The 57470-nt window shown below is 70.3% G+C and carries 44 protein-coding genes and 3 pseudogenes (2 of these 47 cut by a window edge); 10 read left to right on the plus strand and 37 right to left on the minus strand.

Annotated features, from left to right (window positions below; all coding sequences use genetic code 11):
- Window positions 1–461 carry the 3' portion of a CNP1-like family protein gene (locus ACK4TH_RS04175; RefSeq protein ID WP_409623126.1) on the plus strand. Its footprint begins 193 nt before the window's first position, so the window shows 461 of its 654 coding nt (coding positions 194–654); the start codon falls outside the window, past its left edge; it ends in the stop codon at window positions 459–461.
- Window positions 462–494: 33 nt separating this feature from the next.
- Here ACK4TH_RS04175 and proB read toward each other — a convergent pair whose 3' ends face one another.
- The 4 genes from proB to rplU all read right to left on the minus strand — a co-directional run bounded on the left by proB (window position 495) and on the right by rplU (window position 3536).
- Entirely contained in the window at window positions 495–1607 is a 1113-nt protein-coding gene (gene proB, locus ACK4TH_RS04180; RefSeq protein ID WP_409623272.1) for a glutamate 5-kinase, read from the minus strand.
- A gap of 124 nt (window positions 1608–1731) precedes the next feature.
- The gene (gene cgtA / locus ACK4TH_RS04185; protein WP_409623129.1) at window positions 1732–2841 is read right to left on the minus strand and encodes an Obg family GTPase CgtA; all 1110 of its coding nucleotides are present in this window, start codon (window positions 2839–2841) and stop codon (window positions 1732–1734) included.
- A gap of 111 nt (window positions 2842–2952) precedes the next feature.
- Window positions 2953–3210 (minus strand): 50S ribosomal protein L27, encoded by a 258-nt coding sequence (gene rpmA, locus ACK4TH_RS04190; protein WP_334154109.1) that lies wholly within the window; start codon window positions 3208–3210, stop codon window positions 2953–2955.
- A 14-nt stretch (window positions 3211–3224) separates the two neighbouring features.
- Window positions 3225–3536, minus strand: a complete 312-nt coding sequence (gene rplU, locus ACK4TH_RS04195) for a 50S ribosomal protein L21 (protein ID WP_068606890.1) — start codon at window positions 3534–3536, stop codon at window positions 3225–3227.
- Between the two features lie 161 nt (window positions 3537–3697).
- On the opposite strand from rplU, the gene ACK4TH_RS04200 reads away from it, so the two are divergent.
- Window positions 3698–4912, plus strand: a complete 1215-nt coding sequence (locus tag ACK4TH_RS04200) for an MFS transporter (protein WP_409623134.1) — start codon at window positions 3698–3700, stop codon at window positions 4910–4912.
- Window positions 4913–4960: 48 nt separating this feature from the next.
- Here the strand turns inward: ACK4TH_RS04200 and ACK4TH_RS04205 are convergent, their stop codons facing one another.
- The 13 genes and pseudogenes from ACK4TH_RS04205 to ACK4TH_RS04265 form a co-directional block, all read right to left on the minus strand.
- Window positions 4961–6067, minus strand: a complete 1107-nt coding sequence (locus ACK4TH_RS04205) for a YeeE/YedE family protein (RefSeq protein WP_409623136.1) — start codon at window positions 6065–6067, stop codon at window positions 4961–4963.
- A gap of 72 nt (window positions 6068–6139) precedes the next feature.
- Window positions 6140–6499, minus strand: coding sequence for a hypothetical protein (locus tag ACK4TH_RS04210; protein ID WP_409623139.1), 360 nt, complete (start codon window positions 6497–6499; stop codon window positions 6140–6142).
- A gap of 14 nt (window positions 6500–6513) precedes the next feature.
- Window positions 6514–12312, minus strand: coding sequence for an excinuclease ABC subunit UvrA (gene uvrA / locus ACK4TH_RS04215; RefSeq protein ID WP_409623141.1), 5799 nt, complete (start codon window positions 12310–12312; stop codon window positions 6514–6516).
- Between the two features lie 89 nt (window positions 12313–12401).
- Entirely contained in the window at window positions 12402–12845 is a 444-nt protein-coding gene (locus ACK4TH_RS04220) for a universal stress protein (protein ID WP_068606899.1), read from the minus strand.
- A gap of 106 nt (window positions 12846–12951) precedes the next feature.
- Window positions 12952–15813 carry a molybdopterin-dependent oxidoreductase gene (locus ACK4TH_RS04225; protein WP_409623144.1) on the minus strand — a complete coding sequence of 954 codons (2862 nt, stop codon included), beginning with the start codon at window positions 15811–15813 and terminating at the stop codon, window positions 12952–12954.
- Window positions 15810–17570, minus strand: coding sequence for an NAD(P)H-dependent oxidoreductase subunit E (locus ACK4TH_RS04230; RefSeq protein WP_409623147.1), 1761 nt, complete (start codon window positions 17568–17570; stop codon window positions 15810–15812). The genes ACK4TH_RS04225 and ACK4TH_RS04230 overlap by 4 nt, the downstream gene beginning before the upstream one ends.
- Window positions 17571–17775: 205 nt before the next feature.
- A complete protein-coding gene (locus tag ACK4TH_RS04235) occupies window positions 17776–18018 on the minus strand; it encodes a DUF1289 domain-containing protein (RefSeq protein WP_409623150.1) in 243 nt (80 codons plus the stop codon).
- 9 nt (window positions 18019–18027) lie between these two features.
- A pseudogene (locus tag ACK4TH_RS04240) lies at window positions 18028–18201 on the minus strand (YbaK/EbsC family protein); the annotation flags it as partial.
- A gap of 33 nt (window positions 18202–18234) precedes the next feature.
- Complete coding sequence (locus ACK4TH_RS04245; RefSeq protein WP_409623153.1) at window positions 18235–19167, minus strand: hydroxymethylglutaryl-CoA lyase; 933 nt, start codon at window positions 19165–19167, stop codon at window positions 18235–18237.
- Between the two features lie 18 nt (window positions 19168–19185).
- Complete coding sequence (locus tag ACK4TH_RS04250; protein ID WP_409623156.1) at window positions 19186–20106, minus strand: 2-hydroxyacid dehydrogenase; 921 nt, start codon at window positions 20104–20106, stop codon at window positions 19186–19188.
- 59 nt (window positions 20107–20165) lie between these two features.
- Window positions 20166–22211, minus strand: a complete 2046-nt coding sequence (locus ACK4TH_RS04255; protein ID WP_409623159.1) for an acetyl/propionyl/methylcrotonyl-CoA carboxylase subunit alpha — start codon at window positions 22209–22211, stop codon at window positions 20166–20168.
- Between the two features lie 12 nt (window positions 22212–22223).
- Complete coding sequence (locus ACK4TH_RS04260; protein WP_409623162.1) at window positions 22224–23003, minus strand: enoyl-CoA hydratase/isomerase family protein; 780 nt, start codon at window positions 23001–23003, stop codon at window positions 22224–22226.
- A gap of 13 nt (window positions 23004–23016) precedes the next feature.
- Window positions 23017–24624, minus strand: a complete 1608-nt coding sequence (locus ACK4TH_RS04265) for a carboxyl transferase domain-containing protein (protein ID WP_409623165.1) — start codon at window positions 24622–24624, stop codon at window positions 23017–23019.
- A gap of 142 nt (window positions 24625–24766) precedes the next feature.
- On the opposite strand from ACK4TH_RS04265, the gene ACK4TH_RS04270 reads away from it, so the two are divergent.
- Window positions 24767–25900, plus strand: a complete 1134-nt coding sequence (locus ACK4TH_RS04270) for an AraC family transcriptional regulator (protein ID WP_409623168.1) — start codon at window positions 24767–24769, stop codon at window positions 25898–25900.
- A gap of 7 nt (window positions 25901–25907) precedes the next feature.
- A pseudogene (locus tag ACK4TH_RS04275) lies at window positions 25908–26868 on the plus strand (chromate transporter).
- Between the two features lie 136 nt (window positions 26869–27004).
- Here the strand turns inward: ACK4TH_RS04275 and ACK4TH_RS04280 are convergent.
- From ACK4TH_RS04280 to ACK4TH_RS04300, 5 genes and pseudogenes are all read right to left on the minus strand, one after another.
- The gene (locus ACK4TH_RS04280; RefSeq protein ID WP_409623275.1) at window positions 27005–29119 is read right to left on the minus strand and encodes a putative bifunctional diguanylate cyclase/phosphodiesterase; all 2115 of its coding nucleotides are present in this window, start codon (window positions 29117–29119) and stop codon (window positions 27005–27007) included.
- A gap of 15 nt (window positions 29120–29134) precedes the next feature.
- A pseudogene (locus ACK4TH_RS04285) lies at window positions 29135–29497 on the minus strand (PAS domain-containing protein); the annotation flags it as partial.
- A gap of 184 nt (window positions 29498–29681) precedes the next feature.
- Complete coding sequence (locus ACK4TH_RS04290; RefSeq protein ID WP_409623171.1) at window positions 29682–31142, minus strand: TrkH family potassium uptake protein; 1461 nt, start codon at window positions 31140–31142, stop codon at window positions 29682–29684.
- A gap of 31 nt (window positions 31143–31173) precedes the next feature.
- Complete coding sequence (trkA, locus tag ACK4TH_RS04295; RefSeq protein ID WP_409623174.1) at window positions 31174–32565, minus strand: Trk system potassium transporter TrkA; 1392 nt, start codon at window positions 32563–32565, stop codon at window positions 31174–31176.
- Window positions 32566–32651: 86 nt separating this feature from the next.
- The gene (locus ACK4TH_RS04300; protein WP_409623177.1) at window positions 32652–33779 is read right to left on the minus strand and encodes an acyl-CoA dehydrogenase family protein; all 1128 of its coding nucleotides are present in this window, start codon (window positions 33777–33779) and stop codon (window positions 32652–32654) included.
- 149 nt (window positions 33780–33928) lie between these two features.
- Between ACK4TH_RS04300 and ACK4TH_RS04305 the strand changes: the two genes are divergently transcribed.
- Window positions 33929–34486, plus strand: coding sequence for a Uma2 family endonuclease (locus ACK4TH_RS04305; RefSeq protein WP_068606955.1), 558 nt, complete (start codon window positions 33929–33931; stop codon window positions 34484–34486).
- A gap of 26 nt (window positions 34487–34512) precedes the next feature.
- Here the strand turns inward: ACK4TH_RS04305 and ACK4TH_RS04310 are convergent, their stop codons facing one another.
- From ACK4TH_RS04310 to ACK4TH_RS04330, 5 genes are all read right to left on the minus strand, one after another.
- Window positions 34513–35700, minus strand: a complete 1188-nt coding sequence (locus ACK4TH_RS04310; RefSeq protein ID WP_409623181.1) for an acetyl-CoA C-acyltransferase — start codon at window positions 35698–35700, stop codon at window positions 34513–34515.
- The gene (gene aceK, locus ACK4TH_RS04315) at window positions 35697–37586 is read right to left on the minus strand and encodes a bifunctional isocitrate dehydrogenase kinase/phosphatase (RefSeq protein ID WP_409623184.1); all 1890 of its coding nucleotides are present in this window, start codon (window positions 37584–37586) and stop codon (window positions 35697–35699) included. The genes ACK4TH_RS04310 and aceK overlap by 4 nt, the downstream gene beginning before the upstream one ends.
- 34 nt (window positions 37587–37620) lie before the next feature.
- Entirely contained in the window at window positions 37621–38283 is a 663-nt protein-coding gene (gene can, locus ACK4TH_RS04320) for a carbonate dehydratase (RefSeq protein ID WP_409623187.1), read from the minus strand.
- A complete protein-coding gene (locus ACK4TH_RS04325; RefSeq protein ID WP_409623190.1) occupies window positions 38283–39464 on the minus strand; it encodes an isovaleryl-CoA dehydrogenase in 1182 nt (393 codons plus the stop codon). The genes can and ACK4TH_RS04325 overlap by 1 nt, the downstream gene beginning before the upstream one ends.
- 169 nt (window positions 39465–39633) lie before the next feature.
- On the minus strand, window positions 39634–40056 hold the full coding sequence (locus tag ACK4TH_RS04330; protein ID WP_409623193.1) for a MerR family transcriptional regulator: 423 nt from the start codon (window positions 40054–40056) through the stop codon (window positions 39634–39636).
- A gap of 185 nt (window positions 40057–40241) precedes the next feature.
- Here ACK4TH_RS04330 and ACK4TH_RS04335 point away from each other — a divergent pair, with 185 nt between their 5' ends.
- On the plus strand, window positions 40242–41186 hold the full coding sequence (locus ACK4TH_RS04335) for a prenyltransferase (protein WP_409623196.1): 945 nt from the start codon (window positions 40242–40244) through the stop codon (window positions 41184–41186).
- A gap of 39 nt (window positions 41187–41225) precedes the next feature.
- On the opposite strand, the gene ACK4TH_RS04340 is transcribed toward ACK4TH_RS04335, so the two are convergent.
- The 8 genes from ACK4TH_RS04340 to ACK4TH_RS04375 form a co-directional block, all read right to left on the minus strand.
- On the minus strand, window positions 41226–41837 hold the full coding sequence (locus tag ACK4TH_RS04340) for a M48 family metallopeptidase (protein WP_409623199.1): 612 nt from the start codon (window positions 41835–41837) through the stop codon (window positions 41226–41228).
- Between the two features lie 10 nt (window positions 41838–41847).
- Window positions 41848–42609 (minus strand): lysophospholipid acyltransferase family protein, encoded by a 762-nt coding sequence (locus ACK4TH_RS04345; RefSeq protein WP_409623202.1) that lies wholly within the window; start codon window positions 42607–42609, stop codon window positions 41848–41850.
- Window positions 42606–43223, minus strand: coding sequence for a D-glycero-beta-D-manno-heptose 1,7-bisphosphate 7-phosphatase (gene gmhB / locus ACK4TH_RS04350; RefSeq protein ID WP_409623205.1), 618 nt, complete (start codon window positions 43221–43223; stop codon window positions 42606–42608). Before gmhB ends, ACK4TH_RS04345 begins: the two co-directional genes overlap by 4 nt.
- Window positions 43224–43235: 12 nt before the next feature.
- Complete coding sequence (glyS, locus tag ACK4TH_RS04355) at window positions 43236–45362, minus strand: glycine--tRNA ligase subunit beta (RefSeq protein WP_409623208.1); 2127 nt, start codon at window positions 45360–45362, stop codon at window positions 43236–43238.
- Complete coding sequence (gene glyQ / locus ACK4TH_RS04360; protein ID WP_409623211.1) at window positions 45359–46279, minus strand: glycine--tRNA ligase subunit alpha; 921 nt, start codon at window positions 46277–46279, stop codon at window positions 45359–45361. The genes glyS and glyQ overlap by 4 nt, the downstream gene beginning before the upstream one ends.
- Window positions 46280–46291: 12 nt before the next feature.
- A complete protein-coding gene (lnt, locus tag ACK4TH_RS04365; RefSeq protein WP_409623214.1) occupies window positions 46292–47896 on the minus strand; it encodes an apolipoprotein N-acyltransferase in 1605 nt (534 codons plus the stop codon).
- Complete coding sequence (locus tag ACK4TH_RS04370; protein ID WP_409623217.1) at window positions 47893–48756, minus strand: HlyC/CorC family transporter; 864 nt, start codon at window positions 48754–48756, stop codon at window positions 47893–47895. Before ACK4TH_RS04370 ends, lnt begins: the two co-directional genes overlap by 4 nt.
- A gap of 87 nt (window positions 48757–48843) precedes the next feature.
- Entirely contained in the window at window positions 48844–49548 is a 705-nt protein-coding gene (locus ACK4TH_RS04375; protein ID WP_409623220.1) for an N-acetyltransferase family protein, read from the minus strand.
- Between the two features lie 195 nt (window positions 49549–49743).
- On the opposite strand from ACK4TH_RS04375, the gene ACK4TH_RS04380 reads away from it, so the two are divergent.
- The 3 genes from ACK4TH_RS04380 (at window position 49744) to ACK4TH_RS04390 (ending at window position 53349) form a co-directional block, all read left to right on the plus strand.
- Entirely contained in the window at window positions 49744–51438 is a 1695-nt protein-coding gene (locus tag ACK4TH_RS04380; protein ID WP_409623222.1) for an AMP-binding protein, read from the plus strand.
- A 248-nt stretch (window positions 51439–51686) separates the two neighbouring features.
- Complete coding sequence (locus tag ACK4TH_RS04385; protein WP_409623225.1) at window positions 51687–52382, plus strand: GGDEF domain-containing protein; 696 nt, start codon at window positions 51687–51689, stop codon at window positions 52380–52382.
- A 1-nt stretch (window position 52383) separates the two neighbouring features.
- The gene (locus ACK4TH_RS04390; protein WP_409623228.1) at window positions 52384–53349 is read left to right on the plus strand and encodes an MBL fold metallo-hydrolase; all 966 of its coding nucleotides are present in this window, start codon (window positions 52384–52386) and stop codon (window positions 53347–53349) included.
- A 13-nt stretch (window positions 53350–53362) separates the two neighbouring features.
- Here ACK4TH_RS04390 and ggt read toward each other — a convergent pair whose 3' ends face one another.
- Both ggt and argC read right to left on the minus strand, forming a co-directional pair.
- Complete coding sequence (ggt, locus tag ACK4TH_RS04395) at window positions 53363–55201, minus strand: gamma-glutamyltransferase (protein ID WP_409623231.1); 1839 nt, start codon at window positions 55199–55201, stop codon at window positions 53363–53365.
- 10 nt (window positions 55202–55211) lie between these two features.
- On the minus strand, window positions 55212–56132 hold the full coding sequence (gene argC, locus ACK4TH_RS04400) for an N-acetyl-gamma-glutamyl-phosphate reductase (RefSeq protein ID WP_409623234.1): 921 nt from the start codon (window positions 56130–56132) through the stop codon (window positions 55212–55214).
- A 259-nt stretch (window positions 56133–56391) separates the two neighbouring features.
- Here argC and sucC point away from each other — a divergent pair, with 259 nt between their 5' ends.
- Window positions 56392–57470 carry the 5' portion of an ADP-forming succinate--CoA ligase subunit beta gene (gene sucC, locus ACK4TH_RS04405; protein WP_409623237.1) on the plus strand. It continues 88 nt past the right edge of the window, so only the first 1079 of its 1167 coding nucleotides appear in the window; it begins with the start codon at window positions 56392–56394; the stop codon falls past the right edge of the window.

Consider the following 57470-nt stretch of genomic DNA (forward strand, 5'->3'; position numbering starts at 1 on the left):
CCGCCGGGGCCCAAGCACAACTGCTGACCGACCCCAACCGCGAGTGGCACGAGGCCGATGCGCCGCCGCCCCCGCCGCTGCGGCAGGACGGCTTGGTGCCGTTCGTGGTGTCGGTCAACAGCCAGTTGCGCTTTGGCGTGGACCCGGCCTCGGTGACGCTGGGCCCGGATGGGGTGATCCGGTATGTGATCGTGGCGCAAAGCGCCAGCGGCGCCCTCAATGCCTGGTACGAGGGGCTGCGCTGCACCACCGCCCAGGTCAAGACCTACGCCCACTGGAACCCCGGCCCGCCCGGGGAATGGCGCCCCAACCCCAGCGCCGAGTGGCGCAATCTGGGCGGGGAGTTCGCCTCCCGTCCAGCCGTGGCGCTGGCGCGCAACGGCTTTTGCGATGGCCCCACCCCCAACGGGCGCCCGGCCGACATGCTGCGCGCCCTGCGCGTCGGCAAGCCCGAGCGCTGACGGCGCGCCCCGGGGGCGCCCGCAGACGCCGGATCAGCGCAGGGTGACGACCAGGTTGTCGCGGTGAATCATCTCGGGCTCGGCCGCATAGCCGAGCAGCTTGTCGAATTCGGCGGAGGAACGGCGGCAGATCAGCCGCGCCTCGGCCGCGGCGTAGTTGGCCAGCCCGCGGGCGATCTCGCGCCCGTCGGGCGCGCGCACCGCAATCACATCGCCGCGGTGAAAGTCGCCTTCCACGGCGGTCATACCGATGGGCAACAGGCTCTTGCCCTCTTTGACCAGCTTGTCCACGGCGCCAGCGTCCACCGTGACCGAGCCGCGCAGTTGCAAATGGCTGGTCATCCAGCGCTTGCGGGCCTGCTGCTTGGGGGCGTCGGCCACCAGACAGGTGCCGATCGGCTCGCCACCGATCAAGCGCAGCAGCACGTCCGGCTCGCGCCCCCACGCAATCACGGTGGACGCGCCGGAGCCGGCCGCGCGCTTGGCCGCCAGGATCTTGGTGATCATGCCACCGGTGCCCACGCGGCTGCCTGCGCCGCCGGCCATGGCTTCGAGCAGCGGATCGCCGGCCCGGGCGACGTGCACGAACGCCGCCCCCGGGTCCTTGCGGGGATCGGCCGTGTAGAGACCGCGCTGGTCGGTCAGGATGACCAGCAGGTCGGCCTCGACCAGATTGGCCACCAGCGCACCGAGGGTGTCGTTGTCGCCGAACTTGATTTCGTCGTTGACGACGGTGTCGTTTTCGTTGATGACGGGCACCACGCCCAACGCCAGCAGCGTCAACAGGGTGGAACGGGCATTCAAGTAGCGCTCGCGGTCGGCCAGGTCGGCGTGGGTGAGCAGCACCTGGGCGCTGCCCACCCCCTGCTCGCGCAGCTTGGTCTCGTACATCTGGGCCAGCCCCATCTGACCGACGGCGGCGGCGGCCTGCAGCTCGTGCACCTCTTTGGGGCGGACGGTCCAGCCCAGACGCTTCATGCCCTCGGCGATGGCGCCGCTGCTGACCATGATGACCTCGCGGCCGTCGCGCACCAGCGCGGCGAGTTGGCGGGCCCACTGGCCGATGGCGGCTTCGTCCAGGCCTCGGCCTTCGTTGGTGACGAGGCTGGAGCCGACCTTGACCACGATGCGCCGCGCGCCGCGCAGCACCTCGGCTGGCGCACGGCTCGGGGTGGCCAGTGCGCTGGCGGGGGCGACCCCGTTCACGGGGGGAGCGTCGGCGCGGGTCAGGTCGGTCGTCATCGTCGTCGTGCGAGGGGAAAGAATGGGCTCAGGTGCGAAAACGCGGATCGTCGTCGGCAGGGGTGTCGGCATCCTGCCGCGCCGCGTCGAAGCGCGGATCCACCGCTGCCGGGGGCGCCTCGGCCTCGCGCAGCGCCACCAGATGCTCGTAGACCTTTTGCATCAGCCGCTCGCACCCCTCGCGCGTCAGCGCCGAGATCTCGAACACCGGACCCTTGAAGCGCAGGCGGCGCACGAAGTCCCGCACGCGCCGCTCGCGCTCCTCGGGCGGCACCATGTCCAGCTTGTTGAGCACCAGCCAGCGCGGCTTGGCCGCCAGTTGAGGATCGTATTTCTTGAGCTCCGCGACGATGGCGCGCGCCTGGGCGACCGGATCGACCGAATCATCGAAGGGCGCCATGTCCACGATGTGCAGCAGCAGCCGCGTGCGCTGCAGGTGGCGCAAGAACTGGTGGCCCAGTCCAGCCCCCTCGGCCGCCCCCTCGATCAGGCCCGGCACGTCGGCGATGACGAAGCTCTTTTCGGGCCCGACGCGCACCACACCCAGGTTGGGGTGCAGCGTGGTGAAGGGATAGTCGGCAATCTTGGGCCGCGCGTTGGAGACGGCCGCGATCAGCGTGGACTTGCCGGCGTTGGGCATACCGAGCAGCCCCACGTCGGCCAGCACCTTGAGTTCGAGCTTGAGGCTGCGGCGCTCGCCCGGGCGCCCCAACGTCTTTTGGCGCGGCGCGCGGTTGGTGGAGCTTTTGAAGTGCAGGTTGCCAAAACCGCCGTCGCCACCCTTGGCGATCAGTTCCTTTTGTCCGGGCTGCAGCAGCTCGAACAGCACCTGACCGGTCTCGGCATCGCTGATGACCGTGCCGACCGGCATACGCAGCACGATGTCCTCACCCTTGGCGCCGAACATGTCGGAGCCCTTGCCGTGCTCGCCGCGCTGCGCTTCGAAGCGGCGCGTGTAGCGGTAATCGACCAGGGTGTTGAGGTTCTCGTCGGCCACGGCCCAGACGTGGCCGCCCCGGCCGCCGTCGCCGCCGTCGGGCCCGCCGAATTCCTTGAACTTCTCGTGACGGAACGAGGCGCAGCCGTTGCCCCCGTCGCCCGCGGCAACGTCGACATAGGCTTCATCGACGAACTTCATGACGGCTCCTGCGCCGATCGCAAAACGACAAGGGCCCGCAGCGCGGGCCCGTGCCGGGATGGCCTGCAGCCGGCCGTGGCCCCGGGGGACGATGCCCCCGCCACGCCTGCCTCAGGCCGGGATGACGTTGATCACCTTGCGGTTGAGCGCGCCCTTGACGGCGAACTCGACCTTGCCCGCCACGGTGGCGTAGATGGTGTGGTCCTTGCCGATACCGGTGCCGGTACCGGGGTGGAACTGGGTGCCGCGCTGACGCACGATGATCGCGCCGGCGCTGACGTCCTGGCCGCCGAACACCTTCACACCCAGCATCTTGGGCTTGGAGTCGCGGCCGTTACGGGTGGAGCCGCCGCCTTTTTTCTGTGCCATGGTGTGTCACCTCGTCAGACGTTGATCGAGCCGATCTGCAGCTCGGTGAAGTTTTGGCGATGGCCCTGGCGCTTTTGGTAGTGCTTGCGGCGGCGCAGCTTGAAGATGCGCACCTTCTCACCCCGACCATGCGACACGACCGTGGCCGTGACCGTTGCGCCGCTGACCAAGGGGGTGCCCACCCGGATGTCCGCGCCGTTGCCGACGGCCAACACCTGGTCGATCACGATCTCTTGGCCTACGTCCGCAGCGATCTGTTCTACTTTGATTTTTTCGCCGGCAGCCACGCGATACTGCTTGCCACCGGTTTTTATGACCGCGTACATAGGAGTCCTTTTTGCTGGATATACCGGCTTTTTCGGCCGGCAAAACACTCGGCAGCGTGTTTCCGCCGAACCTATAATTGTACAGACAAGCGCGGCCGCATGCCAAGCCCTCGTCGCCAGCACCCTGCCCAACCCCGGCCATCCGGCCGCCATCGTTCACCATGACCCTTGCCGCTGCCGCCCCGTCCCGTCGGGGCTTATTCGTGATTTTTGGCTCGACCTTCTTCGAGCTGGTGGGCTACTTCATGCTCACGCCCTGGCTGATCCTTCGCCTGACCGAGCAAGGGGCTCCGACGGCGCTGATCGGGGTGTTCGCCGCCAGCGCCTGGGCCGGTATTTTGCTGGTCACGCCCTTTGCCTCGGCGCTGACGCGCGCCCTGGGGCGGCGCCCGACGCTGTGGCTGTCGGGGGCCGTGCCGGTGCTTGCCGGCGTCGGCTATGGCCTGCCGCTGGAGGGCTCGGCCGCGCTGGCGCTGTGGTTTGGCCTGAAGGTGCTGGCGGGCATGGCCTCGGGCCTGCGCTGGGTGTTGGCCGAGGCGCTGGTCGCCGAGTTCGCCCCCGCCCCTCTGCGGGGGCGCGCCGTCGGGCTGTTCGAAACGATGGTGGGCGCCACCTTCGTGATCGGACCGATGCTGCTGGCCGCCGTCGGGCCGTCCAGCCCGGCTGCGCTGTGGCTGTCGGTGGCGCTGCTGGCGGTGGGCTTGGTGTGGGCGTTCTTCGTCCCCCCGCTGCCGCCGGAGGCGGATGCGCACGAGGCCCACGTCGGCTGGCGCGGCGTCTGGACGGCGCTGCGCGCCCACCCCGTCATCATGGCGGCGGGGTTTTGCGGCGGCTTTTTCGAAAGCGGCCTGACCGCCATCCTGCCGCTGTACGGGTTGGCGCTGGGTTTGGGCGCCGCCGCGGCCGCCCTGCTGGTGTCGGCCAGCGGGCTGGGCAGCTCGGTGTTGATGCTGCCGGCCGGGGCACTGGCCGACCGGCTGGGCCGCCACGGTGGCCGCCGGGGTGGTGCGGGCGGGGCCCGACTGCAGTTGATGCGGGGATGCGCGGCGATCACCCTCTTGGCTACGCTGGTCATCCCATGGGTGGCCGGCACGCCATGGCTGGCGTGGCCGGTGGCCTTTTTGTGGGGCGGAGCCGGGGGGTGTTTGTACACCCTGGCCATGATCGACATCGGGGCGCGCGAGCGGGGGGTCACGTTGGTCAACAGCACGGCCGTGCTGGTGATGGCTTATACCTTGGGTGGGGTGCTGGCCCCGTCCTTGGCCGGCGCCGCCCTGCAGTGGGCCCCTCGCGTGGGCTTTCCGGCGCTGCTGCTGGCGGTGGCCCTGGCGTGTCTGGTGCTGCTGGCGCGGGCACGGGCGGGTCACCGGGTGTGAGTCCGTTGCCCGCGGATCGGCAGGCGGCGTAGGCTGCAGCGCAGCGCCTCAGGGCGCGCGGGCCATGTCGGCGGCCGCAGCAGCAGACGGCACTGGCTCGGCCCGGGGTTGCGGCCGGTCGATCAGCCGGTCGGCGATGCCGCCGCCGATCCACATGCCCACCAGCGTCAGCCACGCCGTGAGCGCGAAGATGGCGCCCCCGGTCATGCCGGCGCCAACCGCGCAGCCGCCGGCCAGCATCGAGCCGAAGCCCATCAGGATGGCGCCGACGATGTAGCGCGGCATCGTGTAGGCGCCGCCGAAGCCCTCCAGCTTCCATTCGCGGCCGACCAGCGCCCCGGCCAGCGAGCCAAGAAACACCCCCGGCATCAGCCCGAGCCCGAACGACCACGGCTTGTCCGGCTCGGCCAGCACGCGCATCAGCCACTCGGCCGACGGGCCGCTGAAGGTCATGCCCTGGATCTGCACCGGCTCGAACGAGTGCGCCATCACCTGGTAGCTGAACCACCACGCCAGCGCCACCATCAGCCCGGTGGCCGCGCCGCCGACCCACTTCCAGAAGCTCCAGCCGCTGCGCGCGGCGAACCACAGCGCCGCGGCCATCCACACCAGCCCGAACAGCAGGCCGACCTTGGGGCCGCCGCCCACCAGCGCCAGCAGGTCGCGCGAGGGGCCGCCCTCCACCACCCACCAGCCGCTGATGGCCTCGCGCCACGGCGCCAGCGCCCCCGACAGCGAGGCCTGCGCGGTCACCGCGAAGATCAGCCCGGACAGCAGCGCGCGCAGGTTGCCGTTGGCCGACAGCACCAGCAGCCGGCTGGCGCAGCCGCGCGTCATCACCATGCCCAGCCCAAACAGCAGCCCGCCGACCAGCGCGCCCGACAGGCTGCCACGCGCTGCGAGCTGGCGTGCGCTGGAGACGTCCAGCCAGCCGAGCAGGATCATGCCCTGCACCGCCACCACGGCGGTGGAGAACGCCAGCAGCCACACCGCCAGCTTGTCGCCGAAGCGGCGGTGCCAGAATTCGATCACCGCCGCGCGCAGGCAGAACTTGGAACGCTGGCCGAAGAAGCCAAACCCCAAGCCCAGCAACCACCCGCCCATCGCCAGCACGACGGGCTCGCCCCAGCGCTCGATCCATGCCGCCATGTCCATGGCCGCCCTTTCATCGATTCATTCCAATATACGGATGATGCAAGACGGGGCGCGCGTCCGGGTTGATGCGCATCAAGATCCGGGGCCGGGCTCGACCTGGGCGTCGCAGTCGCACCCGCGGCCGGCCGCGATCCAGCGCGCCAGCACCGGCCGCACCAGGGCCGACAGGCTGCGCGCCAACGGCCCCTGCCCCCACCCCAGCACCTCCCCCAGCACCTCCCCCGGCGCGGCCACGGCGCCGCAGCGGTAGCGACGCTCGGCCTGCACCCAGCGCAAGGCCACGCAGGGGCCGCGTCGGCGGCGGCTGAGCAGCCAGCCGATCGGGCACGGCTCGATCAGGCAGCACACGCCGCAACCGTTGCACGGCGCCCCCCAGGCCGGCTTGACCGGGGCGTCCGGCTCGATCCACACCACACGCCCGGGGCCGTTCATGGGGTGATCCGCGCTCAGGCGCCGCGCGACAGCACCGCGGCCAGGGCCTGACCGGTGTGGGTACCCAGGCGCACCAGATCCTCGGGGGTACCGGCGCCGACCAGGCGACCACCGCCGGCACCACCTTCCGGCCCCAGGTCCAGCACCCAGTCGGCCTCGGCGATCAGGTCCAGGTCGTGCTCGATGACGACCACGCTGTGCCCCGCGTCGACCAGCCGGTGCAGCACGCGGATGAGCTTGTCCACATCCGCCATGTGCAGACCGACGGTCGGCTCGTCCAGCACGTACAGGGTGTGCGGCGCCTTCTGGCCGCGGCGGCTGACGTCGTCGCGTACCTTGGTCAGCTCGGTCACCAGCTTGATGCGCTGAGCCTCGCCGCCCGACAGGGTGGGGCTGGGCTGGCCCAGCGTCAGGTAGCCCAGGCCGACGTCGCGCAGCAACTGCAGCGGATGGGCGATCGACGGCATGGAAGCAAAGAAGTCCACCGCCTCGTCCACCGACAGGGCCAGCACATCGCCGATGGACTTGCCGCGCCAGGTGACGGTCAGCGTCTCGGGGTTGAAGCGCGCCCCATGGCAGGCCTCGCACGGCACCTTGACGTCGGGCAGGAAGCTCATCTCGATGGTGCGCAGACCCTGCCCTTCGCAGACCGGACAACGCCCCTCGCCGGTGTTGAACGAGAAACGCCCGGGCCCGTAGCCGCGCGCTTTCGCCTCCAGCGTCTCGGCATAGAGCTTGCGGATGGTGTCCCAAAACCCGATGTAGGTGGCGGGGCAGGAGCGCGGGGTCTTGCCGATGGGGGTCTGATCCACCTCCAGCACGCGGTCCACGGCCTCGGCCCCTTCCAGACCGCTGCAGCCGCTCCAAACGATGGCGCGGGCGGGGGCCTGCGCGGCCCGCCGCCGGGGTTGGGCCAGCGCGGCGGCCAGATTGGTCAGCAGCACGTCGCGGGCCAGCGTGGATTTGCCCGAGCCGCTCACGCCGGTGACGGCGACCAGCCGGTGCAGCGGAACGGTGACATCCATGCCCTGCAAGTTGTGCCGGCGCGCGCCGCGCACCACCAGGGCCGGCGCGTCTGCACGCACGGGCCGGCGCGCCTGCAGCGGGTGGCGGATGGCCTGCGCCAGGTAGCGCCCGGTCTGGGAGTCGGCGGCCGCCATCACATCCTCGATGCGCCCTTGGGCCACCAGCCGTCCGCCCAGCCGCCCCGCACCGGGGCCGATGTCGATCAGGTGATCGGCGCGGCGGATGGTGTCCTCGTCGTGCTCCACCACCACCAGGGTGTTGCCGTGCCGCCGCAGCGCATGCAGCGCGTCGAGCAGGATGCGGTTGTCGCGCGGATGCAGGCCGATGGTCGGCTCGTCGAGCACATAGCACACCCCCTGCAGGTTGGAGCCCAGCTGCGCGGCCAGGCGGATGCGCTGCGCCTCGCCCCCCGAGAGGGTGGGCGCGCCGCGGTCCAGCGTCAGATAGCCCAGACCCACCTGCAGCAGAAAGCGCAGGCGGCTCTCGATTTCAGGCAACAGATCGCGCGCGATGTCGGCCTCGCGCGCGGTCAGCGCACCGGGCTGCTGCAGGGCGCGCACCCAGTCCAGCACCTCGCCCACGCTCAGACGCGCGATGTCGGTGATGGGCCGGTCGTGGAAACGCACGGCACGCGCCACCGGTTGGAGCCGCGTGCCACCGCAGGTGGCGCAGGGCTGGTCGCCGAGGTCTTCCAGCTCGGGCTCGGCAAAGGTCTGCTCGCGCCCACGGTGGTCGACGTCGCGCAGGCTGTCGTCCAGTGCCCGGCGCTGCTCGCGCGTGAGCTGCACGCCCGTCCCCACGCAGTCGGGACACCAGCCGTGCTTGCTGTTGTACGAGAACAGGCGTGGATCCAGCTCCGCATAGCTGGTGGCGCACACCGGACAGGCGCGCAGGGTGGAGTACACGGCCACCGTGCCCAGGCCACGGCCGGTGCCGCCGGCCTCCAGCGCCGCGGCCAAACCCTCGATGCCCGCCAGCACATGCACCACGCCTTTGCCGTGCTGCAGGGCCAGCGCCAGCGCCGCGCGCAGCTCGCCCTCGGCGGCGGGCGTGACGTGGACGGTGGCCACGGGCAGCTCCAGCGTATGCTCCTTGAAGCGATCCAAGCGCGGGAAACCCTGCGTGGGCAGAAATTCGCCATCCACCCGCAGGTGGGTATGGCCGCGCTGGGCGGCCCATTCGGCCCACTCGGTATAGACCCCTTTGCGGTGGATGACCAGCGGCGCCAGAATGCCCAGCGTCTGCCCCCGGTGGCGCTGCATGAGCTGCGCCAGGATGCTGTCCGGTGTCTGCGGCTGGACGGGGGCGCCGTCGTGCACGCAGTGCTGCACCCCCAGCTTGACGTAGAGCAGACGCAGGTAGTGCCAGACCTCGGTCACCGTGCCGACCGTGGACTTGCGCCCGCCGCGCGAGAGGCGCTGCTCGATCGCCACCGTCGGGGGGATGCCCCAGACGGCATCCACCTCGGGCCGGCCGGCCGGCTGCACGATGCTGCGCGCATAGGCATTCAGGCTTTCCAGGTAGCGGCGCTGCCCCTCGTTGAACAGGATGTCGAACGCGAGGGTGGATTTGCCCGACCCGCTCACGCCGGTGATGACGGTGAAGCGCCCGCGCGGGATGTCCACCGACAGATCGCGCAGGTTGTGCTCGCGCGCATGCACGATGCGGATCGCCGGCGGCGCGGACGCGGGTCGCGCCACGGGCGCAGGCGGTGTCGGGCGCGGCTCGCGGGCGGCGGTCGCTTCGCCCAGGGCCTCGGCGTACTCGCGCAGCGCCTGGGCGGTGTGGCTGGTGGGGTGCTGGCGCAGCTCCTCGGGCGGGCCGGCGAACACCAGCGTGCCCCCGCCGTCGCCGCCCTCCGGCCCCAGATCCAGCACCCAGTCGGCGGCGCGGATGACGTCCAGGTTGTGCTCGATCACGACCAGCGAATGGCCCGCCTCCAGCAGCTTGCGCAGCGCGCGCATCAGCTTGGCGATGTCGTCGAAGTGCAGCCCCGTGGTGGGCTCGTCGAACAAAAACAGCGTCCCGCGCGGGCGCGCCGGCGCCTTGCCCGCCCAGGGCGAGGGCGGCGGGGCGGCAGCGGCCGTCTTGCGAGCGCGGCTCGACCGCGGCTCGGCCGCTGCGGCGGTGGCCAGATGGCCGGCCAGTTTCAGGCGCTGTGCCTCGCCGCCAGACAGGGTGGGCACCGGCTGGCCCAGCCGCAGGTATTCCAGCCCCACATCCAGCAACGGCTGCAGGGCGCGCATCACATCGCGGTCGCTGGCAAAGCACTGTGCGGCCTCGGTGACGGTCAGCTCCAGCACGTCCGCCACGCTCAGCCAACGGCCTGCGCGCTCGATGGTCACTTCCAGCACTTCGGGGCGGTAGCGCCGCCCCTGGCAGTCCGGGCAACGCAGATACACGTCGGAGAGGAACTGCATCTCCACATGCTCGAAGCCCGAGCCCCCGCAGGTGGGGCAGCGCCCGTCGCCGCTGTTGAAGCTGAATTTGGCCGCCGTGTAGCCGCGCTGCTGCGCCAGTGGCGACTGCGCGAACAGCGTGCGGATGGCGTCCCAGGCGCCGACGTAGCTGACCGGGTTGGAGCGCGCCGTCTTGCCGATGGGCGACTGGTCCACGAAGACCACGCCCTCCAGGTGATCGGCGCCGAGCAGCCGATCGTGCGCCCCCGGGGATTCGGTGGCTTGGCCGAAATGGCGCAGCAGCGCGGGGGCCAGAATGTCCTGCACCAGGGTGGATTTGCCCGAGCCGCTGACCCCAGTCACCACCACCAGCCGCTGCAGCGGAAAGGCCACGTCCAGCGCGCGCAGGTTGTGCTCGCGCGCGCCTTCCAGAATCAGGCGGGGGGTGGACTCGGTGACCCGGCGCTTGACCCCAAAACCGATTTGCCGCCGCCCCGACAGGTACTGGCCGGTGAGCGTGTCGGCACCGCGCAGTTGTGCCGGCGTGCCGTCGAACACGATGCGGCCGCCGCGCTCGCCGGGGCCGGGGCCCATGTCGAGGATGCGGTCGGCGGCCAGCATCACGGCCGGGTCGTGCTCCACCACGACCAGGGTGTTGCCGGCGTCGCGCAAGCGGGCCATGGCCTGGTTGATGCGGGCCATGTCGCGCGGATGCAGGCCGATGGAGGGCTCGTCCAGCACGAACAGGGTGTTGACCAGCGAGGTGCCCAGCGCCGTGGTCAGGTTGATGCGCTGGACCTCGCCGCCGGAGAGGGTGCGGCTCTGGCGGTCCAGCGTCAGATAGCCCAGCCCCACATCGCACAGGTAGCGCAGCCGGGCGGTGATCTCGTCGTACAACAGGGCCTGGGCCTGGCGCTCGCCCGCCGGCAGTTCGTCCAGCCGGGCCTGCAGGCCCTGAAAGAAGCGGCGCAAGCGCTCGATCGGCAGGCCCATCAGATCGTGCAGGCACAGCCCGGGCAGCGCTTGCAGTTGCGCGTCACTCCAGGCCACGCCGCGCGGGCGAAAGCGCCGCTCGGGCGGCAGCACGGCGTCCGCATCGGCGCGCGACCCGATGCGCCAGAGCAGGCTCTCGGTCTTCAGGCGCGCGCCGCCGCACGCCGGGCACTCGGTGTAGCTGCGGTACTTGGACAGCAGCACCCGGATGTGCATCTTGTAGGCCTTGCTCTCCAAATAATCGAAGAAGCGGCGGATGCCGTACCACTGGCGCTTCCAGTCCCCCGTCCAGTGGGGCGATCCTTCCAGCACCCAACGTTGCTGCTCCGGGGCGAGCTGGTACCACGGCGTGTCGCGCGGAATGCCCGCCGCCTCGGCGTGGCGCATCAGGTCGTCTTGGCACTCCTGATAGGCCGGGGTCTGGATGGGTTTGATGGCGCCCGCGCGCAGGGTGAGTTTGTCGTTGGGGATGACGAGACCCCAGTCCACCCCGATGACGCGGCCGAAGCCGCGGCAGGTCTCGCAGGCGCCGGCGGGCGAATTGAAGGAGAACATCGACGGCCGCGGGTCGGCGTAGCGGATGTCGCTCTCCGGGCAATGCAGTCCGGTGGAATAGCGCCACAGGGCCGGCTCGGCGCCGTCTGCCAGCGCATAGACCACCAGGCGGCCGCCGCCGCGCTTGAGCGCGGTCTCCACGGCCTCGGCCACGCGAGCCGGATCGGCGCTGCCGATGCGAAAGCGATCCGCCACCACGTCGAGCCGGCGGCGCTCGCCCACGATCTGTTCGGCCTGCACGCGGGTGTAGCCGCTGGCGGACAGCCACTGCTGCACCTCCTCGTCGGGGGTGCTGGCCGGCAGCTCGACGGCAAAGGTCACGACCAGGCGCGGATCGCCGGCCGCGGCCGCCCGCGCGTGCAGATCGGCCACGATGGTCTCCACCGTGTCGTGGCGCACCGGCAGGGCGGTGTCGCGATCGAACAACTGGCCGGCGCGGGCGAACAGCAGCTTCAGGTGGTCGTTGAGCTCGGTCATCGTCCCGACCGTGGAGCGCGAGGAGCGCACCGGGTTGGTCTGGTCGATGGCAATGGCGGGCGGCACGCCGTCGATGCGGTCCACCGCCGGCTTGTCCATGCGGTCCAGAAACTGCCGCGCATACGCCGAGAAGGTTTCGACGTAGCGGCGCTGCCCCTCGGCGAACAGGGTATCGAAGACCAGGCTGGACTTGCCCGATCCGCTGGGCCCGGTGACGACGGTCAGCTCGCCCGTGCGGATGTCCAGATCGATCTGCTTGAGGTTGTGCTGGCGCGCGCCACGGATGCGGATGACGCCCTGCAGGGGCGCGCCCTCCTCGTCGTCGCGGGTCGGATCGCTGGTCTCGGGCAGGCGGGCGGACATGGCGGGGTGCGGGGCAGGCAATGGGAGCCGATCATTCTAGGCACCCCGCTGTAACCCCGCGCGGCACCCCACCGCGCGGGGCGGCGGCATCAGGCCTGGGGCTTGACGATCAGCACCGGCACCTTGGCGTGCGTGAGCACCTTCTGCGCGACGCTGCCCAGGATGAGCGCCTGCACGCCCTTGCGGCCGTGCGAGCCCATGACGATCAGGTCGCAGGCTTCGGCCTCAGCGGTCTCCAGAATGCCTTCGTAGGTGACGTTGCGCTCGATGGTGTCGCCGGAGAAGGGCACGCCGCGCGCGGCGCACACCTGCCGCAGATCGTCCAGCGCCTTGCCCGCCGCGGCCTGTGCCTCGGCCAGATAGGCCTGCAGCCCCACGGCCGAGGCATCGCCAATGCCGATATAGGGGAACGGATCGATCACATAGACACCCACCACCTGGGCGCCGTGCTGGCGAGCGAGATCGGCCGCCAACTCGCCAGCGGCGTGCGCCAGCGCCGAGCCATCGACGGGAACGAGGATCTTCTTGAACATCGGTCGGTCTCCTGCAATAGGGTGATGGCATCTTAGCCCAGCCCGGCGCCACGGCCATACGGCGGGTGGCGCCGGCGCGGGTGGCGCGACGGTTCCTTGCGGTGGGTCAAACGGTGGCGGCCGCCGCCACCGGCTCGATCGCCACCGCGCAGTGCTTGACCTCGGCGATCTTGGCCACCGGATCGAGCGCCGCGATCGTCAGCAGGTTGGCCGCCGCCTCGGCGTAGGCGAACGGCAGGAATGCCACGCCGTCGGGCACCGCCTCGTCGGCGCGCGTGGCCACCGTGACGCTGCCGCGCCGCGTGCGCAGGCGCACCGGCTGGCCGGGACGCAGGCCCAGCCGTTCCAGCAGCGCCGGATGCAGGCTGACGTGCGGCGCCGGCTCCAGCGCGTCCAGCACCGCGCTGCGGCGCGTCATCGCGCCGGTGTGCCAGTGCTCCAGCTGGCGGCCGGTGATCAGCACGTAGGGGTAGACGGCGTCCGGATCCTCGGCGGGCGGCAGCAGCCGTGCCGGCACCAGGCGCGCGCGCCCGTCGGCGGTCGGGAAGCGCTCGGTGAAGACGATCGGGTGGCCGGGATCGTCCGCAGAGGGCACCGGGTGCGTGATGGCGCCGACGCGCAGCAGCCGCGCCCACGTCAGCCCGGCCAGCGCCGGCATCAGCCCGGCCATCTCGTCGAACACGCGGCCGATGCCGCTGTCGGGCTCGGGCGCACCGCCCAGCGGGTCGATGCCGTAGTCCCAGTCCAGCCCCAGCCGGCGCGCCAGCTGCTCCAGGATCCAGGCGTCGGCGCGCGCCTGTCCGGGTGGGGCGAGGGCCGGGCGGCCGAGCTGCACCAGCCGGTCGGTGTTGGTGACGCTGCCGGTCTTCTCCGGCCAGGCGGTGGCGGGCAGCACGACGTCGGCCAGCGCCGCCGTCTCGGTCAGGAAGATGTCGATCACCACCAGGTGCTGCAGCCGCGCCAGCGCGGCGCGCGCGTGCGCCGCGTCGGGGTCGCTCATCGCCGGGTTCTCGCCCTGGATCAGCATTGCGCGGATGCGGCCCTCGTGCGCGGCGTCGAGGATCTCCACCACCGTCAGGCCGGGCTCCTCGGGCAGGAAGCCGGGTGGCAGGCCCCAGGCGGCCTCGGCGGCAGCGCGCGCGCCCGGGTCGGCCACGCGGCGGTAGTCCGGCAGCACCATCGGGATCAGCCCGGCGTCGCTGGCGCCTTGCACGTTGTTCTGGCCGCGCAGCGGGTGCAGCCCGGTGCCGGGGCGGCCGATCTGGCCGGTCAGCAGCGCCAGCGCGATCAGCGCGCGCGCGTTGTCGGTGCCGTGGGCGTGCTGCGCCACCCCCATGCCCCAGAAGATCATCGCCGCCGGCGCGGTGGCGTAGGCGCGCGCCACCTCGCGCAGCGTGGCTGCGTCGATGCCGCAGATCGGCGCCATCGCCTCCGGGCTGAAGGCCTGCAGGTGCACGCGCAGCGCCTCGAGGTCGCCGGGGTGCACGCGCTGCGCGACGAAGGCCTCGTCGACCAGCCCCTCGGTGACGATGACGTGCAGCAGCGCGTTGAGCAGCGCCACGTCGGTGCCGGGGGTGAAGGCGAGCGTGCGCCAGGCGTGGCGCGCCAGCTCGGTGCGGCGCGGGTCGGCCAGCACCAGGCGCGCGCCGCGGCGCACGGCGTTCTTGATCCAGGTGGCCGCCACCGGGTGGTTCTGCACCGGGTTGGCGCCGATCACCAGGATGAGGTCGGCGTGCGCGCAGTCGCGCACCGGGTTGCTGACCGCGCCGCTGCCGATGCCCTCCATCAGCGCCGCGACGCTGGAGGCGTGGCACAGGCGCGTGCAGTGGTCGACGTTGTGCGTGCCGAAGGCGCTGCGCAGCAGCTTCTGAAACAGGTAGGCCTCCTCGTTGCTGCCCTTGGCCGAACCGAAGCCGGCCACCGGCACCGCGCGGCCGCGCAGGCCTTGCGCGCGCGCGGCGTCGCGCGCGCGCGCAAGGCCTGCGGCGGCGACGTCCAGCGCCTCCTCCCACGTCGCGGGGCGGAACTGCGCCCGCAGCGCCTCGGGATCCGGACGACCGCCCGGCCCGCGCGTCAGCAGCGACGGGTCCTTGGGCGCGTCGGCGCGGCGGATCAGCGGCGTGGTCAGGCGCTGCGGATGGTGCACGTAGTCCATGCCGAAGCGGCCCTTGACGCACAGCCGGCCGTCGTTGGCCGGCCCGGGCGCACCGTCGACGCGCTCCAGCCGGCCGTCGCGCACGTGCAGATCGACCGCGCAGCCGACGCCACAGAACGGGCACACCGAGCGCACCACGCGCTCGGCGCGGCGCGCGTAGGCGCCGTTGGCCGGCGCCAGCGCGCCGGTCGGGCAGGCCTGCACGCACTCGCCGCAGGCCACGCAGGTGCTCTCCGCCACGCGGTCGCCCTGGTCGAAGACGATGCGCGCATGCCCGCCGCGGCCGGCCACGCCCAGCACGTCGTTGCCCTGCACGTCGCGGCAGGCGCGCACGCAGCGCGTGCACTGGATGCAGGCGTCCAGCCGTACGGTGAAGGCCGGGTGGCTGGCGTCGGGCGCCGCGTGCGCCTGCACCGCCCCGCGCGCGGGCCAGCGGCCGGCCGCCGCACCGCAGCGCTGCGCCCAATGGGCCAGCTCGCTGTCCAGCTTGAGCGCGGCGCTGCCGGGCGCATCGGCGAGCAGCAGCTCCAGCACCGTGCGGCGCGCACGCACGGCGCGCTCGCTGTCGGTGCGCACCTGCATGCCGGGCTGCGGCGCGCGGCAGCACGAGGCCGCGAGCGTGCGCTCGCCCGCCACCTCGACGACGCAGGCGCGGCAGTTGCCGGCCGGCGGCAGACCGGGACGGTGGCACAGGTGCGGCAACTCCACGCCGACGCGGCGCGCCACGTCCCACAGCGTCTCGCCCGGGCGCGCCGCGACGGCGCGGCCGTCCAGCGTGAATTCGATCGCGGCAGCCTCGGCGGGGGGGTTCATCGCGTCACCTCATGCGGAAAGAAGCGCAGCACGCTGTCGAACGGGTTGGGCGCGGCCTGCCCCAGCCCGCAGATCGAGGCCTCGCGCATCACCTGCGACAGATCGGCCAGGCGCGCCGGGTCCCAGACCTCGTCCTGCAGCAGCGCCAGCGCCTGCGCGGTCCCGGCGCGGCACGGCGTGCACTGGCCGCAGGATTCGTGCGCGAAGAAGCGCAGCAGCGACGCCGCGGCGTCGCGCGCGCGGTCGGCCTGCGACAGCACCACCACCGCCATGGAGCCGACGAAAGCGCCGTGCGCGGCCAGCGTGTCGAAGTCCAGCGGCGCGTCGGCCAACGACGCCGGCAGGATGCCGCCGGAGGCACCGCCGGGCAGAAAGGCGTACAGCGCGTGCCCGTCGGCCATGCCGCCGGCGGCCTCGATCAGCTCGCGCAGGGTGGTGCCGGCCGGACGCAGGTAGCAGCCGGGCCGGCGCACGCGGCCGCTGACGCTGTAGCGCCGCCAGCCGGCGCGGCCGCGCACGCCGCCGGCGGCCCAGGCCGCGCCGCCGTCGCGCAGCAGCGTCGGCAGCCACCACAGCGTCTCGACGTTGTGCGCCAGCGTCGGACGGCCGAAGACGCCGCGCTGCGCGACGATCGGTGGGCGCAGGCGCGGCAGACCGCGCTTGCCCTCGAGCGACTCGATCAGCGCCGACTCCTCGCCGCAGATGTAGGCGCCGGCGCCGCGGCGCAGCTCGATGGCCGGGCCGTCGGCGGGCAGCAGCGCGCGCGTGCCGTCCGGGCGCGGCGCATCGGGGTCGCCAAACGCGTGCGGGTGGCGCTGCCGCCAGTCGGCCAAGCGCTCGCGCAGCGCCTGCAGCTCCTCCTCCAGCAGCGCGTGCACGTCGGGGTACTCGTCGCGCACGTAGATCCACAGGTGGCGCAGCCCCACCACGGCGGCGGCGATCAGCATGCCCTCCAGCGCCGGGCGCGGGTCGTGCGCCAGCACGTGCCAGTCCTTGAAGGTGCCGACCTCGCCCTCGTCGACGTTGACGACACCGTGGCGCGGGCCCGGCTGGCCGGCCACCGTCACCCACTTGCGCCAGGCCGGAAAGCCCGCTCCCCCCAGTCCGCGCAGGCCGCTGGCCTCCAGCTCGCGCAGCACGTCGATCGGGCGCAGCTCGCCGCGCAGCAGGCGCTGCAGCTGCGCGTAGTCGTGCGGCTGCGGCGGCGCGCCGTGCGCCGGGGCGCGGCGTGGCGCGGTCGCGCCGGCGCGCGCGAGCGTCACCACCGCCTCTTCCTGCGCCGGCGCCACCTGCCGCCGGCCGACGCAGGCCGCCGGCGCCTGGTGGCACTGGCCGATGCAGGGCACCGCCTCCACCGCCACGCCGTCGTCCGCGGCCAGCGCAGCGCGCACGCGCGCCAGCAACCCCTCGCCGCCCGCCAGCGCGCACGGCAGGCTGGTGCAGACGCGCACCGTCACGCGCGGCGGCGCCTCCCCGTCGTCCAGCACGCGGAAGTGGTGGTAGAAGGTGGCGACCTCGTACACCTCGGCCTGGCTCAGGCGCAGCCGCTCGGCCAGCGCGGCCAGCGCGTCGCGCGACAGGCCGCCGAGGGCATCCTGCAGCCGGTGCAGGTGCTCGATCAGCAGGTCGCGCCGCGGCTCGAGTCCCGCGCACAGCCGGGCCACGGTGGCGCGGGCCTGCGGCGTCGGCGTCCGCCCCTTGGGAAACGGACGTCCGCCACGCGGTCGCACGCCAGCCTCCAATGCATCATGATTCATGCCATACCCTTTTTCAGCGGGACAACTTCCGGCAAAGGCCCACGATTGTGCAGTTTCGCGCATGCGCCTCGGCCCGCCGGGACGCCCGGCCCGCGCCGATGAGGGCGGGGCGGCAGCCGCGGCACGAGGGCAGGCACGGCCGAATCATCCCGGGTTTCGCGCCGCGGCGCCAGTCCCTGGTCACGCGCCGCGCCGGCGGAGGCCTTCAGCGCGCAGCGGCAGCCTGCCGCGCCTCCACCGCCTGCCAGATGCGGCGGCGGGTGGCATCGTCGCTGCCGCCCCAAGCGGCGATCTCGTCCAGCGTGCGCCAGCAGCCGGCGCACAGACCCGTGGCGTCGTCGATGCGACAGACGCCGACGCACGGCGACGGCACCGGTGCACCGGCCGGCTGGCGGCGCAGCGCCTCGGCCAGCGACAGGCGCCGGCGGGTTGGAATCGGCATGGTCATGGGTGCATGCTAGCGGGTGGTGACATCGACCACGGGCGTCCCGGTCCATGCCCGCAGTTCGGCCGGGGTCAGCCGGAACACCGCGTGCGGATGCCCCGCCGCGGCCCAGATGACGTCGAAGCGCAACAGCCCGGCGTCGATCAGCGTCACCGGGGGGCGGGCGTGCGCCAGCGGCGCACCCCCTCGGGCAGCGGCTTGACCTGCGCGCCACACATCTCAGCACCCCTCTGCTGCGCAAGCGCGCTTCGCCAACAACGCACGCCCGACGCGCGACCCCGTCGGGCGTCCCAACCGTTCGCTGATCCAGGCGCCCGTGTCGGCCAGCGCCTCCAGATCGATGCCGGTGTCGATGCCCAGGCCGTGCAGCAGATAGACCACGTCCTCGGTGGCGACATTGCCGGTCGCTCCCTTGGCATAAGGGCAGCCACCCAGCCCCGCGACCGAGGACTGGAAGTTCCACACCCCCATCTGCAGCGCCGCCAGCGTGTTGGCCAGCGCCTGGCCGTAGGTGTCGTGGAAATGGCCGCTGATGTGGTCGATGTCGTAGTGCGCGAGCGTCGCCTCGATGGCGCGCTGCACCTTCAGCGGCGTGCCCACGCCGATGGTGTCGGCCACGTCCACGCGCTGCACCCCGATGTCCTTCATCAGCTTTGCCAGCATGCCCACGCGCTCGGGCGCGATGTCGCCCTCGTACGGGCAGCCCACGGTGCAGCTCATGGCGCCGCGCACGGCGATGCCGGCTTGGCGCGCCGCCTCCACCACCGGGGCAAAGCGCTCGATGCTCTCGGCAATGCTGCAGTTGATGTTCTTCTGGCTGAACGCCTCGCTGGCGGCGCCGAACACCACGATCTCGTCCGGCCGGTCGGCCTGCGCCGCCTCGAAGCCCTTGAGGTTGGGCGTGAGCACCGAGTAGCGCACGCCCGGCTGGCGGGCGATGCCGGCCATGACGGCGTGGTTGTCGGCCATCTGCGGCACCCACTTGGGTGACACATAGCTGGTGACTTCGATCTCCCGCAGGCCCGCGGCCTGCAGGCGGTGCACGAGTTCGATCTTGACCGCGGCGGGCACGGGCTGCTTTTCGTTTTGCAGGCCGTCGCGCGGGCCGACGTCGATGAGGCGGACACGGGCGGGGTAGTTCGCGGTACTCATGGCAGGGTCCTGGGTCGTTCAGTAGCCGCGCGCCGGATCGACGACACCGCGGATCGGCTCGCCACGCTCCAGTGCGAGGATCTTGCCAGCGATCTGGGCAATGCTTTCGTCGCGCAGGGTGCGCGCGGCCGTGTGGGGGGTAACGGTGATGCGCGGATGCCGCCAAAACGGATGCCCGGCGGGCATCGGCTCGGTCGCGAACACGTCCAGTGCGGCGCCGCTAAGGTGGCCGCTGTCCAGCAGCACAAGAAGGTCGTCCTCCACCAGATGGGCACCGCGAGCGACGTTGATCAGATACGCCCCGCGCGGCAGCCGGGCCAGCGTTTGGCGGTTGAGCAGCCCGCGCGTCTCGGGCGTGAGCGGCAGCAGGTTGACCAGCACACGGCTGCGCGCCAGAAACGGGGCCAGCCCGTCCGCACCATGAAAGCTGGGCACCCCTGGCAGCGCCTTGGGGCTGCGGCTGTAGCCGATGACGGGAAACTCGAACCCCTGCAGCGCCTGCGCGACGCGCGTGCCCAGCACGCCCAGGCCCAGCACACCGACGGTCCAGTCGGCGCGCCGTTGCGGCTTGCGAAAGGCCCACCGTTCTTCGCGCTGGGCCGCTTCATAGGCGTCGAACTCCCGGAACTGGCGAATGACCGCGTGACAAACGTATTCGGCCATCTGCACCGCCATGCCGGCATCGTCCAGCCGTACCACGCGCAGCCCCGGGGGCAGGCGCAGGCGCAGCAGGGCATCGACCCCGGCGCCAATGTTGAACAGGGCGCGCAGGCGCGGCTGCTCGTCGATGAAGCGCTGCGGCGGCGCCCAGACGACCGCATAGTCCGCCGGGGGCGCCTCCGGCGTCCACTCGCTGACGGTCGCGCCAGGCAGCGCGGCGCGCAGGCCGGCCAGCCAGGGCTCAGCCTTGGTATCGGTGCAGCAAAACGTCAGGTGCATGGCCCGCAAGCCTAGCGCAGTCGGCAGGGGCGCGCTGTCGCGCTGGGTCAAGCGCCGGGTCAGGCGCTGGCCAGACGCAGCAGCTCGGCCCCATCGGCCACCTGATCGCCGGGCGCATACAGCAGCTCGGCGACGGTGCCGTCGGCCGGGGCGGCGATGGTGTGTTCCATCTTCATCGCCTCCAGCACGGCCAGCGGCTGCCCCTTCTGGACCGCATCGCCAACCCGCACCAGGAAGGCGACGACCTTGCCCGGCATGGGCGCGGTAAGACGCCCGCCCTCGGCCGCCGCGTCACCGGCGTGGGCCAGCAAATCCACCTCGACAATGGCGACCGACCCCTGCGGCGTGAACAGATGCAGCCGTTCCCCCTGGGCATGGACGGTGGCGCGCCAGTCCTCCCCGGCAAACGACACCCCCAAGGCCCAGCCGCCCCCGGGCGCGTCGCGCCAGGCCAACGTACCGGCGGTCGCGGCCTCGCCCTCGCCCACCACCAACCAGCGGGTGCCATCGCGGCGCCAGGTCAGGCGTGCCGGCACGGTGTCCTCGCCCCACTGGAAGGCAAAGCGCCGGCTGCGCTCGCCATGGCTGGCAAAGCCGTCGCACGCACGCCAGGGGTCGTGCCCGTCGGCGCGCGCATCCTGGGCGGCCTGCGCCTCGGTGGCCAGGGTGTGGGCGACCGCGATCGCCACCGCCGCCGTCAGCGGCACCGGCTGCTGGCCAAAAAGCACCGCGGCCTCGCGCGCGATGAGCGCCGTGTCCAGCCGCGCCTGCGCAAACGATGGACTACGCACCACATGGCGCAAAAACGCCACGTTGTTGGCCACGCCGACGATGTGCAACTGCGCCAGCGCCTGGTCCAGCCGCGCCAGCGCCTGCTCGCGCGTGTCGCCGCGCACGATCAGCTTGGCGATCATGGAGTCGTAGTGCGGGCTGATGGTGTCGCCCTCGCCCACACCGTCGTCGATGCGCACATCCGACACGACGAAGGCACTGCACGCCGGCTTGCGGTACACGCTCAGTCGGCCCGTGGCAGGCAAAAACTGGTTGTCCGGGTTCTCGGCACAAATGCGTGCCTCGATCGCGTGGCCCTGCAGGCGCAGGTCGCGCTGGGTCAGGGGCAGCGGCTCACCCGCCGCCACGCGCAACTGCCACTCGACGAGATCCAACCCGGTGATGGCCTCGGTGACCGGGTGTTCGACCTGCAGCCGGGTGTTCATCTCCATGAAGTAAAAGCGCATCGCCTCGGGATGGTCGTACCCTTGCGGCTGCTCGACGATGAACTCCACGGTCCCCGCGCCCACATAGCCGACCGCGCGCGCGGCCGCCACGGCGGCCAGCCCCATGCGCTCGCGCAGTTCCGGCGGCATGCCGGGGGCGGGGGCTTCTTCCAGCACCTTCTGGTGGCGGCGCTGCACCGAGCAGTCGCGCTCGAACAGGTAGACCGCATTGCCATGCGCGTCGGCAAACACCTGGATCTCGATGTGGCGCGGGCGCTGCACATATTTTTCGATGAGCACCGCCGCGTCGCCAAAGCTGTTGAGCGCCTCGCGCTGGCACGAGGCCAGGGCCTCGTCGAAGGCCTCGGGCGCCTCCACCAGCCGCATGCCCTTGCCACCGCCGCCCGCGCTGGCCTTGATCAACACCGGGTAGCCGATGCGGTCGGCCTCGGCCTTGAGCAAGCGCGGGTCCTGATCCGCGCCGTGGTAGCCCGGCACCAGCGGCACGCCAGCGGCTTCCATCAGGCGTTTGGACTCCGCCTTCAGGCCCATGGCGGCGATGGCCGACGGCGGCGGGCCGATGAACACCAGCCCCGCGTCCGTGCACGCTTGCGCAAAGCCTTCGTTTTCGCTCAGAAAGCCGTAGCCTGGGTGGATGGCCTGGGCGCCGGTGGCCCGCGCCGCCTCGATGATGCGCTCCCAGCGCAGATAGCTGTCCTTGGGGGCAGGGCCGCCGACGCACACCGCCTCATCACAGGCGGCGACGTGACGGGCCTGCGCATCGGCCTCGGAGTACACGGCGACGGTGCGGATGCCGAGCCGGCGCGCCGTGGCGGCCACACGGCAGGCGATCTCGCCGCGGTTGGCAATCAGGATCTTGTGGAACATGGGGTCGCTCCGTCACGCCAGCCACTGGGGCTTGCGCTTGTGCAGGAAGGACTGGACACCCTCGCGCCCTTCGGCGCTGGCACGGATGTCGGCAATGGCCTCGACGGTGCGGGCCACCAGGGCATCGTCCAGCGGGGCCCCGGCCACATCGCGCACCAATCGCTTGGCGGCAGCCACGGCCGCGGGGCCCGCGCTGCACAGGGCGTGCACGATGGCGTCCACCCGGGCGTCCAGCGCATCGGCCGGCACCACCTCGTGCACGAAGCCGATGCGCAGCGCCTCGGCCGCGTCGAAGCGCTCGGCCGTCAAGAAATACCGGTGCGCCGCGCGCGCACCCATGGCGCGCACCACATACGGCCCGATGGTGGCGGGAATCAGCCCCAGCTTGACCTCGCTGAGGCAAAAGCCCGCGGTGTCCACCGCCACCGCCACGTCACACGCCGCCACCAGCCCCATGCCGCCGGCGTACACATCGCCCTGCACCCGGGCCACCGTGGGCTTGGGACATTCGTGGATCGTGCGCAGCATCGCCGCCAGCCGGCCGGCATCGGCCAGGTTCTCCTCGCGGCTGTAGTCGGCCATGCGGCGCATCCAGTTCAGATCCGCCCCGGCGCAAAACGCCGTCCCCTCCGCGGCCAGCACGATGGCGCGCACGTCGGCGCGCGCGCCAAGCTCAGCGAACGCCGCCGTCAGCTCGGCGATCACCTCGTCGTTGAAGGCGTTGCGCAGCTCGGCGCGCGTGAGGGTGACGGTGGCACGGTGGCCGGTCACGGCAACGGTCAGGTTCCCCATGGTCCCCCCCGGCTCACATGCGGAACACGCCGAAGCGGGTGTCCGGAATCGGCGCATTGAGCGCCGCCGACAGCCCCAGCGCCAGCACGCGGCGCGTGTCGGCCGGGTCGATGACGCCGTCGTCCCACAGCCGCGCGGTGGCGTAATAGGGGTGACCCTGACGCTCGTACTGCGCGCGGATGGGCGCCTTGAACGCCTCCTCCTCCTCGGCGCTCCAGGTGCCGCCCTTGGCCTCGATGCCGTCGCGCTTGACGGTGGCCAGCACCGACGCGGCCTGCTCGCCGCCCATCACGCTGATGCGGGCGTTGGGCCACATCCAGAGGAAGCGCGGCGAGTAGGCGCGGCCGCACATGCCGTAGTTGCCGGCACCGAAGCTGCCGCCGATGATGACGGTGAACTTGGGCACCTGCGCGCAGGCCACCGCCGTCACCATCTTGGCGCCGGCGCGCGCGATGCCGGCGTTCTCATACTTGCGGCCGACCATGAAGCCGGTGATGTTCTGCAGGAACACCAGCGGCACCTTGCGCTGGCAGCACAGCTCGATGAAGTGCGCGCCCTTGTCGGCGCTTTCGGCAAACAGGATGCCGTTGTTGGCGACGATGCCGACCGGCATGCCCTCCAGGTGCGCAAAGCCGGTCACCAGCGTCGTGCCGTAGCGCGCCTTGAACTCGTGGAACTCCGAGCCGTCCACCAGACGCGCGATGATCTCGCGCACGTCGAACGGCTTGCGCGCATCGGTCGGGATGATGCCGTAGAGCTCCTCGGCCGGGTACAGCGGCGCGCGCGGTTCGCGGCGCGCCACCGGCCAGTCCTTGCGGCGGTTGAGCCGTGCCACCGCCTCGCGCGCCAGCGCCAGCGCGTGCAGGTCGTTTTCGGCCAGATGGTCGGCCACGCCGGACAGGCGCGTGTGCACGTCGCCGCCACCCAAGTCCTCGGCGCTGACCACCTCGCCGGTGGCCGCCTTCACCAGCGGCGGGCCGCCGAGGAAGATCGTGCCCTGGTTCTTGACGATGATGGTCTCGTCGCTCATCGCCGGCACGTAGGCCCCGCCCGCCGTGCACGAGCCCATCACCACCGCGATCTGCGCGATGCCCTGCGCGCTCATGTTGGCCTGGTTGTAGAAGATGCGCCCGAAGTGGTCCCGGTCCGGGAACACCTCGTCCTGATTGGGCAGGTTGGCCCCGCCCGAATCGACCAGGTAGATGCAGGGCAACCCATTTTGCTGCGCAATCTCCTGCGCGCGCAGGTGCTTCTTGACCGTCATCGGGTAATAGGTGCCGCCCTTGACGGTGGCGTCGTTGCAGACGATCACGCACTCGATGCCGGCCACGCGGCCGATGCCGGCGATCAGCCCGGCCGCCGGGGCGTCGTTCTGGTACATGTCCAGCGCGGCCAGCGGTGCGATCTCCAGAAACGGCGTGCCGGGGTCGAGCAGCATTTCGACCCGCTCGCGCGGCAGCAGCTTGCCGCGCGCGGTGTGCTTGGCGCGGGCGGCCTCGCCGCCGCCCTGCGCCACCTGCGCGATGCGGGCGTGCAGATCGTCGACCAGCGCACGCATGGCGGCCGCATTGGTCTGGAACTCGGCGGATCGCGCGTTGAGCTTGGTGTCGAGTGTGGTCATGGCACTTCGGGGGCAGGCGGTCTTGGCTTCGGCGACGCCCCAACCGGCGCGTCGCCGAGCGCGCAGAATACCCCGCTGCCCGGCACGCGTGGCGCCACAAAAACCACAAAATACGCCACGGAATCGCCCATCCGCTGCCGCCATGACCACCCGCCTCCACCCGCCCCCCGCGCGCACGCCGTTCGCGTTCGTCCAAAGCATCATGACGGCCTATGCGTTGCGTGGGATGGATCCGTCCGGGGCGCTGGAGAAGGCGCAGATCACGCCAGACAGGCGAGGCCAGTGGCCCGATCGGGTCGCCGCCCTGCCCTTCGAGCGCCTGAGCACGCACGCCATGCGCGAGCTGGACGACGAGGCGCTGGGCTGGTTCTCGCGCCGGCTGCCCTGGGGCAGCTACGGGATGCTGGCGCGCGCCTCGCTGACCGCGCCCCACCTGGGGCTGGCGCTGGCCCGCTGGTGCCGCCACCACCGGCTGCTGACCGACGACGTCACCTGGGCGCTGGAGCGCAGTGGCGACACCGCCACACTGCGCCTGATCGAACAGCGCCCCCCGGGCGCAAACGTCGCCGATGCGGCCCGGCGCGCCCAGATGCGGGAATTTGCGCATGTTTCGCTGCTGCGCAACGCGCTGGGCCTGTCGGCGTGGTTCATCGATTCGCGCATCGGGCTGCGCGAGGCCACCTTCGCCTACCCCGCGCCCCCTCACGCCGACGCCTACGCCGTGCTGTTCCCCCGCGCGCGCACGCGCTTCGATGCGGAGCAGACGTCGGTCAGCTTCGATGCCGCCTACCTGGATCAGCCCCTGCGCCGCGACGAAGCCGCCATGCGCACCATGCTGCAGCGCGCCGTGGCGCTGATGGTGCACCCGGACCGCCGCGACCGCCTGCTGGTCGAGCGGGCCCGCACCTGGCTGCGCGCTCACCCGGACGCAGCCAGCACCGAGCGCCTGGCCGACGCACTGCATGTCTCGGTGCGCACCCTGCAGCGCCAGTTGCACGAAGCCGGCACCAGTGTGCAGGCCCTCAAGGACCAGGTCCGCCGCGATCTCGCCGCCGAACACCTGCTGCGCACGCACTGGCCCATCAAGCGCATCGCCGCCCACGTGGGCTTCGACAACGAAAAGAGCTTCGTGCGCGCATTCAAGGCCTGGACCGGGCAGACGCCGACGGCATTTCGCCGCCGGGTCGGCGGGGATCGCCAGACCGACGCCACGCCACCCAGCGGCGACGGGCCCTCCAGCCGCCTCGCCTGGCGTTGGCGTGCCGTTCGGGCATGATCCACGCATGTCGCGACGCCGCTCTGCCCGCGAGTGCCTTGCCATCGCGCTGATCTTCCTGAGACTCGGCCTGACCAGCTTTGGCGGACCGGTGGCGCACCTGGAGGTGTTCCGGCGCGAATTCGTGCAGCGCCGCGGCTGGCTGGATGCCCGGGCCTACGGTGATCTGGTCGCGCTGTGCCAGGTGCTGCCCGGGCCCGACCCCCGGCGCGCACATGCCGCAGGGTCTGCTGCAGGGCCTGATGCTGGCCGCCGTCGCCGTGGTGGCCCATGCCGTCTGGGGCATGGCACGCAGCTACGCCCCCAGCGGCCGGCGGCTGGCTTGGGCCGCGGCCGTCGGCCTTGCCGCCTGGGTGTGGCCTGGCGCCTGGGCCCAGCCGGTGCTGATCGCACTCAGCGCCGGCTGGGGCGCGTGGGCCTTCCGCCAGGGATGGGCTCCCCCTGCCAGCCCCTTGGCCGTGGGTATCGGGCGCCGGGCGGGCGCCGTCTGGTTGGGCCTGTTCGGTGCGGGCTTGGCCGTCCTGCCCATGCTGGCGCAGTGGGCCCCCGGGGGCTGGTGGCCCATCGCCGACGCGTTCTACCGCATCGGGGCGCTCATCTTCGGCGGCGGGCATGTGGTGCTGCCGCTGATCCAGGCGGAGGTGGTCGGTCCCGGTTGGATCCGTGCGGAGGCCTTTTTGGCCGGCTACGGCGCGGTACAAGCCATGCCCGGGCCCATGCTGACCATCTCCAGCTATGTGGGCACCGCCTTGACGCCGCGCCTGCGGCCCATGCTGGACGGCGTGCATGCGGGCGTGGTCGGGCTGCTGGCCGCCACCCTTGGCCACGCGGCCCACGCCGCCATCGATGGGGCCGCGACGGCCGTGGCCGCCGCAGCGGCCCTGGTGCTGCTGCGCAGCGGCCGCGTGCCGGTGTGGGCGCTGGTGGGCGTTTACGCCGTGGCGGGCGGCGTGATGGGCCGCGGGTAGCGGCACCCGGCTAACCCGTCATCTGCCCGAGTAGCTTCTGCACCGCCGCCTGCGCCGCGGCGGTCGCTTCCTCGACCAACGCGACGTTTTGCTGCGTGGCCTTGGTGACCGAAAACACGGCCAACCCTAGGTACCGTCACGGCGGCAGGCCTTGCAAAGGCCACTGTTGTGCCGGCATCGGCTTGCCGTAGAGATAGCCCTGCAGGGCATCGCAGCGCCGCTGCAGCAGCCATTCCGACTGCTCGCGCGTTTCCACCCCTTCGGCCACGACCGTAATCTGCAATCGGTGTGCCAGCTCCAACACGGCTTCTACGATGCAGGCGTCGTCGGGGTCGGTCAGCACGTCACGGATGTACGTGCGGTCCAGCTTGAGCGCGTGGAGGGGCAAGGAGCGCAGTTGCAGCAGATTGGAGTACCCGGTTCCAAAGTCATCCAGCGCAAACCGCACCCCCAAAGCTTCCAGTTGATGCATCTTGCGCGCCACATCGGTCAAGTCATCGGCCAACAGGCTTTCCGTAATCTCAAGACACAACCGATTTGCCGGCAGCCCGCTGGTTTGCAAAGCGCGCTCGACCGTCTCCACAAAGTCCGCCTGGGCAAACTGGTAGGGACTGATGTTGACGGACACATGACTCACCTGGGGGCGCGCTGCGGCCCACTGGCAGGCTTGCGTCAACACCCACTCGCCGATGGCCACAATGGCGCGCGAGCGTTCGGCCAGCGGGATGAACTGCAGCGGGGACACCTCCCCGAACTTGGGGGATCGCCAGCGCAACAACGCCTCGGCAGCGAGCGCGTTGGGACAGTCAGCCAGCACGATGGGCTGCATGGCCAGCCACAACTCCCGATTGGTCAACGCCCCCGTCAAAGCCTGAGCCAGCTCGTGGCGGCGCCGCGCATGGGCAAAGCGTTCGGCGTCGAACCGCTCGATGCGACCGCGCCCTGAACGTTTGGCTGCAAACAAGCCTTCTTCGACCTGGGCCAGGGCCTCCTGAAAGGCGACGGTGGGATGCTCTTGAATGTGGGACACGGTGGTCCAACCCACACTGAGCGAAGGCCGAAAGTCCAAATCCCCCAGTTTTAGGGGGGCCGACAAGGTGGACCAGGCTTGGCGCACCCAGTCGGCGCATTGCTCATCGGTCCACGGGCCGGACAATTCGACCAGGGCGACCAACTCGTCCCCACCCAGGCGGGCGGCCAACAGGCAGGGGCTCAAGGTCGGCAGTCGCTCCGCCACGGCGCGCAGCACACGGTCGCCGGCGTCGTGGCCCAGGGTGTGATTGATTTCGCGCAAGCCATCGACGTCCACCAGGAGCATCAACGACGTGGACTGCGGTGCCCCAGCGGACCGCTCACAGTAGCGGGTGAGGGCGCCATCCATGAAGCCGGCCCGGTTCCACAACCCGGTCAAGCCATCGCGCAGCAGCGCTTCCTCCCGCGCCTCGTAAATGCGCACGATCTCCGTCTGGTCACGCACCAAGACGGTAAAAACTCCCTGCCCATCGTCACGGTCGCGGAACGAGATGCTTGCCTCAAAATGGTGCATGCCATCCGGAAGATCCTGCGGGTAACGGAATTTTTGTGCGCGTCCCGTGGTTTGCGCCACAAACATCGCATCCGATACCCGCTGGTAGACGTCGGGGGGCAGCACCGCCGAGATGTGGCGGCCAATCAGTTCTTCAGGCGGGCGAAGGAGCAAAGCCTCGTCGTTGGCATGGACCGCCCGGTAGACGCCTTGGGCGTCCAATTCGAACCACAGGTCCGGCAGTAGCCGCAGCGTGGACTGCAACTGCTGGATTTTGTGCTGCAGCCCTTCGCGCAGTTCGTTTTCTTGGGTGACGTCGATGGCAACGCCGTACCATATGGATCGACCATCCGGTGCGTATTCGATGGTCGCCATGACTCGAATGTGGCGAACCGACTGATCCGGCGACGACGTCTGCAGGCGATAGTGCAGCTCGCAAGCGCTGGCGCGGTCGGCGATCGCTCGGGCAATCGCTGCTTTGACGGTTTCCCGGTCTTCCGCCACGATGCGGCGTCGGATGGCATCGATGTCCCGATGCAACTCCGCCACGGTAATGCCATACAGCCGTTCGATGGACGGTGAGGCGAACTCGACTTTCGCCAGTGCGCCGTCGGGGCTGTAGGAGATAATGAACCGAAACCCCGTGGACAACCGATCGAAGGCGTCCAGCCAGCGCTCATCCCGCTCCAGCCCGAGCGTTGCTTGCATGGTCTTTTGGATGTCCAAGCAAATGCCGGCCACCCATTCGACGTCCCCGCCGGGCCGCCACGCCACCGCGCGACCCCGGCTGAGGAACCAGCGCCAGTGGTCGCCGACCCGAAACCGATAGATGGCTTCGTACGCCTCGACACCCCGGCTTTGGAGGAACCGATCCATCGCGGCCTGCACCTCCGCCCAATCGTCGGGGTGTATGGCGCGCCGCCACCGGTCGGTGGCGTGGGCCTGCAGCCCATTCGACTCGCTGGGCCACCCAACCATCTGCCGATAGATCGGATCCACCCAATCGCAGTCGGTGGGTGTGTGCCACCACCATCGCCCGGCACCGGTGAGCTGCAACCACAGGTCTTCGGAGACGCTGGGGGGGTAGCGGGAAGAGGCCGTCATCTTTTTATCAAAATTTTTGATCGAAAAAATGAACAGAAACTATGAGCCCCTCCTGCGAAAAGAAACCGGGGAAACCTCATTCCCACCCAGGATTTTGTTGTAATAAAACAACGCCACGTTCGAACGGGCGTTTTTCGGGCAGGCATTGCGCAAATCGCTGGACAGAAAAGCGCCGTCTGCCGCACTAGCGCCGCCAAAACGCCCGCGTAAACAGCACCAGCACGCTCAGCAGCTCCAGCCGCCCGAGCAGCATCGCAAAGCTCAACACCCAAAGCTGAAACGGCGTCAGCCCACCGTAGTTGCCCGCGGGGCCCACCTCGCCCAGGCCGGGGCCGATGTTGTTGACCGTCGCCACCACCGCCGAGAAGGCCGTCACCAGATCCAACCCCGACAGCAGCAGCAAAAACGTCAACCCCATGGTTGCGGCGCCGTAGATGAGCATGAAGCCCAGCACCGCCGCCATCACCTGCGACGGCACGGCCTGCCCGCCCAGCGTGACCGGGTTGACCACATGCGGGTGGATGATGCGCACCAGCTCGCGCCGCGCCTGCTTGACGAGCAGCACCATGCGCACCATCTTGATCCCGCCGCCGGTGGACCCGGCGCACGACACGAAGGTCCCCAAAAACAGCAGGAACACCGGAATGAACACCGGCCACTGCAGGTAGTCCGTCGTGGCGTATCCGGTCGTCGTGGCCAGCGACAGCACATGGAAGGCCGCCTGACGCACGGCCGTGGGCGCGTCGGCATACACCCCTTCGGCCAGCAGCATCAGCGTCACCAGCGCGATGGAGGCGGCCAGCACGATGGCATAGGTGCGGATTTCGCGGTCGTTCCACAGCGGCCGCAGCGTCAGACCGCGCAGCACCATGAAGTAGCGCAAAAAGCTGATGCCCGCCAACGCCATGAACACCACGGCCACCCACTCCACCGCGGCGGACTGGAAGTGGCCGATGCTGGCGTCGTAGGACGAAAACCCCGCCAACCCCATGGTCGAGCACATGTGCATGAAGGCGTCGGCCCAGCCCATGCCCGCCCAGCGGTAGGCCAGCAGGCACAGCACCGAAAAACCGAAGTACACCCCCCACAGCCCGCGCGCGGTCTCGGCGATGCGGGGGGTCAGGCGAGCATCTTTCATGGGACCGGGCGTCTCGGCCTTGTAGAGCTGCATGCCCCCCAAGCCCAGCATGGGCAGCACCGCCACCACCAGCAGCATGACCCCCAAGCCGCCCACATACTGCAAAAAGCAGCGCCAAATGTTGATCGACACCGGCAAGCGCTCCAGCCCGGACAGCGCCGTGGCGCCGGTGGCGGTCAGCGCGCTCATGGCCTCGAAGTAGGCGTGGTGCCAGGTGATGCCGGGCACCATCAACATCAGCGGCATGGCCGAGTACGCCGGCAGCACCAGCCACACCAGATTGACCAGCAAAAAGCCGTCGCGCGGCAACAGCTCGCGCCGGCGCGAGCGCGTGATCAACCACAGTACCGCGCCGCTGGCCAGGGTCAGCCCCGCGCACGCCGCCCACTGCAATTCGTGCGTCAGGTCGTCGTGGAACCAGGCCCACGCCATCGGCACCCCAAAGGCCACGGAAAAGGCCATCAGCACATGCGAAAAAACGTAGAGCGCAGGGCCGAGGGATTGCATGCGTGCGGATGACGGGTTCGGGCCGCGGGCGTCAACCGAAGAAGGTCGCCCCGACCTGGAACAGCTTTTCCACCTCGCGCACCAGGCGCTTGTGGGGGATGAAGATGACGATGTGGTCGTCGGCACGGATCAGTGTGTCGTGGTGCGGCATGAGCACCTCGGCGTCGCGCCCCTCGCCGCGCACGATGGCACCGATGCGCGCGCCCTTGGGCAGGCGGATTTCCTCCACCCGCCGGCCAACCAGCCGCGAGGTTTTGACATCGCCGCGCGCCACGCCCTCCAGCGCCTCGGCGGCGCCGCGGCGCAGGCTGTGCACCGCCACCACGTCGCCGCGGCGCACATGCGCCAGCAACTCGCCAATCACCGTCTGCGCGGGCGACACCGCGATGTCGATCGCGCTGCCCTGCATCATCTCGGCGTAGGCGCGGCGGTTGATCAGGGCCATCACCCGGCGCGCGCCCAGGCGCTTGGCCAGCATGGCCGACATGATGTTGTCCTCGTCGTCGTTGGTCAGCGCGAGGAAGAGGTCCATGTCGGCGACGTTTTCCTCCTCCAGCAGCGCTTCGTCCACGCTGTCGCCCTGCAACACCAGCGTGCTGGAGGGCAGTTGGCTGGCCAGATACTCGCAACGCCGGGGATTGCTTTCGATGATTTTGACCTCGCACTGCCCAACCAGGGAGCGGGCCAGCCGCAGCCCGACCTTGCCCCCACCGGCGATCATCACCCGCTGCACCGGCTGGTCGATGTTGTGGATGGCCGCCAGCACCCAGCGGATCTGGTCACTGGCGGCCAGAACGAACACCTCGTCCCCGGGCAAGATGCGGGTCTGCGCGGTGGCTTCCACCTCGGCGTCCAACCGGTAGAGGGCGACCACGCGCATCTCGGCCCGCGGAAAACGGTCGCGAAACTCCCCGATCGTGTGGCCCACCAGCGCGCCACCGGCCGCCGCGCGCACGACGATCAGGCACACGCGCCCCTCGGCAAACTCCAGCACTTGCAGTGCCTCGGGGTAGTCGATGAGCTGGTGGATGTAGCGCATCACCGACTCTTCGGGGCAAATCACATGGTCCACCGCGAAGCCGGCCTTGTCCAGCAGGGGGCTGCCCTCCTCGAACTCCGGCGAGCGCAGCCGGGCGATGGTCGTCGGCACCTGGAAGACATCGTGGGCCACCTTGCACACCACCAGGTTGGACTCGTCCAACGCGGCGCAGGCAATCACCATGTCCGCATCCTTGGCGCCCGCCTCGGCCAGCACCGAGGGTTGGATGCCGTTGCCGACCACGCCGCGCAGGTCGAGCCGCTCCTCCAGCGCGCGCACGCGCGCCGGATCCTGGTCGATCACCGTGATGTCGTTCTGCTCGGACACCAGGCTCTCGGCGACGCTTTCGCCCACGCGTCCGGCGCCGAAGATGATGATGTTCATGGCGCGCCTATCATACGCCGCGCCTTGGCCGCGCCGGCCGCCTTCGTCGAGGCAGCGGCGTTGGCCCCCACCCTGCCCTGCGCGCGTCAGAGCGCGCGCTGGATCAGGATCTTCTGCACGTCGCTGGTGCCCTCGTAGATCTGGCACACGCGCACGTCGCGCCAGATGCGCTCGACGGGGAAATCGCGCACGTAGCCGTAGCCGCCCAGCGTCTGGATCGCCACCGAGCAGACCCACTCGGCTGTTTCGCTCGCGATCAGCTTGGCCATCGCCGCTTCCTTCAGGCACGGCTGGCCGGCGTCGCGCAGCGCCGCGGCGTGCCAGGTGAGCTGGCGCGCCGCCTCCAGCCGCGCCGCCGCCTCGGCCAGGCGAAAGCCCACCGCCTGGTGCTCGAAGATCGGCTTGCCGAAGCTCTCGCGCTGCTTGGCGTAGTCGATCGCCACCTCCAGCGCGCTGCGCGCCATGCCGACGCTCTGCGCGGCGATGCCGATGCGCCCGCCTTCCAGCGCCGACAGCGCGATCCGGTAGCCCTCGCCCTCCTCGCCGATGCGGTTGTCCGCCGGGATGCGGCAGCCGTCGAAGCGGATCTGCGCGGTGTCGCTGGAGTGCTGGCCGACCTTGTCCTCCAGCCGCTCGACGATGTAGCCGGGCGTGTCGGTTGGCACCAGGAAGGCGCTCATGCCGCGCTTGCCGGCGGCCTTGTCGGTGACGGCGATGACGATGGCGACCTGCCCGTTCTTGCCGCTGGTGATGAACTGCTTGACGCCGTCGAGCACGTAGCCATCGCCGTCGCGCCGCGCGGTGGTGCGCAGCGCCGCGGCGTCCGAACCCGCGTGCGGCTCGGTCAGGCAAAACGCCCCCAGCATCTCGCCGCGCGCCAGCGGCGTGAGCCAGCGGCGCTTCTGCGCCTCGCTGCCGTAGCGCAGCAGGATCGCGCACACCGGGCAGTTGTTGACGCTGATGGCGGTGCTGGTGCCGCCGTCGCCGGCGGCGATCTCCTCCAGCACCAGCGCCAGGCTCAGGTAATCCAAGCCCGCGCCGCCGTATTCCGCCGGCACGCACACGCCGTAGCAGCCCAGCTCCGCCAGCCCGCGGTGCGCCTCGCGCGGGAAGGTGTGCTCCAGATCCCAGCGCGCGGCATGGGGCCAAAGCTGCTCGCGGGCATAGGCGCGCACCGCGTCGCGAATCATGTGTTGGTCGTCGGTCAACAGCATCGTTGGATGTCCTCGTCTCGATCAAAGGCCTATCCCTGCGGGCGGATGCGCAAGGGGGCCATCGTCGGCAGCGGTGCCGTGGGCTGGCACCCGCCTTGCCGATCCACTACGATAGGCTTTCTATCCGTCCCCCGCCCGAAGGAGCCCCCATGGGTCGAGCCGCCTCCGCCCGCCAGAGCCTCGAGGAATACCTGCGTTGGGAAAGTACGCAGACGGTGCGTCACGATTTCTGGCGCGGCGAGGTGTATGCGATGACGGGCGGCTCGCTGCGACACAACCGCGCCACGCTGGCCACGGCGATGACGCTGCAGCGGCATCTGCAGGATACGCCTTGCCAGGTGTTCGTCAGCGACGTGCGGGTGGCGGTGGACGCGGCGCAGCACTGGTTCTACCCCGATGTGGTCGTCACCTGCGACCCGCAGGATCTGGACGACCCGGACGCCACGGCGCTGCGCGCACCCGTCCTGGTGCTGGAGGTGCTGTCGCCCTCGACGGCAGCCTACGACCGCGGGGAGAAGTTCCTTAGCCTGCAGCGCCTGCCCAGCGTGCGCGAGTACGCGCTGCTCGACCCCGCGCGCCTGCGGCTGGAGGTGTTCCGCCGCAACGCCGAGGGGCGCTTCGAGCACCACGTCGTCGAGGGGGTGCAGGCCGAAGCGGAACTGACCAGCATCGGCTGGCGCGGCCCGCTGTCGGCCCTGCTGGGCTGAGCCTCGGCGCCGCGCCGCCGCGCGCATCAGAGCATCTCCAGCGCGATCGCGGTGCCTTCGCCGCCACCGATGCACAGCGTCGCCACGCCGCGCTTGAGGCCGCGGGCCTTCAACGCATACATCAGCGTCACCATGATGCGCGCGCCGCTGGCGCCGATCGGGTGCCCCAGCGCGCAGGCCCCGCCGTGCACGTTGACGATGTCGTGAGAGACGCCCAGCTCGGCCATCAGCGCCATCGGCACCACGGCAAACGCCTCGTTGACCTCCCACAATTGCACATCGGCCACCTGCCAGCCGGTCTTGGCGAGCAGCTTGCGCGTGGCACCCACCGGCGCGGTGGTGAACCAGTTGGGCTCCTGCGCGTGGGTGGCGTGGCCGACGATGCGCGCCAGCGGCGTGCAGCCGAGCCGCTCGGCGGTGGAGGCGCGCATCAGCACCAGGGCCGCCGCGCCGTCGTTGATCGAGGAGCTGGACGCCGCCGTGATGGTGCCGTCCTTCTTGAACGCGGGCTTGAGTTGCGGGATTTTGTCGAGTTTGATCTTGCCCGGGCCCTCGTCGCTGGCCACGACCCGCTCTCCGGCGCGCTCCTTGACGGTGACGGGGGTGATCTCGGCCGCGAAGCTGCCGTCGGCCACGGCTTTCTGGGCGCGCGTCACCGAGGCGGTGGCAAACGCATCCTGCTGCTCGCGGGTGAACTGGTACTTGGCGGCGCAGTCCTCACCGAAGGTGCCCATGCTGCGGCCGGGCTCGTAGGCATCCTCCAGGCCGTCGAGCATCATGTGGTCGAAGACGCGGTCGTGCCCCATGCGGTAGCCGCCGCGGCCTTTGAGCAGCAGGTACGGCGCGTTGGTCATGCTTTCCATACCGCCGGCGACCATGACGTCCGCCGTGCCCGCCGCCAGCATGTCGTGGGCAAACATTGCCGCGCGCATGCCCGAGCCGCACATCTTGGACAGCGTCACGGCGCCCGCGCTCTTGGGCAGGCCGGCCTTGAGCGCCGCCTGCCGCGCCGGGGCCTGCCCCTGGCCGGCCATCAGGCAGTTGCCCATCAACACCTCGTCCACCGCATCGGGCTGGATGCCCGCGCGCTCCACGGCGGCGCGGATGGCGGCCGCACCCAGGTCGTGTGCGGCCAGCGCGGAAAAGTCGCCCTGGAAGCTGCCCATGGGGGTGCGCGCGGCACCGACGATGACGATCGGATCGGCTTGGCTCATGCTGTGACTCCTGTCGAATGGGGGGTGGTGGTGGCGGCCGGCGCATTCGCGGCCTCGGCCGTGGGGGAAAGGGGCACGGCGCGCTGTGCGCAGAAACGCCGCTCGCGCTCGTAGGGGAAGACGTCGTGGACGTGGCCGGCCAGGATGCGCTCCTTGTGGCCCTGCCAGAAGGCCACATCCAGCAGGTCGCCGTGGTGGCGCATGAAAATGTCGCGCACCAGCGGGTTGCCCAGCAGGAAGGGGCCAAAGGTCTCGGGGAAGACGTCGTGCGGCCCCACCGAATACCAGACCTCGCCGCTCATCTCGTCGTCCTCGTCGCGCGGCGGCGGCACGCGGCGGAAGTTGCAGTCGGTGATGTACTCGATCTCGTCGTAGTCGTAGAACACCACCTTGCCGTGGCGCGTGATGCCAAAGTTCTTCCACAGCATGTCGCCGGGGAAGATGTTGGCCGCCACCAGGTCCTTGATCGCGTTGCCGTACTCGATGACGGCATGCTCGAGCTGCTGGCGGGCCGTCGCATTGCCCGGGTCCTTGCTCAAGGTGTCGAAGCACTCCTGCAGGTAGATGTTGAGCGGGATCATGCGCCGCTCGATATAGACGTGCTTGAGGAAGACCTCGATATTGCCGTCGCCGTTGCGGTCGCCGATTTCGATCTGACTGGGCGCGAACTTCTGGATTTCCTCGATCAGCTCGTCGGTGAACCGCTCGCGGGGGAAGCCCACACCGCTGAACTCCAGCGTATCGGCCATGCGACCGACGCGGTCATGCTGCTTGACGAGCTGGTATTTGCCGCGGATCTGCTCGCGCGTCGTGTCCTTTTGCGGCGGAAAGTGGTCCTTGATGACCTTGAACACGAACGGAAAGCTCGGCAGGTCGAACACCAGCATGACCATGCCCTTGATGCCGGGGGCGATGCGGAACTGGTCGGTGCTGTGCCGCAGGTGGTAGAGAAAGTCGCGGTAGAACAGCGTTTTGCCCTGCTTGGCCAGACCCAGCGCGTTGTAGAACTCCGCGCGGGGCTTGCGCGGCATCATGCTGCGCAGGAACTGCACATAGGCGCTGGGTACCTCCATGTCCACCATGAAGTACGCCCGCGCGAAGCTGAAGATCATCAGCAGGTCGTCCTCGCCGTGCAGCAGCGCGTCAATAACGAGCCGCCCGGTGCCCCCGTGCAGGATGGGCAGGGCGAACGGCACCTCCTGAAAGCCGTTGATCAGCTTGCCCACCGCGTACGCCCCTTTGTTGCGGTAGAACAGGCTGTCCAGTACCTGGATCTGGAAATTGGCCCGCAGGCGACCATGATCGAACAGCGGCAGCAGCGCCGCCAGCACGTCGGCCACGTCGCGGGAGAGGTCCTCGAACGGGACGCGCAGGCCAAAGTCCTCGATCAAGCGGGTCAGGGTCGCGGGCAGCTCGTCGATCGACTTGGGGTAGTAGCAGCGGTAGGTGGTGTGCGATTTGGGGTCCTCCGGCTCGATGTACTCGGTGCTGATGGCCGGCCGCACGAAGATGAAGTCGTTCTGGAAATAGCTGCGGTGCAGGATCTTGGTCGTGACCGAGTTGAAGAAGGTTTCGGCCAGCTCCGGCTGGCGGTGGTCGACCAGCATGCCGATGTAGAGCAGCTTGACCTGCTGCCACACCTCCATCGGCTGCTGCGAGGCGTGGAACTCCCGCTCCAGGCGCGTGACGCACTCCTTGACGCGCAGGTCGTAAAACTCGATGCGCTCGCGCTGTGCCCGTTGCTGGCCGACCCAGTCCGCGGTCTCGAAGCGGTGCTTGGCGCGCGCCGACTCGGTGCGAAAGAGCCGGTAGTGGCGGTTGAAGCCATCGATCATCGCGCGGGCGATGTCGTAGGCGAGCGAGGAGTCGAGTCGGCTCGGCAGCATGCGGTCTTTCCCTACGGCGGTGGACACCACTCCATCATGACAGAACGCGTCCGTGGCGCTGCGCGACGCCCGCACAGGCGGCCCGATGGGCCGCTTCCACGTCATCGGCCCCGCACATGGACACGCGCAAGTCCTGCAGCAGGCCGTCCTGGAGGCCGTACACCCAGCCGTGCAGCATGACGGGCTGGCCGCGCGCCCAGGCGTCCTGGATGACCGTGGACTGCGCCACGTGCCGCACCTGTTCGATGACGTTGAGCTCGCACAACACGTCCAGCCGGCGCTCGGGGGGGACCGCCTGCAGCAAGCGCTGGTGGCGGTCCGCCACGTCGCGCACATGGCGCAGCCAGTTGTCGGCCAGGCCGACGCGAATGCCCTCCAGCACCGCCTGCACCCCGCCGCAACCGTAGTGGCCGACCACCATCACATGCTCCACATGCAGCATGTCCACCGCGTACTGGATGGTGGACAGGCAGTTCAGGTCGGTGGGCACCACCACGTTGGCCACGTTGCGGTGCACGAAGACCTCGCCCGGCTCCAGTCCGGTGATCTGGTTGGCCGGCACGCGGCTGTCGGAGCAGCCGATCCACATGTAGCGCGGCGACTGCTGGCGCGCCAGCCCCGAGAAGAACCCCGGGCGCTCGGCCTCCATCCGCGACGCCCAGTCGCGGTTGTGGGCCAGCAGGTGGCGCAAGGGCATTACATCGTCTCCGCAAACAGCTCGCGGCCAATCAGCATGCGCCGGATCTCGCTGGTGCCGGCGCCGATCTCGTACAGCTTGGCGTCGCGCCACAGACGGCCCAACGGATACTCGTTGATGTAGCCGTTGCCGCCGAAGATCTGGATGCCGTCGCCGGCCATCTTGGTCGCCTGCTCGGCACACCACAGAATGACGCTGGCGCAGTCCTTGCGCACCTGGCGCACGTGTGCCGCGCCCAGCCGGTCCAGGTTCTTGCCGACGGTGTAGAGGAAGGAGCGCGCCGCCTGCAGCGTGGTGTACATGTCGGCGACCTTGCCCTGGATGAGTTGGAATTCGCCGATGCTCTGGCCGAACTGCTTGCGATCGTGGATGTAGGGGATGACGTTGTCCATCACCGCCTGCATGATGCCCACGGGGCCGGCGGCCAGCACGGCGCGCTCGTAGTCCAGCCCGCTCATCAGCACCTTGACGCCGTTGTTGAGGCCGCCGAGGATATTCTCCGCCGGCACTTCGACGTTTTGGAACACCAGCTCGCCGGTGTGGCTGCCGCGCATGCCCAGCTTGTCCAACTTTTGCGCGATGGAAAAGCCCTTCATGCCCTTTTCGATCAGGAAGGCGGTGATGCCGCGCGCGCCCAGCTCGGGCTCGGTCTTGGCATAGACCACCAGCGTGTCGGCGTCGGGGCCATTGGTGATCCACATTTTGCTACCGTTGAGCAGGTAGTAGCCGCCCTTGTCCTCGGCGCGCAGCTTCATGCTCACCACGTCGGAGCCGGCGCCGGGCTCGCTCATCGCCAGCGCGCCGACATGCTCGCCGGAAATCAGCTTGGGCAGGTATCGGCGCTTTTGCGCCTCGGTCCCGTTGCGGCGGATTTGGTTGACGCACAGGTTGGAGTGCGCGCCGTAGGACAGGCCCACCGAGGCGCTGGCGCGGCTGATCTCCTCCATGGCGATCATGTGCGCCAGGTAGCCCATGGCCGCACCGCCGTACGCCTCCTCCACGGTGATGCCGAGCACGCCCAGCTCGCCCATCTTGCGCCACAGGTCCATCGGGAACTGGTCGGTGCGGTCGATTTCCGCGGCCCGCGGGGCGATTTCGGCCTGGGCAAAGGCGCGCACCGCGTCGCGCAGGGCATCGATGTCGTCACCGAGCTGGAAATCGAGGCCGGGCAAGTGGGTCATGGGTCGTCTCCTGGAGTGGGATCGGGGTGAAATGGCGGTCAATAGGTCTTGGGTACCGGCACCAGCGTCTGCTGCATGACCGCGCAGGGACTGCGCGCGCCGCCGGGGCCCCATGCACCAGCTCCGCCGTGGTGGCGAACGCATTGATTGACGTTTACGTAAACGTCAATTATGCCGCTTTTTCGGGCGAACTCACCCCGTCGCCCAGGCGGGCCAGCAAGGTGCGCGCTTCCTTCTCGTGCACCTTGATCTCGTCCAGCGTGGCCTGCAAGTCGGCCATCTGCTCCTCGATCTGGCGCCGGTGGGCGGCCAGCACCTGCAAAAACTTGCGCAACTGCGGCCCCGTGTCGCGGGGGCTGTCGTACATGTCGATCAGGTCCTTGGCCTCGGACAGGCTCAGGCCCAGGCGCTTGGCGCGCAGCACCAGCTTCAGGCGCGTGCGGTCGCGCGCGGAATAGACCCGGCTGCGCCCGCCCGGCCCTTCCCGGCGCGGGCTGAGCAACCCCATGTCTTCGTAGAAGCGGATGGCACGCGTGGTCAGGTCGAATTCGCGGGCCAGATCGCTGATGGTGTAGGTGGTGCTGCTCGCCATGGCGGGTGACGGTGAACGGCGGCGCGCCGAGGCGCGGACCGCCAGATTTGACGTTGACGTAAACGTCAATGCAGGCGCGATCTTACGGCAGAGTGCGCTCGGGGGACAGGGGGGGGCGGGCCTGCGGCACACCGAAAAACAGAGGGAATGAGGCAACACGCCGCGGCTTGGCTATAGTGATACCGATGTCGGTATCCCCCCACACCCCTTTGAGCCTGTCCGCGGCGTGGCGACTGAGTCGCCCGGGTTTTCTCTGGGTGACCGTGGCCGGCGTGGCGCTGGGCCTGGCGATGGCAGCGGCCTGTGGCTGCGGATTCGACCCGCTGCGGGCGGGCGTGACGCTGGCACTGGCGGCGATGGCCCACGCGGCGGCCAACGTGTGGAACGACTACCACGATGCGCTGAGCGGGGCGGACGCCCTCAACCCGGCGCCGCTGTCGCCGTTCACGGGGGGCTCGCGCGTGATCCCCGATGGGGCGGCATCGCCCACCCACGCGCGGCGCCTGGCCCTGGGGCTGACGGGGTTGGTGGTGCTGGGCGGGCTGTGGCTGGCCCTGACGGCAGGCGGCGGGCTGATCGCCATTGGACTGGGCGGCCTGCTGCTCGGTTGGGCCTATTCGGCACCGCCGCTGCGGCTGATGGCGCGCGGCGCCGGCGAGCTGACGGTGGCGCTGGCGTGGTGGCTGGTCGTCCTGGGTGCGTATTACACCCAGCGCGGACAGTGGCTGATCGTGCCCATGGTGTCGGCCATCCCCTTTGCGCTGCTGGTGGCGGCCATTTTGCTGGTCAACGGCCTGCCCGATGCGCCGTGGGACGCCCAGGTGGGCAAGCGCACGCTCGCGGTGCGCCTGGGCCCGGTGGGCGTGGCGACGCTCTACACGGCGCTGGTGGTGCTGGCCCACGGGGCCTTGGCGGCCGCAGTGCTGGGCGTGATCGCGCCGGATCGGGCGTGGTGGGGGCTGGCCTCGCTGCCGCTGTCGCTGGCGGCGGCAGCCCTGTTGTGGCGGCATGTGGCCACCGGCCGGCCCGTGGCCATGCTGCGGCCAGTGATTGGGCTGACGATCGGCGCGGCGCTGGTGCATGCGCTGGCGCTCGCGAGCGCCTTCGCGGCCATCGCCCGCTCGCTCTGAAGCCGCGCGCAAGCCTGTCCGGTGCCGCGCCGGGGCCGATCAACCGAGGGCGTAGCGCCGCAGGGCCGCGCGTCGCTCGGCGTAGTCGGGCAGCACCGCGGCGACCAGGGCCCAGAAGGCGGGGCCGTGGTGCATCTCGCGCAGGTGCGCCAGCTCGTGCACCACGACGTAATCGAGCAGCTCCACCGGCAGGCAGACCAGCCGCCAGTTGAGCGACACGGTGCCCCGCGTGCTGGCGCTGCCCCAGCGCGTGCGCGCCGACGACACCCGCAGCGCCGCCGGACACACGGCCAGCAGCGGGGCAAAGTGGGCCACGCGCGCGGCAAACAGCGCGCGCGCCTGGGCGCGCAGAGCGGGGGTCGGCTCGGGCCAGGCTGGGCGAGGCCGGTTGGCCTGGCGCTGCAGATGGGCCAGCACCCAGTCCGCCTTGTGGTGCAGAAAGCCTTCGATATCGGGCCATGTGGCCCAGCGCGGGGCGCGCACACTCAAGCCGTGGGGGCCGACCGACAGGCCGATGGTCCGCCGCGCACTGCGCCGGAATTCGTAGGCGATGCGCACCCCGTGCAGTTCGACCTCGCGGTTGGCGCGCGGATGCGCCCACCCGGGCAGGGTCGCCGGCGGTTGCGGTGGAACACCGGGCGGCAGCAACACCCGACAGCCCTCAGGCGGTCAGCGCCGCCTGGCGCTCGTCGCGGTAGGCCTCGGGGTCGAGCCGGCGCATCTCGGACTCGATCCAGTCCTCGACCTCGCGCATCAGCGCTTCGGGGTCGCGGCCCTCGCTCGGAATGGGCCGGCCGATGGAGAACACCACCGTGCCCGGCCGTTTGACGATGGCCCGGCGCGGCCAGCAACGGCCCGACGTCACGGCGATGGGGATCACGGGCGCGCCGGTCTGCACCGCCAGGCGGGTGCCACCCGTCTTGTACTGGCCACGGGCACCGCGGGCAACGCGGGTGCCCTCGGGAAACATGATCACCCAGGTGCCGCGCGCCAGCAGCCGGCGCCCCTGCTCCACGACCTTGTGGAAGGCCTGCGCCCGTTTGGCGCGGTCGATGTGCACCATGTCCAGCCGGCCCAGCGCCCAGCCGAAGAAGGGCACATAGAGCAGCTCGCGCTTGAAGACGAAGGCCAGCGGATGGGGCATGAGCACCGGCAGGCAAAACGTCTCCCACGTCGATTGGTGTTTGGCCAGCAGGATGGCGGGGGCGGTCTCGCCGACGGGCAGATTCTCCCAGCCGATGACCTCATTGCGGATGCCGAGCATCCAGCGCGCGGCCCAGACCTGCAGCCGCACCCAGCCCACGCAAAACCAGTACAGCCGGTTGGCCGAGACGAACGGGGACATGACGACCGCGGCCGTGGCCCACGGCACGACCGTCACGCCCATGAACAGCAGATGGAGCCAGGAACGCAACGCATTCATGGGCGCGCTCCGACCCCCCCGGTGGGCACGTCCGCCGCCCGGGCCTGCGGCGTATGGCGGGCGATGAGGGCGTCGGCGAAGGCCAGCAGGTCGTCGTGGATGGTGACGCCCTCGGGCAGACCAACCGGGCGGGTGCCATCGCGGTGCACGGCCGACTGGCCGGTCAGCACCAGATGGGTATCGCAACCCGCGGCCACCCCCGCGCAGGCATCGCGCACCGAGTCGCCCACGGCCACCAATTGGGACGGTGGGATACCGTAGCGAGCGGCGATCTGCAAAAACAGCCCCGGAGCGGGCTTGCGGCAGTCGCAGGCGTCCTCCGGCGCGTGGGGGCAGAAAAACACGGCGTCGATGCGCCCACCCACCCCGGCCAGCGCCTTGTGCATGCGGGCGTGCACCGCGTTGAGGGTGTCCACGTCGAACAACCCGCGCCCCAGCCCCGACTGGTTGGAGGCGACCACCACGCGCCAGCCGGCCTCGTTCAGACGCGCGACCGCCTCCAGCGCGCCGGGCAGCGGCTCCCAATCGTCCGGGCCGTGCAGAAAGTCTTCCGGATCCCGGTTGAGGGTACCGTCGCGATCGATGACGACCAGCCGCAGCTCACGCACCGCCATGGTCGGTCGCCTTCAGGCCGCCAGACGCGACAGGTCGGCCACACGGTTCATGGCCTGGTGCAACACCGCCAGCAGCCCCAGCCGGTTGGCACGCAGGGCGGCATCGTCGGCGTTGACCATCACCCCGTCGAAGAAGGCATCCACCGGGGCTTTGAGCGCCGCCAGACGTTGCAAGCTGGCGGTGTAGTCGCCCGCGGCATAGGCCGCGTCGGCGGCCGGCTGCACGGCCTGCAAGGCCTGGTGCAGGGCCTGTTCGGCCGGCTCCACCAGCCGGGCCGGGTCCACCTGGGGCTGCACGGCCGCCTCGGCCTTGCGCAGGATGTTGGTGACGCGCTTGTTGGCGGCGGCCAGCGCCGGCGCCTCGGGCAGCGCGGCAAAGGCGCGCACCGCAGCCAGCCGGCGCGGCACCTCGCGCAGTTGCGCGGGGCGCAGCGCCAGCACGGCGTCCACCTCCTGCGCGCTGTAGCCCTGCTCGCGCAGGTTCACGGCCAGACGGTCGTAGAAAAACGCCGTCAGCGCCTCGCGCGGATCGCGGATGCGGTCGCCAAACACCGGCACGGCCGCGTCGATGAGGGCGGGCAGATCCAGCGGCAGGTCGCGCTCGATGAGCATGCGCACCACCCCCAGCGCATGGCGGCGCAGAGCGTAGGGGTCCTTGTCGCCCGTGGGCAGGCTGCCGATGCCAAACAGCCCGACCAGCGTTTCCAGCTTGTCGGCCAGGGCCACGCACAGGCCGACGGGATTGCGCGGCAGGTCGTCGCCGGCAAAGCGCGGCTTGTAGTGGTCCTCGATGGCCTCGGCGACCGCGTCGTCCAGCCCGTCGTGCCGAGCGTAGTAGGCCCCCATGATGCCTTGCAGCTCGGGGAACTCGCCCACCATGTCGGTCAGCAGATCGGCCTTGGCCAGCAGGGCCGCCAGATCGGCCTGACGCACCAGGGTGTCGTCGCCCAGGCGCGCGGCGATGGAGCGCGCGATCGCACCCACGCGCTCGACCCGCTCGCCCTGGGTGCCCAACTGGTTGTGGTAGACCACCTTGGCCAGCCCCAGCACCCGTGACTCCAGCGGGCGCTTGCGGTCCTGGTCGTAAAAAAACTTGGCGTCGGCCAGCCGCGGACGCACCACACGTTCGTTGCCGGCGATGACGGCGCTGGGGTCCTGCGGCGTGATGTTGCTCACCACCAGAAAGCGGTTGGTCAACCGCCCCTGTGCATCGAGCAGCGGGAAGTACTTCTGGTTGGCCTTCATCGTCAGGATCAGGCACTCCTGAGGCACTTCCAGAAAGGCCTCCTCGAACTGGCAGACCAGCACATTCGGGCGCTCGACCAGCGCGGTCACTTCGTCCAACAGCGCGTCGTCCTCGATGGGCCGGCAGCCCCCGCCCACGCGGGCGGCAGCCTGTGCGAGCTGGCGCTGGATCTCGGCGCGGCGCTCGGCAAAGCTGGCGATGACGGCGCCGTCGCGCGCCAAGGTCTCGGCATAGGCGTCGGCGTGCGGCAGCTCGATGGGGTCGCGCGCCGCCTCGAAGCGGTGACCGTGGGTGTGGCGCCCGGCGGTCAGCCCCAGGACCTGCACCGGCACCACCCGATCCCCGTGCAGGGCGACCAGACCGTGCGCAGGGCGCACGAAGTGCACGCTGCTCCAACCGTCGGCCAATTGGTAGGTCATGACCTTGGGGATGGGCAGGCGGCGCAGCGCCTCGTCCAGCGCCTTCTGCAGCCCGACGTCCAAGGTCACCCCGGCCACCACGCTGTCCCAGAACAGCGCCTCGGCCTTGCCGTCGGGTTGGCGGCGCAGCCGGGCGGTCACCGCCACGGGGTCGGTCGTGTCCACACCCAGGCTGGTCAGTTTTTTGAGCAGGGCGGGCGTCGGCTGGCCCTGCGCGTCCAGGCCCACGGCCACGGGCATGAGCTTGAGCTGCACCGCGCGGTCGTCGGCCTTGGCGCGCACGCCACTCAGGTGCGCGGCCAGCCGGCGCGGGCTGGCGTAGGGGGTCAGCACGGCGTCGGCATCGACCAGGCCCTGGTCGCGCAACTGGTCGGTCAGCGCGCGGCCAAAGGCCTCGCCCAGCGTCTTGAGCGCCTTGGGCGGCAGCTCTTCGACGAACAGCTCCACCAGCAGGTTTGCGGTCCGGGTCGTCATGCAGCCCCCTTTTTCTCGAGCTGACCGAGCACATCGTCGGCCCAGGCGCGCGGCGCCATCGGAAAGCCCAGCCGCGCGCGGCTGTCCAGGTAGCTCTGGGCGACGCTGCGGGCCAGGTTGCGGATGCGGCCGATGTAAGCGGCGCGCTCGGTCACGCTGATCGCGCCGCGCGCGTCCAGCAGGTTGAAGGTGTGCGCGGCCTTGAGCACCTGCTCATAGGCCGGCAGGGCCAGTTGCTGTTCCATCAGGTGCTTGGCCTGCCGCTCGTGCGCGGCAAAGGCGGTGAACAGAAAGTCCGGGTCCGAGTGCTCGAAGTTGTAGGTGGATTGCTCCACCTCGTTTTGGTGGAACACGTCGCCGTAGGTCAGGCCGGGCGCATAGGTCAGGTCGTAGACGTTTTCCACGCCCTGCAGGTACATGGCCAGCCGCTCCAGGCCGTAGGTGATCTCGCCGGTGATGGGCTTGCAGTCGATGCCGCCGACCTGCTGGAAGTAGGTGAACTGCGTCACCTCCATGCCGTTGAGCCAGACCTCCCAGCCCAGACCCCAGGCACCCAGCGTGGGGTTCTCCCAGTCATCCTCGACGAAGCGGATGTCGTTCTTTTTCAGATCGAAACCCAGCGCCTCGAGCGAGCCCAGGTACAACTCCAGGATGTTGCTGGGTGCCGGCTTGAGCACCACCTGATACTGGTAGTAGTGCTGCAGACGGTTGGGGTTCTCGCCGTAGCGGCCGTCCTTGGGTCGGCGGCTGGGCTGCACATAGGCGGCTTTCCACGGCTCCGGGCCGATGGCGCGCAAAAAAGTCGCGGTGTGGCTGGTGCCCGCCCCCACCTCCATGTCGTACGGCTGCAGCAGCGCGCAGCCCTGGGCGTCCCAGTACGACTGGAGCTTCAGGATGATCTGTTGGAAGGTCAGCATAAGCGCCCGATTCTACGGCGCGCTCCGGCGCGGCCGTCCCAGCCGGCCCAGCGCCAACACCGCCACACAGGCGGCCGCGATCGGCCACAGGCCCCAGCGTGCCGCCCAGGCGGCATAGGGCGTGATGCCAGAGCGGGCCTCGACGGTCGCATCCAGCACGCCGCGCTGCCCGCGCGGCAGTTCCGCCACCACGCGGCCGCGGTGGTCGATGACCGCGGTGGCGCCGGTGTTGGTGGCGCGCACCATGGGCCGGCCCAGCTCCAGCGCCCGCAGCCGCGAGATGTGGCGGTGCTGGTCGATGGCCACCGTATCGCCAAACCACGCGATGTTGCTGACGTTGACCAGCACGGTGGGGGCCGTGGCCGAATCGCGAAAACCCGCGGCCAGTTCCTCGCCGAACAAGTCTTCGTAGCAGATGTTGGGCGCGATGCGTTGGCCGGCCCACGCCAACGGCGGCTGGGGCAGCGCGCCGCGATCAAAATCCCCCAGCGGAATCTGCATCAGGTCGGTAAACCAGCGAAAGCCGCGCGGGATGAATTCGCCAAACGGCACCAAATGGTGCTTGTCATAGCGGTAGCGGCTCAGCGCCGCGAAGGGGTCGAGGCCCGCGTCGGTCGCAGGCTCGCCCGGCTGCCAACCGACGACCGAGTTGGTGTAGCCATCGGCAAAACTGCCCAAGGGCACGCCCAGCAGCACCGCCACGCGGCCGGCGCGCACGGCACCCGCGAGCGCGTGCCAGTAATCGGCGTCGATGTCCTGCGGCAGCACGGGGATGGCCGTCTCGGGCGCAACGACCAGGCCGCCCGCCAGCGTGGGGTCGGCACTGGCGTGCACGATGGCCTGCCCGTACCAGCGCAGCGCCAGGGGTACGCCAGCCTCGGTGTCGAATTTTTGGTCTTGCGCGATGGCGCCCTGCAGCAACCGCACGGGCACGGTACCCGCGGCCTGGGTGGTATCGGGCAGCCCTGCGAGCAGCGCGGGGCCGCTGGCAGGCGCCGCCCACAGGGCCAAAGCCAGCACGCCCGCCCCGGCGCGCAGCGCCGCCCCCCCCAGTGCCAGCGCCGCGGCCAGCGCAGCCGAGGCCGCCCCCATGCCATAGACACCGACCCAGGGCGCCAGCCAGCCCAGCGCCTCGATCTGAGCATATCCCCCGGCCCCCCAGGGGAAGCCCGTCCACAGCACGCCGCGGGCCATCTCGGCCAACGTCCACAGCGCGGCAAAGGCCCCCACCCGGGCTGCGACGCCCGCGTGGCGCCAACGCCACCAGAAGGCGGCGGCCAACGCGTAGTCCACCGCCAGAAAGGCCGCCAGCGCCAGCACGGCCGCGACCGCCAGCGGCGCGGCCAGCCCGCCGTAGACGTGCATGGAAATGAACAGCCACCAAAAGGTGCCCGCCAACCACGCGAGGGCAAACCCGCCCGCCCGCAGCGCGGCGGCAACGGCGGTCGGCGCGCGGGCCAACAGCGCAACCAGCACGACCAGACTCGCCCCTTGCAGCCCGGCCACCGGCTCGCCAGAGCGCAGCCACGCCCCGAGCGCCACGTCGAAGGGCCACGCCAGCGCCGCCGCGTGCGCCAGCCCGGCCAGCACCACCGCCGCGCCGACCTGCCCCCTCATGCGGCCGTCTGCCGCGTGACCTTGAACCAACGCACCGCGCCACCGCGCGCGTGCTGCACTTGGAACACCAACCCTGCGGCCTGGTGGGATTCGCCTCGCCGGGGCACGCGCCCCATGGCATGGGCCACATAGCCGCCGATGGTGTCGAAGTCCGCCTCTGGCAGCGCAACCTGGAACCACTCGTTGACACGCTCGATGGGCGTGTCGCCGCTCACCCGCCAGGTGCCGTCGGCCAGGGCAAAGATGTCGCCCTCTTCCTCGTCCTCGTCGAACTCGTCCTCGATATCGCCGACGATCTCCTCGAGCACGTCCTCGATCGTGATGAGGCCGGCGACGCGTCCGAATTCATCGATGACGATGGCCAGGTGGTTGCGGTTGCCGCGAAACTCGCGCAGCAGGTCGTTCAGACCCTTGCTCTCCGGCACGAACACCGCCGGCCGCAGCAGCGCGCGCAGATTCAGCTCGGGCGCGCGCTGCAGCTTGAGCAGGTCCTTGGCCAGCAGGATGCCGATGATGTTTTCGCGCTCGCCCTCGTACACCGGGAAGCGCGAATGCCCCGTGTCGATGACGGTGTTGAGCAGCTCGGCGTACGGGGCGTGGATGTCGAGCACGTCCATGCGCGGGGCGGCCACCATCACATCGCCCGCGGTCATGTCGGCGATGCGAATGACACCCTCGAGCATCACGCGCGACTCGGCGTCGATGACGGCGTTGTCCTCGGCCTCGGCCAGCGTCTCGATGAGCTCGTCCTTGGAGTCCGGACCCGGATGCAGGAACTCGGCGAGCCGCTGCAGGAAACTGCGCTTGTCTTCATGCCGCACGCCAGCGTGCGGCCCCGGAGAGTGGGAAGAATCGGCCACGGGTGTGGTCAAGGGTTGCGATGGGCCCTAGGATACAACAGGGCCATGACCCTGGCATGTCCCCGAGCCGCGTCCCGGCGTCGGGCATCAGCCGCGCGCGGTCAACCAACGCACCAGCCGCCGCCACCACCGGCGGTAGGCCTTGAGCCAGTAATCGGTGCGCGCCACCTCCTCCTCGATGAGTTCGCTGACGTGCGACTCGAAGTCGGCCGGGGGCAGCTCCAGGTGGCACTCGCTCTCGCCGGCGTGCTGCACGACCGTGGCCCCGGCGCTGCGCGCGATGCGCAGCATCGGAGCGTTTTCGCTCAAGGCGTGGATGTACAGGTAGCGCACCCCGTGGTTGCGTGCGTGCACGACCGCCCGACCGAACAACTGATGACCGTACCCACGACCGCGCGCGTGGGCGCTGACGCTGACGCCAAACTCGGCGCTGTCGCTGCCGCGCTCGGGCGACACCATGTACGCCAAATGCGCCATGGCGATCAGCTCCAGCCGCCGGTTGAAGATGCCGAACACCTCATCCAAACCGAACCGCAAACCATCGACGTAACGGCGGATGTGCTCGTCCTGTGCGGCATAGCCGAAGCGCAAGTAGCGGTCGCGCTCCCCCAAGGCGAGCAGGTGGCGCAGGATGGCGTCGCGGTGCTCGGCTTCCAAGGTGCGGATCGGCGCGCGCGGGCGCCGCACCCGCACCGGGCCGGGGTCGGTGGCCGCCGGCAGATCGCGCACGGGCACGCGCTCGCCGCGCGCGGGCGCGGCGACGTGGGGCGGCGGCGGGGCGGAGACGGCCATGGCCCACACTATACGGCGAATCGTCCGAAACGGTTAGGGTTTTCCCGAATATCCCCACATCCTCGGGCTTCCCGGGGAGCAGCCGGCACACCGTGCGCAACTGTGCCGCCGGCGACAGCTTCTAGGGGCATCCCCTGAGCCAGGTGGCGCGGGGCTCCCGCCACAATAGACAACCCACACGATCACGACGCCGCCATGCAAAGAATTTGGCTATCGAGCTACCCCCCCGGCGTGCCCGCCGACATCGACCCGACCCAGTACGACTCGCTGGTGAGCCTGCTGGAGCAGGCTTTCCGCCGGCATCCGCAGGACCCGGTTTCGGTGTGCATGGACCGCTGGATGAGCTACGGCCAACTGGACCGCTACAGCGCCGCCCTGGGCGCCTACCTGCAGTCGCTGGGTCTGCCCACGGGCGCGCGTGTGGCCATCATGCTGCCCAACCTGCCGCAGTTTCTCGTCACGATGGCGGCGGTGCTGCGCGCCGGCTACACCTGCGTCAACGTCAATCCGCTCTACACCGCGCGCGAGCTGGAGCACCAGCTCAAGGACTCGGGCGCCGAGGCGATCGTCATTCTGGAAAACTTCGCCCACACGCTGGAGGAGGTCATCGACCACACCCCGGTGCGCCACGTCGTGCTGGCCAGCTTTGGCGATCTGCTCGGGCCGTGGTACGGGCGGTGGATGACCTTCCTGGTGCGGCATGTGGCCAAGCTGGTGCCGGCGTTCAAGCTGCCGCTGCAGGGGCCGGGGGGCGCGCGCACCATCGTGCCCTTCCGTCGGGCACTGGAGAGCGGACAGTCGCAGACCCTCAAGCCGGCGGCGGTCAACCGCGACAGCATCGCCTTTTTGCAGTACACCGGCGGCACCACCGGTCTGTCCAAAGGCGCGGTGCTGACGCACGGCAACATCATCGCCGCCATCCTTCAGGCCGAAGCGTGGTTCACCCCCGCGCTCAGCAAAGTGGGCGACCCGCGGCACGCCAACCACATCATGGCGCTGCCGCTCTACCACATCTTCGCGCTGACGCTGATGCTGCTGGTCATGCGCCACGGGGCGCACGCCACCCTCATCCCCAATCCGCGCGACATCCCCAAGTTCGTCGAAGTCCTCAAGAGCCGGCCGTTCCACGTGCTGCCAGCGGTCAACACGCTGTTCAACGGGCTGCTCAACAATGCGCGCTTCCGCCAGCTCGACTTCTCGTCGCTGGTGCTGTCGCAGGCCGGTGGCATGGCGGCCAGCGAGGGCACGGCTCGACAGTGGCACAAGGTCACCGGCTGCGCCATGATCGAAGGCTGGGGCATGAGTGAGACCTGCGCCATCGGCACCAACAACCCCGTCACCAACACCGAGTTCACCGGCACCATCGGCCTGCCGCTGCCCAGCGTCGAGATCGCCATCAAGGACGACGACGGCCAGGACCTGCCGCCGGGTGGCGTCGGCGAGATCTGCATCCGCGGCCCCAACGTCATGACCGGCTACTACAACAAACCGGAAGAAACCGCCAAGGTCTTCACCCCCGACGGCTACATGCGCACCGGCGACGTCGGCATCATGGACGATCGCGGCTACATCCGCATCGTCGACCGCAAGAAGGACATGATCATCGTCTCGGGCTTCAACGTCTACCCGACCGAGATCGACAACGTCGTCTCCACCTGCCCCGGGGTGCTGGAGTGTGCCGCGGTGGGCGTGCCGGACCCGCACTCCGGCGAGGCGGTCAAGCTCTACGTCGTGCGCAGCGACCCCACGCTGACCGAGGAGCAGGTGATGCGCTTCTGCCACGACAACCTGACCGGCTACAAGCGGCCCAAGTACATCGAGTTCCGCGAGGAGCTGCCCAAGAGCAACGTCGGCAAGATTCTGCGCCGCGAACTGCGCGGCAAGGCCTGAGTCGCAGCGGCGCCAACCACGCGGCCCCGCTACACTGGCATCGATCCGGCAACGTCGTGGGGATGAGCGATGACCAGCGAACTCGATCTGCGCGCCGTGGTGCTGATGCTGGGCGCCATCGGCATGCTGACCTCGGTGGTGCTGCTGCACCTGTGGCAGCAGAACCGCGAGCTGCTGCCCGCCGCCGCGTGGTGGGCCGCGGGGCCGCTGGTCATCTTCGTTGGTACCGTGCTGTTGGGGCTGCGCGGGTGGATTGGCGCACCAACCAGCATCGTGCTCGGCAACGGTTGCATCATTGCCGGCGCGACGCCGACCTGTTCACCCCGTCCGTCTGGCAGAACATCTACCTCGGCAGCTATGCGTTTTCGCTGCTGGGCGAGGGGATCGGCCTCGTGCTGCTGGCGCAGCAGCGGCTGCAGCAGCGCATCCGCGACCTGGCCATGCACGACAGCCTGACCGAGGCGCTGACGCGCGCCGCCTTCTGGGACGCCGCCACGCACGAGCTGCGCCGCCAGCAGCGCAGCGAACGGCCGGCCGGGCTGCTGATGCTGGATCTGGACCACTTCAAGCGCATCAATGACACCCATGGCCACCAGGCCGGCGACCGCGTGCTGCGCGACTTCGCGCAGCGCGTGCGCCGCGCCCTGCGGGCCACGGACCGCTTCGGCCGCTACGGTGGCGAGGAATTCGTCGTGCTGCTGCCGGACACCGACGCTGTCGCCACGTTGGCCATCGCCGAGCGCATCCGCACACAGGCCGGCGACAGCGGCCTGCCGGCCTACACCGTCAGCATCGGCTTGACGGCCGTCGCGCCCGCGGCCGCCGATACCCCACCGGATGCGACGCTGGAAGCGGCCATCGCACGCGCCGACGGCGCGCTCTACCAGGCCAAGGCACAGGGCCGCGACCGCGTCGTGCAGGCGCCCGCGGGCGCGACGGCGTGACATGAGCCCGCCCCCCCTCGCCCTGCCCGCCGGCGTGCGCGTGTTCGAGCGCGGCTGGCTGTCGGCCAACCAGGTGCTGTGCGAGGGGCCGGAGGGCACGGCGCTCGTCGACAGCGGCTACGTCACCCACGCCGCGCAGACGCTGGCGCTGGTGGAGCGCGCGCTGGACGGACGGCCGCTGCAGCGGCTGCTCAACACCCACCTGCACAGCGACCACTGCGGCGGCAACGCCGCGCTGCAGGCGCGCTACCCCGGCCTGCACACCGCCATCCCGCCCGGGCAGGCCGACGCGGTGCGCGCGTGGGACGAGGATCGCCTGAGCTACCGCGCCACCGGGCAGGACTGCGCGCGCTTCACGTTCGATGCGCTGCTGATCCCGGGCGCGACGGTGACGCTGGCCGGACGCGGGTGGGAGATCCACGCCGCCCCGGGCCATGACCCGGACGCGGTGATGCTGTTCGAGCCGGCCAGCCGCACGCTGATCAGCGGCGATGCGCTGTGGCAGCATGGCTTCGGGGTCGTCTTTCCGGAGCTGGAGGGCGAGCCCGGCTTCGACGCCGTGGCGGCGACGCTGGACCGGATCGAGCGGCTGGCCCCGTGCGTCGTCATCCCCGGCCACGGCAGCCCGTTCGGCGATGCCGCGCACCGCGGCACCGGGCCGGCCGCGCCGGTGGCGGCGGCGCTGGCGGTGGCGCGCCAGCGCCTGCAGGCCTTTGCCGCCGACCCGGCGCGCCACCGCCGGCATGCGCTCAAGGTGCTGCTGAAGTTCAAGCTGCTGCAGTGGCAGCGCCAGCCGCTGGCGGCGGTGCACGCGTGGGCGCGGGGCGTGCCCTACATGATGCGTCTGCACGCGGTTTACGGAAGCAGCCAGCAGCCGTTCGACGCTTGGCTGCAGGCGCTGATCGACGATCTGTGCGCCGGCGGTGCCGCACGGCGCGACGGGCACTGGCTGGTGGACGGCGATTGAGCTTTCCCCAGGGTCACTCCCCCATCACCACGCCCTCGCGGCGCGGATCGGCGCCGCCAAACCAGCCGCTGCCGCTGCGCTGGATGGCCTGCAGGCCGCTGGTCATGTCCATCTCGCGCACCTCGTGCCCGCGGGACCGGAGCGCCTGGACGGTGGCGGCGGGAAAGCGCCCTTTTTCCAGCAGCGTGGGGCCGTTGGTGGAACCGAAATTGGGCAGGTCGATGGCCTGCTGCGCATTCAAGCCCCACGCCAGCGTGCCGAGCAGCGTCTTGGCGGTGTAGTGGATGATCAACGCCCCGCCCGGCGAGCCGGCGCTCATGACCAGCCGGCCGTCGCGTCGGTCGAACACCAGCGTCGGGCTCATGCTGGAGCGCGGGCGCTTGCCCGGCTGCACCCGGTTGGCGATCGGCGTGCCAGCGGCATCGGCCGGCGCGAAGGAGAAATCGGTCAGCTCGTTGTTGAGCAAGAAGCCGCGCACCATCTGCCGCGCCCCAAACTGGTCTTCGATGGTGGTGGTCATGGCCAGCGCGCGGCCCTCGGCATCGACGATGGAGATGTGCGAGGTGCCAAACTCGGGCTGTTCCGGCTGCGGGGCTTGGGAGACGCGCAGCGGCGCGGGCTGGCCGGGTTTGGCCTGCTTCATGGACTGCGCGCCGATCTGGGCGGCGCGCTGGCGCAGATAGGTGGGGTCGATGAGGGTGCGCCAGTCACCGCCGGGCGCGGCGACGAAGTCGGGATCGGCCACATACTGCGCGCGATCGGCAAAGGCCAGCCGGGCGGCTTCGGTGTAGACATGCAAAAAGTCCGCCCCCGGCAGCCCGTCCTGCAGCGGCGTGGCCACCGGCGTGTGCTCCAGCATGCCCAACATCTGCAGAATGGCCAGGTGCCCGGACGACGGCGGCGGAAAGCCGCACAGGCGGTACTGCCGCCAGTCGGCGCACAGGGCCTCGCGCACGACAGCGCGGTAGCCGGCCAGATCGGCCTCGGTCAGGCGGCCGGGGTTGGTCGGATGCCCCTGCACCTTGGCCACCACATCGCGCGCGATCGGGCCGCGGTAAAACGCATCCGCGCCGCGCGCGGCCACCTCGCGCAGCACGGCGGCCAGCTCGGGATTGCGCACGCGAGTGCCCACGGGCCAGGGCTGGCCGTCGGGCTGGTAGAAGTAGCGGGCCGCCACCAGATCGCGCTTCAAGTGGGCCTCGTTGCGCAGCAGACCGTGCAGGCGCGGGCTCAGGGGGAAGCCCTCCTCGGCCAGCCGGATGGCGGGCTCGAACAGCTTGACCCACGGCAGGCGGCCGTGCTGGCGGTGCGCCAGCTCCAGCATGCGCAGCGTGCCCGGCACGCCGACCGAGCGGCCGCCCACCACCGCGTCGTAAAAGGCCATGGGCGTGCCGTCCGGTTTGAGGAACAGGCGCTCTTCCGCGCCGGCGGGGGCGGTTTCGCGCCCGTCGTAGGCCTGGATCTGCCGGCCGTCCCAATGCAGCAGGAAGGCCCCGCCGCCAATGCCGCTGGACTGGGGTTCGACCAGCGTCAACACCATTTGCACGGCGACCGCCGCGTCCACCGCGCTGCCACCGGCCTTGAGCACCTGGTAGCCGGCATCCGTGGCCAGGGGGTTGGCCGCCGCGACCGCAAAGCGCTGCGTGGCCCAGCCGGGCTTGGCGGTGCTGCCCGTGGCGGCCTCCGGCTGGGCCGGAATGCGGTAGTCGAAGTCGCGCGGCGGGGCAGCGCAGCCGGCCAGCCAGACAGACAGCAGCGCGCCGCTTACGGCGCCCAGGGCGGACAGCGCACGCCGGCGCCAGCCCCGCGCGGGGTGGGCCGTTGCGCGACGGGCGTGGGGGTCGTGGGTCATGGCCTCCTCCTCAGACGTCCAGCATCAGCCGCAGATTCTGCACCGCCGCTCCGCTGGCGCCCTTGCCCAGGTTGTCCAGCCGGGCCACGAGCAGGGCGTGGCGGCGCGCGTCGTTGCCGTACACGCGCAGCTCCAGCCGGTCGCTGCCGGCCAAGGCCACCGCATCCAGCTTGCCATCGGCGGTGGGGGGCTCGACCGACACCCACGCGCTGCCCGCGTAGTGGGCCGCCAGCACGTCGTGCAGGTCGGCCGGGCGCACCTGGCCCGGCAGCGCGTCCAAGTGCAGCGGGAGCTGTACCAACATGCCCTGCGCAAAGTTGCCCACGGACGGCACGAACAGCGGGCGGCGCTGCAGGCCAGTGTAGGCCATGATCTCCGGCAGGTGCTTGTGCTCCAGCCCCAGGGCATACAGCTCGAAGGCGGGCGCGCGGCCGGATTCATACGCCTCGATCATGGTGCGCCCGCCTCCGGTGTAACCACTGACGCTGGGCAGGCACAGCGGGGTGTCCGGCGGCAGCAGGCCGACGTCGATGAGGGGACGGATCAGCGCGATCGCCCCGGTGGCGTAGCAGCCGGGGTTGGCCACGCGGTCTGCCGTGCGGATGGCCTCGGCCTGCCCGGGCACCAGCTCGGCAAAGCCATACACCCATCCAGGGGCCACCCGGTGCGCGGTGGAGGCATCGATGATGCGCGGCGCGCGCCCGGTCTCGGCCCGCAGGGCGTCGATCATGGCCACGGACTCGCGCGCGGCCTCGTCGTGCAGGCAGAGGATGACCAGATCCGCCTGCGCCATGCGCTCGCGCTTGGCCTGAGGGTCCTTGCGGCGCTCGGGGTCGATCGACAGCAGCGTCACGCCGGCCAGCCCCTGCAGCCGCTCACGGATCTGCAGGCCGGTCGTGCCGGCTTCCCCGTCGATGAAGATGTGGGCCATCGCGATACTCCACGGGGGTTACCCCCCATTGACACGGTCAAAATTCAGCCCGACGGGACGGCGCGGCCCGTCAGCTTCGCACAAGGTTTGTGCGACGCACCATGATACAGTTCGCGCTGTCCCGCGCTGGCCCGCCAGCCGTGGCGCCCCATGCTGGGGCGTCGCGCACTCGTGCACGCGGCGGCGCGAGCGGTCATGCCGACTCCTCGCCTGCTGCCGGGCGGACCTCCCGTCAGACGCCACTTCAGACAGGAACCACATGAAGATTCACGAGTACCAAGGCAAGGAAATCTTGCGTCAGTTCGGCGTGCCGGTGCCGCGCGGCATTGCGGCCTTCACGGTGCAAGAGGCGGTCGAGGCGGCCCAGAAACTGGGCGGGCCGGTCTGGGTGGTCAAGGCCCAGATCCACGCCGGTGGCCGCGGCAAGGGCGGCGGCGTCAAGGTCGCCAAGAGCATCGACCAGGTGCGCGAACTGGCCGGCCAGATGCTGGGCATGCAGTTGGTCACGCACCAAACCGGCCCGCAGGGCCAGAAGGTGCGGCGCCTGTACATTGAAGACGGCGCCGACATCCAGAAAGAGTACTACGTGTCGGTGGTGACCGATCGCGCGACGCAAAAGGTGGCGATCATTGCCTCCAGCGAAGGCGGCATGGACATCGAGGAGGTCGCCGCGCACACGCCCGACAAGATCGTGAAGATCTTCGTCGATCCGCTGACCGGCCTGACCGACGCCCAGGCGCGCCAACTGGCCGAGGGCATCGGCATGACCGGCCACACGGTGGACCAGGCGGTGACGCTGTTGCAGAACCTGTACCGCTGCTACATGGAGACGGACGCCTCGCTGGTGGAGATCAACCCGCTCAACCGCGACAGCCAGGGCAACCTGATCGCGCTGGACGCCAAGTTCAACTTCGACTCCAACGCCCTGTTCCGCCATCCGGAAATCGTCGCTCTGCGCGACCTGGACGAAGAAGACCCGGCCGAAATCGAAGCCTCCAAGTTCGACCTGGCCTACATCAGCCTGGACGGCAACATCGGCTGTCTGGTCAACGGCGCCGGGCTGGCGATGGCGACGATGGACACCATCAAGCTGTTCGGCGGCGAGCCGGCCAACTTCCTGGACGTCGGCGGCGGCGCCACGGCCGAGAAGGTGACCGAGGCGTTCAAGATCATGCTCAAGAACCCCAACGTCAAGGCCATCCTGGTCAACATCTTTGGCGGCATCATGCGCTGCGACGTGATCGCCACCGGCGTGATCACCGCGTGCAAGGCGGTCAACCTGAACGTGCCGCTGGTCGTGCGCATGAAGGGCACCAACGAGGACCTGGGCAAGAAGAT

Origin of the sequence: Tepidimonas sp., assembly GCF_046292505.1 — a bacterium.
Lineage (GTDB): Bacteria > Pseudomonadota > Gammaproteobacteria > Burkholderiales > Burkholderiaceae_C > Tepidimonas.

What these genes read in the sequence shown, in the direction of transcription:
- glyQ (WP_409623211.1), bottom strand. Translation starts at nt 46,279, where the DNA reads ATGCTGACCTTCCAACAGATCATCCTGAAGCTCCAGTCGTACTGGGAC.
- glyS (WP_409623208.1), bottom strand. Translation starts at nt 45,362, where the DNA reads ATGACGACCCGGACCGCAAACCTGCTGGTGGAGCTGTTCGTCGAAGAG.
- ACK4TH_RS04310 (WP_409623181.1), bottom strand. Translation starts at nt 35,700, where the DNA reads ATGAGCCAAGCCGATCCGATCGTCATCGTCGGTGCCGCGCGCACCCCC.
- cgtA (WP_409623129.1), bottom strand. Translation starts at nt 2,841, where the DNA reads ATGAAGTTCGTCGATGAAGCCTATGTCGACGTTGCCGCGGGCGACGGG.
- ACK4TH_RS04230 (WP_409623147.1), bottom strand. Translation starts at nt 17,570, where the DNA reads ATGAATCATGATGCATTGGAGGCTGGCGTGCGACCGCGTGGCGGACGT.
- ACK4TH_RS04345 (WP_409623202.1), bottom strand. Translation starts at nt 42,609, where the DNA reads ATGAATGCGTTGCGTTCCTGGCTCCATCTGCTGTTCATGGGCGTGACG.
- ACK4TH_RS04265 (WP_409623165.1), bottom strand. Translation starts at nt 24,624, where the DNA reads ATGACCACACTCGACACCAAGCTCAACGCGCGATCCGCCGAGTTCCAG.
- ACK4TH_RS04245 (WP_409623153.1), bottom strand. Translation starts at nt 19,167, where the DNA reads ATGAGTACCGCGAACTACCCCGCCCGTGTCCGCCTCATCGACGTCGGC.
- ACK4TH_RS04380 (WP_409623222.1), top strand. Translation starts at nt 49,744, where the DNA reads ATGCAAAGAATTTGGCTATCGAGCTACCCCCCCGGCGTGCCCGCCGAC.
- ACK4TH_RS04305 (WP_068606955.1), top strand. Translation starts at nt 33,929, where the DNA reads ATGGGTCGAGCCGCCTCCGCCCGCCAGAGCCTCGAGGAATACCTGCGT.
- ACK4TH_RS04270 (WP_409623168.1), top strand. Translation starts at nt 24,767, where the DNA reads ATGACCACCCGCCTCCACCCGCCCCCCGCGCGCACGCCGTTCGCGTTC.
- ACK4TH_RS04250 (WP_409623156.1), bottom strand. Translation starts at nt 20,106, where the DNA reads ATGCACCTGACGTTTTGCTGCACCGATACCAAGGCTGAGCCCTGGCTG.
- ACK4TH_RS04260 (WP_409623162.1), bottom strand. Translation starts at nt 23,003, where the DNA reads ATGGGGAACCTGACCGTTGCCGTGACCGGCCACCGTGCCACCGTCACC.
- uvrA (WP_409623141.1), bottom strand. Translation starts at nt 12,312, where the DNA reads ATGTCCGCCCGCCTGCCCGAGACCAGCGATCCGACCCGCGACGACGAG.
- ACK4TH_RS04300 (WP_409623177.1), bottom strand. Translation starts at nt 33,779, where the DNA reads ATGCTGTTGACCGACGACCAACACATGATTCGCGACGCGGTGCGCGCC.
- ACK4TH_RS04205 (WP_409623136.1), bottom strand. Translation starts at nt 6,067, where the DNA reads ATGGACATGGCGGCATGGATCGAGCGCTGGGGCGAGCCCGTCGTGCTG.
- argC (WP_409623234.1), bottom strand. Translation starts at nt 56,132, where the DNA reads ATGGCCCACATCTTCATCGACGGGGAAGCCGGCACGACCGGCCTGCAG.
- ACK4TH_RS04235 (WP_409623150.1), bottom strand. Translation starts at nt 18,018, where the DNA reads ATGACCATGCCGATTCCAACCCGCCGGCGCCTGTCGCTGGCCGAGGCG.
- ACK4TH_RS04390 (WP_409623228.1), top strand. Translation starts at nt 52,384, where the DNA reads ATGAGCCCGCCCCCCCTCGCCCTGCCCGCCGGCGTGCGCGTGTTCGAG.
- ACK4TH_RS04290 (WP_409623171.1), bottom strand. Translation starts at nt 31,142, where the DNA reads ATGCAATCCCTCGGCCCTGCGCTCTACGTTTTTTCGCATGTGCTGATG.
- rpmA (WP_334154109.1), bottom strand. Translation starts at nt 3,210, where the DNA reads ATGGCACAGAAAAAAGGCGGCGGCTCCACCCGTAACGGCCGCGACTCC.
- ACK4TH_RS04200 (WP_409623134.1), top strand. Translation starts at nt 3,698, where the DNA reads ATGACCCTTGCCGCTGCCGCCCCGTCCCGTCGGGGCTTATTCGTGATT.
- can (WP_409623187.1), bottom strand. Translation starts at nt 38,283, where the DNA reads ATGCCCTTGCGCCACCTGCTGGCCCACAACCGCGACTGGGCGTCGCGG.
- ACK4TH_RS04335 (WP_409623196.1), top strand. Translation starts at nt 40,242, where the DNA reads ATGTCGGTATCCCCCCACACCCCTTTGAGCCTGTCCGCGGCGTGGCGA.
- lnt (WP_409623214.1), bottom strand. Translation starts at nt 47,896, where the DNA reads ATGAGGGGGCAGGTCGGCGCGGCGGTGGTGCTGGCCGGGCTGGCGCAC.
- ACK4TH_RS04325 (WP_409623190.1), bottom strand. Translation starts at nt 39,464, where the DNA reads ATGACCCACTTGCCCGGCCTCGATTTCCAGCTCGGTGACGACATCGAT.
- ACK4TH_RS04330 (WP_409623193.1), bottom strand. Translation starts at nt 40,056, where the DNA reads ATGGCGAGCAGCACCACCTACACCATCAGCGATCTGGCCCGCGAATTC.
- gmhB (WP_409623205.1), bottom strand. Translation starts at nt 43,223, where the DNA reads ATGGCGGTGCGTGAGCTGCGGCTGGTCGTCATCGATCGCGACGGTACC.
- trkA (WP_409623174.1), bottom strand. Translation starts at nt 32,565, where the DNA reads ATGAACATCATCATCTTCGGCGCCGGACGCGTGGGCGAAAGCGTCGCC.
- rplU (WP_068606890.1), bottom strand. Translation starts at nt 3,536, where the DNA reads ATGTACGCGGTCATAAAAACCGGTGGCAAGCAGTATCGCGTGGCTGCC.
- ACK4TH_RS04210 (WP_409623139.1), bottom strand. Translation starts at nt 6,499, where the DNA reads ATGAACGGCCCCGGGCGTGTGGTGTGGATCGAGCCGGACGCCCCGGTC.
- ACK4TH_RS04375 (WP_409623220.1), bottom strand. Translation starts at nt 49,548, where the DNA reads ATGGCCGTCTCCGCCCCGCCGCCGCCCCACGTCGCCGCGCCCGCGCGC.
- ACK4TH_RS04220 (WP_068606899.1), bottom strand. Translation starts at nt 12,845, where the DNA reads ATGTTCAAGAAGATCCTCGTTCCCGTCGATGGCTCGGCGCTGGCGCAC.
- ACK4TH_RS04225 (WP_409623144.1), bottom strand. Translation starts at nt 15,813, where the DNA reads ATGAACCCCCCCGCCGAGGCTGCCGCGATCGAATTCACGCTGGACGGC.
- ggt (WP_409623231.1), bottom strand. Translation starts at nt 55,201, where the DNA reads ATGACCCACGACCCCCACGCCCGTCGCGCAACGGCCCACCCCGCGCGG.
- ACK4TH_RS04255 (WP_409623159.1), bottom strand. Translation starts at nt 22,211, where the DNA reads ATGTTCCACAAGATCCTGATTGCCAACCGCGGCGAGATCGCCTGCCGT.
- aceK (WP_409623184.1), bottom strand. Translation starts at nt 37,586, where the DNA reads ATGCTGCCGAGCCGACTCGACTCCTCGCTCGCCTACGACATCGCCCGC.